This window comes from Streptomyces sp. NPDC001530 (assembly GCF_042894545.1).
Lineage (GTDB): Bacteria > Actinomycetota > Actinomycetes > Streptomycetales > Streptomycetaceae > Streptomyces.
This window is the reverse complement of the sequence record NZ_JBIAVS010000003.1, coordinates 355,904-411,587: the sequence shown is the minus strand read 5'-3', so window position 1 is coordinate 411,587 and position 55,684 is coordinate 355,904. Positions and strand designations below refer to the sequence as shown.

The window sequence follows — 55,684 nt, the reverse complement described above, 5'->3', positions numbered from 1 at the left end:
TCGGCGCAGGAGGGTTCGGTCAGCGCGGCCGACCTGCTCGCCAAGGTGACGTCCTGTTCGCAGATCTCGAACGGCAAGTACAAGACCGACGACGAGACCTCGGCCAGCGTCCCCGTGTGCGGCAAGAACGGCGCGGTGTTCTGGAAGGCGGACATGGACGTCGACTGCGACGGACAGGTCACCAGCAAGTGCAACGGCGACACCGACCCCTGGTTCCAGGACGACACCGCCTTCCACCAGTCCAACGGCAAGCCGCTGCGCGCCGACTCCCTGCCGTACGTGGTCGTGCCCAGCACGAGCAGCATCTGGAAGTACACGAGCTCGGGCATCAAGGGTGGTGGCGTGGTCGCCGTCATCTACAACGGCAAGGTCGAGTACGCGGTCGTCGGTGACACCGGGCCCACGAAGATCATCGGCGAAGCGTCCTACGCCACGGCGAAGGCGCTCGGCATCAACCCCGACCCGGAGACGGGTGGGGTCGACTCCGGGGTGACGTACATCCTGTTCAAGAACTCTCAGGTGTCGCCCATCGAGAGTCACAGTGCGGCGGTGTCGCTGGGTGACTCGCTGGCGAAGCAGTTCCTTCAGAACAACTGAGGGGCGGCTGTCCGTCGTTCGAAAACTGCGGGCCGTCTGTGGCTCGTCGCGCCCACGCGGCGGAGCCGCACCATGTCAGCGCCCCGCGCCCCTCGCGGGGCGCGGGACAACGGCGGAATCAGTTGGGCTGGCCGATCGGCCGTACCACCACGGTGTTCACATCGACACCGTCCGGCTGCCGGATTGCCCAGACGATCGAGTCGGCGAGCTGATCCGCGGTCAGCAGATGGCCCGGCGGGAGGCTGCCGTAGCTGTCCCAGAACGGGGTCTCCACGCGGCCGGGAGAGATCAGGGTCACCCCGACGCCGTACTCGGTGACCTCGCGTCGTGCGTTCTCGGCGAGGCCGGTCACGGCCCACTTGGTCGCCCCGTAGATGTTGCCGGGGGTGGGGATGTGGCCGGCGACGCTGCCGATCAGCACGATCCGGCCGCGCGTCTCCTTCAACGCGTCGATGGATGCCCTGATCAGCAGCGCGGGCCCCAGCACATTGGTCAGCACCATCTCGGACCAGCCCGCCGGGTCGCCCTGCGCGACCGTGTCGTGCGTGGCGAAGCCGGCGTTGGCGACGACCGTGTCGAGGCGCCCGAACTCCTTGAGTGTCGCGTCCACCGCCGCCTGCACCTGGTCGTACTCGGCCGCGTTCCCGACGAACGTCAACAGCCCCTCGGGACGGCCGAGTTCCTCGGCGAAGCCGCGCAGCCGCTCCTCACCGCGCCCGGTGACCGCGACCCGGTGCCCCGCGTCGAGAAGCCGCCGCGCGACCGCGGCGCCGATACCGCTTCCGCCACCCGTGATGAGCGCGACAGGTGAGTCGGTCATGGCTACCCCCATATGTTTTCGGTGAACGACGGGAGTTCATCACTTGGAGCGCTCTCGAAGTCAAGGTCGAGGCACCACCGCACGTCCCGGCCGTAGGCACTCAACACATAGGCCTGTAGGGCACATCGGGCAGATATCTGCGCCACTCGGCCCGACTCGCCACCGCCCGCCCGTGCGCACACCTCGGCCGCCGCTCGATCCGGTGCCAACTCAGGTGATCGGAAGGGCATATGGGCGGTAGCGACGTGCAACTCCCGGCCGCCCTGGGTGAATCCGACGGCAAGGACCGGTCCGTCACCGGCCGGCAGGGTCGCTCCGGGCAACCGTGGTGACGCCGTCTCCCACACCCGGACCGAACCGTCGGCCCGGCTCGCGGCCAGCAGCGAACGGTCGCCGGAGAAGGCCGGCGCGGGTTCCCTGACGGTGGAGTCGGCAGGTGCCAGGCTGGCGCCGCCCTGCTGATCGGCGCCGCGCTGGACCGGCTCGTACGGGCCGCCGGACGGATGCGCGCCCTCGCGCCGGCGGGGGCGGGCGCCGCCGTTCTGGCGCTGCTCCCGGTGACGCTGCACCTGCGTACGCCCGAGAGCCGTACCGACGACGTCACCGCCGTGGCCCGGGCCGTCGCGGAAGCCGGTGCCCGGGGTGACGGTGTGCTCTACCTGCCGGTGCGCCGTGTGTGGTCCCTGCCCGACCCCGGTTCGGTGCGCGGGCTGCGCGATCGGCCCTGGACCGCGGCCCGGTCGCCTCGCACACCTTGTACGGCACGGAGGTTCCGTCGCCTGTCATCCGCGCGCGGATGCTCGCCACGCCCCGGGTGGTCGCCGTATGCGATCCCGTGGGGCAGCCGCTCGACCGGACGCGGCAGGAGATCGTCAAACGGCAGGTCCTGGCGGAGTACTTCGAGGAGTGCGGCACGCGGCGGGTCCAGGGCGCGCGGGTCCAGGTGTTCGCGCGCCCGGGCACGTGCTGAGCACGGGTGAGGGCCGGGCGGGCTACTCCGGCTTCACGCCGAGGTACACCGTCTGCGCCGTCAGCAGGAAGACGTCCGGACGATGGTGCACGCTCGCCTTGTCGTCCGGGTCGAGGAGCCGGTCGAGGGTGGCGAGGTCGTCCGCGTCGAGGCCCTCGGCCAGGCCGTCCCGGCGGTGGGTGAGGGAGGTGACGACGAAGGCGCGGGCCTCGTCCGACAGCGGGGCCGGGAGGTCAAGGAGGAAGGTGCGGGTCGCGGTGTGGCGCAGGCCCACGGCGGTCAGCAGGGCGGGCCAGTCCTCCGTCTCGGCCACCGCTCCGGGCAGCTCGGCCCGCATCCGGGTGAACCACTCGTCGTGGACCGCGTCGATGCGGGACTGCAGACCGGGGCGCCCGATGCCGATGTCGCGCGGCAGGAAGCGCGTGGGCAGACCGCCCTCCAGGAGGGCGAGGGTGCCGCCGGGCGCGAGGCCGCGCGCGAAACCGGAGAGCGCGGCGCGCTGGTCGCCGACGTGGTGCAGCGACCTGCTGGCCCACAGCAGGTCCGCGGGATACTCCAAGTCGCCGAGCCCGTCGGCGAGTTCGGCCTCCACGGTGCTGAAGCGGTCGGCGACGCCGAGCCGGTCCGCACGGGCGCGGGCCCGTTCCAGGAGAGGTTCCGCGCCGTCCACGGCGACGACCCGTGCCTGCGGGAAGGTGTCCGCGAGGAGACAGGAGATCACGCCGGGGCCGCTGCCCGCGTCCACGATCATCTCGGGATCCGGCCGCCGCTCCCGGATCCAGGCCGCCGCCTCGGAGTACAGCGGGTTGAACAGTTCGGCCTCCTGCTCCAGCAGGGGCAGCCACTCGGTGAAGTCGATCTGTGTGTGGTCGTGGTGGTGGTGTGCCATGGTTCCGAGCCTCTCGTCCGGGATGCCGACAGCCTGGTCCGCCACTCCCGGAAACGGCCAGTCGTGTTGCGCAAACAGCAAAAAAGGGGGCGAGCACAAAGCCCGCAGAAAAACCGGATGCGCCCGCGCGGACCGGTCCCCGAGCATGGCCCCATGGACGACGAGATGGTGGAGCGCTTCCTCGAGGACGGTTTCGTGAAGATCGAGGGCGCCTTCCCCCCGCGCGTCGCCGAGGACTGCGCACGGCTGCTGTGGGAGGAGACGGGCTACGACCCGCACGATCCGGCGACCTGGGCCGAGCCGGTGCACTGGGTCTCCGGCATGGCCCAGGGCCCGTTCGCCGCGGCGGCCAACTCCCCCGCCCTGCACGAGGCGTTCGACCTGCTGCTCGGCGAGGGCCGCTGGAAACCACGCTACTCGCTGGGCAGTTTCCCGCTGCGCTTCCCGCACGAGGAGGAGCCGGAGGACGCCGGCTGGCACATCGAGGGGAGCTATCTGCCCGAGGGCGAGACCTGGTACTTCACAAACCTCCGGTCGAGGGGCCGCGCGCTGCTGATGCTCTTCCTGTTCAGCGAGGTGGGCCCCCAGGACGCCCCCACCCGTATCCGCGTCGGCTCCCACCTGGACGTGCCGCCGCTGCTGGCGCCGTACGGCGAAGAAGGGGTCTCGGGCCTGGACCTCGCCCCGAAGCTCGTCGAGGCCTCGGCGCGCCGCCCGCTCGCGTACGCCACCGGCCGCCCCGGCGACGTATACCTCTGTCACCCCTTCCTGGTGCACGCGGCGCAGCCGCATCACGGGACCCGGCCGCGTTTCATGGCGCAGCCGCCGCTGTACCCGGCGGTGCCGTACGAGCTGGAGCGGGCCGACGGGGACTACTCGGCGGTGGAGTTCGCGATCCGCCGGGGGCTGGCCCACGAGGGCTGAACCCCCGGCGGATCACAACGTCACCGGATCACACGTCACAAGGTCACCCGGCCACACAGCCAGCCGCCCGGGTCTACAGCGGCGGGTACGCGTTCGTCATGAGCTGCTGGAACTGCGCCGAGAACCAGTGCCCGGACAGCGGAGCGTTCGGCAGGGCACCCGACATGTTGTTGCCGTTGCGGGCATTGCCCGTGTACGTCGGGTCGCACATCCGGTCGAAGCCCTTGCCCTCGTCGTTCGGGATCGCCGAGCTGGAGCCGTCGGACTCGCCCGGAGGCTTCATCCACACATAGGCGTCGATGCCGGCCGCCGGGGCCGCCTGCGGGCGCTCGCCGAGACCGGCGCCGGACTGGTTGCACCAGTTGCCGACGTGGATGCGGCGGTCGTAGCGGCCGCCGTCGACATAGGTGTCGACACTGGTCATCGCGCCCGGACCGGTGGGCCGCGCCGTCCCGCCCCAGCCGTTCCTGGACGTGTCGATCAGCATGCCGATGCCGGAGTTGAAGCCGATGGAGGCGAGCTGGTTGCGGAAGGCCTGCGCGTACGACAACTCGTCGACGTAGCGGTTCCAGTCGACCCACTTGGACTGGCGTACGGACGTGCCGTTCACCGTGTCGTTGATGGTGAAGTTGTTCTCCTTCAAGGCGCTGTAGTTCGCCGTGTTGGTGATGAACCCGTGCACGTCGTCGACCGTCGCGCCCTCGCTCGTCGCCGCCTGCTGGAACAGGGTGGCCGAAGGGGCGAAGTTGTCGTCCCAGCCGAGCCAGCCGTGGTGGCCGGCGTCGATGTAGTTGTAGACGTTGGGGATCGCGCCGAGCTTGGCCAGCGCGTAGCCGACGCCCTTCACGTAGTTGCCGTTGGCGAGCATGGTGTCGCACGCGGGCGTGGCGGTGGCCCGGCTGCCGGTGTTGGTGACCAGGTTCGGCAGCGAGTCGATCTCGATGGTGGTGACGATCCGCAGCGAGCTGTACTTGCTGTCGGCGAGGATCGCCGCGATCGGGTCGATGAACTGCGTCTTGTACTTGTCGATCTCCGTCGGACCGAGCTCACCGTTGGAGGCGAGGGCCGCGCAGTCGCGTCCAGGCAGGTCGTAAATGACGAGTTGGACGACCTCTTCGCCGCTGCCCTTCTGCGCGAGCGCCGCGTCGAGGTGGGCGCGCAAGCCCATGCCGCCGTTCACGCCGTTGATCGCGGCGATCCGGTCCAGCCAGACACCGGTGGGCTGGTTGGAGATCCGGCTGCCGCCGGTCTCGGCCGCGGCCTTCGCGGACCACTCCGGGTTCACGTACACCTTGGCACCGGCGTACGGGTTGTCGACCTTGCCGGACGGCCCCCCTGGGTCCGGAGGATCCGTTGGGCCACCGTCGTCGACATTGCAGGTGACCCCGTCGAGCGTGAAGCTGGTCGGCAGCGCGCTGGTGCCGCTGTACGAGGCGTTGAACCCGAAGCTGACCGAACCGCCGGTCGCCAGCGAGGCGTTGTAGGTCTCGTTGGCGGCAGTGACGGCCGTCCCGCTCTGGCTGATCTTGGCGTTCCAGCCGCTGGTCACCTTCTGGTTTCCGGCGTACGACCACTTCACGGCCCAACTGCTCTTCGCAGCCCCGTTGTTGGTGACCGTGACAGCGGCGGTGAAGCCGGTGTCCCACTGGTTCTGCACCTTGTAGTCGACGGTGCAGGGGACGGCGGCGATTCCGGCGTCCGGGGCGATGGCCGCGGCAGCGGTGCCGGTCGTGGTCGCGCCGCCGAGGAGGACCAGGCTGGCGAGTAATGCTGTTCTGGTACGACTCATGAGTGCGGGTTTCCTATCGGTTGAGACTTGTCCGTTGAGGAACTTGGCCGTTGAAGGCCCATCCGTTGAGGGCTTGTCCGTGAGGACTTATCCGTTGAGGGCGCGCAGATGGTCGCGCAGCCCGATGCCGTATGCCGTGGGCGTTCCGTCGTAGTTGGAGATCAGGGAGGGGCCCGAGGAGCAGTCCCAGGTGTTCCAGGTCCAGCCGAGGTAGGAGAGTCCCCGGTCGTCGAACCACTTCATGACGGTGTCGACGAAGGAGTGGGAGCAGGTGTTCTCGCCGATCTCCCCCGCCACGAGCGGGACTTGGGCGGCCACCGGGGCGAGCGTCGAGTTCCAGCAGCTCTCACTGGCGCAGGTGTTGAAGTTGTAGACGTGGTACGCGGCGACGAGATTGCCCGTCGGGTCACTGGGCTTGTACGTCAGCCACTGGCTCAGGTCGTTGGAGTACGCGAGCCCGCCGGCGAGGATCAGGTTCTTGGCGCCGGTGCCGCGTACGGCGTCGACCAGGTCCTGCATTCCGGCGACCTCGTAGGAGATGCCGGGGCAGGTGCCGCCGTCCCGCCAGCAGGTCCACGCCTGGGTGGTCGTGGAGGTCGCGCGGTCGGGGTAGGGCTCGTTGAACAGGTCGAACGCGACGGCCGGATCGTCCTTGAAGGTGCCCGCGACCGAGGCCCAGAAGGACGGGGTGTACTGGGCGTCCGGCATCGGCTTCTGACAGGTGGCGTGTACGTCGGAGCAGCCCGCGGAGTTGCCGGTGTACTGACCGTAGGACCAGTGCAGTTCGAGCATCGGCGTCATGCCGTGCGCCTTGACCTTCGCCACCAAGTCCTTGACGGCGGCGATGTAGTTGGCGCCCGCGTACTCCGGTTTGATGTTGGAAAGCCCCAGCCAGCACTCCTCGTTGAGCGGAATGCGGACCGTGTTGGCCTTCCAGTCGGCGATCGCCTTCACCGCGGCGTCGTCGACCGGGCCGTCGAAGATGCCGTAGCCCTGGACGCACATGAACTCGCCACCGGAGCGGTTGACGCCGAGCAGTCGGCGGGTGGCTCCGGTGGAGTCCACCACCTTGTTGCCAAAGACATGGAGCTTCGGCGCCTCACCGGTCGTCGGCGGCTCCGTCGGCGTAGGTGTGGGCGTGGGGTCGGCGTCCGCATTGCACGTAGTGCCGTTGAGCTTGAAGCCCGTCGGCGCCGCGTTGCTCCCCGACCACGAGGCGAGGAATCCGGCGCTGACACTGGCCCCCGAGCCCAACGAGCCGTTCCAGCTCTCGTTGGACGCGGTCACGGTCGTACCGGACTGGGACCACTTGGCGTTCCAGCCCTGGTTGATCTTCTGGCCGTATCCGAAGTCGAAGGTGAGGCTCCAACTGCTCACCGCTGCCATGCTGTTGGTGATCTTCACGGCGCCCTGGAAGCCGGTGTCCCACTGACTGGTGACGGAGTACTCCACCGTGCACGCGGGTGTGGCTCCCGAAGCCGTGACGACCGGCGCGATCGCGGTGCCCACGAGGGCGACCGCGGCGCCGACCACTAAAAGACTCAAACGCGGGGGGTGTCGCATGAGCGACTCCTTGCAGCTCGGGCGCGTCGTGACGGACGCGTCGACTGATGGAATCGCTCCCACTGGTGCGGACGAAGCTAGCGCCAAGTGTCGGTAAAGGACAGAGGAGTTGCACTGTTGATCAATCGAATCATTTCGACTCTTCAAGCACCTTGACCCCTCACACCCCCCTCTCCAATATGGGAGCGCTCCCACTGGTTCAAGGCTTGTTGCTCCTCCCCCCATTCTCCGAGCCGCAAGGAGGAACCAGCACATGCACCCCAGAAGGAGACGCCGCAGAGCGCGGCGGTTGTGGACCGCCGTCGTGGCGGCCCTCGCGCTCCCCCTCGCGACACTGGCGACCGGCACAACTCCCGCACAGGCGGGGACGGTTCAGTGCAGCGTCGACTACAAGACCAATGACTGGGGCTCCGGTTTCACCGCGGATCTGACGATCACCAACCGCGGTACGGACGCCCTCAACAGCTGGACGCTGACCTACGACTACACGGGCAACCAGACCCTCACCAACGGCTGGAACGGCACCTGGTCCCAGTCCGGGAAGTCGGTCACCGCGAAGAACGCCTCCTGGAACGGGACAATCGCCTCCGGGGCCGCCGTCTCCACCGGCGCGCAGTTCACGTACAGCGGCACGAACACCGCCCCCGCCTCCTTCGCCGTCAACGGCACCACCTGCACCGGTGCGCACCAGCCGCCGGTCACCGTGCTGACCAGCCCCACCGCGGGCGCCGTCTACACCCAGGGCGACGCGATCCCGCTGGCCGCGACCGCCGCGGCCGCCGACAGCGCGACCATCAGCAAGGTCGAGTTCTACGACGACACCACGCTGCTGGGCACCGACACCAGCTCGCCGTACTCGCTCTCGGTCTCCAGCTTGTCCGTGGGCAGTCATTCACTGGTCGCCAAGGCGTACGACAGCCTGGGCGCGTCGGCGGATTCCACTCCGGTCGGCGTCACAGTCGCCTCGGGTCCCGCCGTGGTGGCCTCGCCGACCCAACTCGGCGTCCAGCAAGGGAAGTCGGGCACCTTCGATGTGAAGCTGTCGACGCAGCCGAGCGCGAACGTGACGGTGTCGACCGCTCGCACGGACGGCAACACGGGTCTGTCCGTCACCGGCGGCTCCAGCCTCACCTTCACGCCGTCCAACTGGAACACGGCGCAGAAGGTGACCATCACCGCCGACTCCTCCGGCACGGGATCGGCGACCTTCACGGCCTCCGCGACCGGCCACGCCAAGGCCACGGTCACCGTGACGGAACTGGCCGCGTCGAAGGCGTACGACGCCCGATTCCTGGACCTCTACGGCAAGATCACCAACCCGTTGAACGGCTACTTCTCCCCCGAGGGCATCCCCTACCACTCGGTGGAGACGCTGATCGTCGAGGCGCCGGACCAGGGTCATGAGACGACGTCGGAGGCGTACAGCTATCTGATCTGGCTGCAGGCCATGTACGGGAAGGTCACCGGCGACTGGTCCAAGTTCAACGCCGCGTGGACGACCATGGAGACGTACATGATCCCCACGCATGCCGACCAGCCGACGAACTCCTTCTACAACGCCTCGAAGCCGGCGACCTACGCGCCCGAGCTGGACACCCCGGGCGAGTACCCGGCGAAGCTCGACACCGGTGTCTCGGTCGGCTCGGACCCGATCGCGGCTGAGCTGAAGAGCGCGTACGGCACGGACGACGTCTACGGCATGCACTGGCTGCAGGACGTCGACAACGTCTACGGCTACGGCAACGAGCCCGGCAAGTGCGAGGCCGGACCGACCGCGACCGGCCCCTCGTACATCAACACCTTCCAGCGCGGCGCACAGGAGTCGGTGTGGGAGACGGTGCCGCAGCCGACCTGCGACGCCTTCAAGTACGGGGGCACGAACGGGTACTTGGACCTCTTCACCGGGGACTCCTCGTACGCCAAGCAGTGGAAGTACACCGACGCCCCCGACGCCGACGCGCGGGCCGTGCAGGCCGCGTACTGGGCCGACGTCTGGGCCAAGGCGCAGGGCAAGGGCGGCGATGTGTCGGCGACCGTCGGCAAGGCGGCGAAGATGGGCGACTATCTGCGCTACGCCATGTACGACAAGTACTTCAAGAAAATCGGCAACTGCGTCGGCCCGTCGACCTGCGCGGCCGGCACCGGCAAGGACGCCTCGCACTATCTGCTCTCCTGGTACTACGCCTGGGGCGGCGCCACCGACACCTCGGCGGGCTGGGCCTGGCGCATCGGCTCCAGCCACGTCCACGGCGGCTATCAGAACCCGCTTGCGGCCTACGCGCTCAGCTCGTACGCCGATCTGAAGCCCAAGTCGTCCACTGGGGCGGCGGATTGGGGCACCTCACTGACCCGGCAGCTGGAGTTCTACCGCTGGCTGCAGTCGAACGAGGGTGCCATCGCGGGCGGTGCGACCAACAGCTGGGCGGGCCGTTACGCGACGCCTCCGGCCGGGACGCCGACCTTCTACGGCATGTACTACGACCAGCAGCCGGTGTACCACGACCCGCCGTCCAACCAGTGGTTCGGCTTCCAGGCGTGGTCCATGGAGCGGGTCGCCGAGTACTACCAGCAGACGGGGAACGCCGGAGCGAAGGCGATCCTCGACAAGTGGGTCTCCTGGGCGCTGTCCAAGACGACCATCAACCCGGACGGCAGCTACCAGATTCCGTCCGCCCTCCAGTGGTCGGGCGCCCCCGACACCTGGAACGCATCGAGTCCCGGCGCCAACAGCGGACTTCACGTCACCGTCGCCGACTACACGAACGACGTGGGTGTGGCGGCCGCGTACGCCAAGACCCTGTCGTACTACGCCGCCAAGTCCGGCAACACCCAGGCGAAGACGACGGCGAAGGCACTGCTCGACGGCATGTGGAGCAACTACCAGGACGGCCTCGGTATCGCCGTCCCGGAGACCCGCGCCGACTACAACCGCTTCGACGACGGCGTGTACGTGCCGAGCGGCTGGAGCGGCAAGATGCCGAACGGCGACACGATCAACTCCTCCTCGACCTTCACCTCGCTCAGGTCCTTCTACAAGAACGACCCGGCCTGGTCGAAGATCGAGAGCTATCTGGCGGGCGGCGCCGCGCCCTCTTTCACGTACCACCGGTTCTGGGCCCAGGCGGACATAGCCCTGGCCATGGGCTCGTACGCGGAGCTCCTCGAATAGTCCCCGCTAAGGCTCCGTGTACAAGGCCCTGCTCCTGACAGCAGGGCCCTGGCCGGGCGGTCCCTCGCCGCACCGAGGGCCGCCCGGCCGTCGCGCCTTTCTCCTCACGAGAGGACCCCCACCGTGCGAAGAACCCGCATCCTCACGGCCGTGCTCGCGCTGGCCGCGGGATTACTGGGCGGCGCCGCGCCCGCACTGGCCGCGAGCACCCCCAAGGTGACCATCGCCGCCGACACGTACACCTGGAAGAACGCCCGGGTCGACGGTGGCGGCTTCGTCCCCGGCATCGTCTTCAACCGCTCCGAGAAGAACCTCGCCTACGCCCGCACCGACATCGGCGGCGCCTACCGCTGGGTGGAGTCGAGCAAGACCTGGACCCCGCTGCTCGACTCGGTCGGGTGGAACGAGTGGGGCCACACCGGGGTCGTCAGCCTCGCCTCGGACTCCGTCGACCCGAACAAGGTGTACGCGGCGGTCGGCACGTACACCAACAGCTGGGATCCGACGAACGGTGCCGTGCTCCGCTCCTCCGACCGGGGCGCGAGCTGGCAGAAGGCGGACCTGCCGTTCAAGCTGGGCGGCAACATGCCCGGGCGCGGCATGGGCGAGCGCCTCGCCGTGGACCCCAACAAGAACAGCGTGCTGTATCTCGGCGCGCCCAGCGGCAAGGGCCTGTGGCGGTCCACGGACTCCGGTGCGAGCTGGTCGCAGGTCACCAACTTCCCCAACGTCGGTAATTACGTGCAGGATTCGACCGACTCGAGCGGCTACGCCTCCGACAACCAGGGCATCGTCTGGGTCACCTTCGACGAGTCGACCGGCTCGTCCGGCAGCGCGACGCAGACCCTCTACGTCGGTGTCGCCGACAAGGACAACGCGGTCTACCGCTCGACGGACGGCGGCGCGACCTGGTCCCGGCTCGCCGGGCAGCCGACCGGCTACCTCGCCGACAAGGGCGTCCTCGACGCCACGAACGGCTATCTCCATCTCGCCTACAGCGACAAGGGCGGCCCGTACGACGGCGGCAAGGGCCAGCTGTGGCGGTACGCGACGAAGACCGGGACCTGGACGAACGTCAGCCCGGTCGCGGAGGCCGACACCTACTTCGGCTTCAGCGGGCTGACCGTGGACCGGCAGCATCCGGGCACGGTGATGGCGACGGCGTACAGCTCCTGGTGGCCGGACACCCAGATCTTCCGCTCCACGGACAGCGGCGGCACCTGGACGAAGGCCTGGGACTACACCTCGTATCCGAACCGCTCGAACCGCTACACCATGGACGTCTCGTCCGTCCCCTGGCTGACCTTCGGCGCGAACCCCTCACCGCCCGAACAGACGCCGAAACTCGGGTGGATGACCGAGGGGCTGGAGATCGACCCGTTCAACTCCGCCCGGATGATGTACGGGACGGGCGCGACGATCTACGGCACCGAGAACCTCACCCACTGGGACAGCGGAAGCCAGTTCACCGTCAAGCCGATGATCCAGGGGCTCGAGGAGACGGCCGTCAACGACCTCGCCTCTCCCCCGTCGGGAGCGTCCCTGCTCAGCGCGCTCGGTGACATCGGCGGTTTCCGGCATACGGACCTCACCAAGGTGCCGTCGATGATGTACACCTCGCCGAACCTCACCACCACGACGAGCCTCGACTACGCCGAGACGAACCCGAACACCGTGGTCCGGGTCGGCAACCTCGACTCGGGCCCGCACATCGGCTTCTCGACGGACAACGGCGCCAACTGGTTCGCGGGCACCGACCCTTCGGGAGTCACGGGAGGCGGCACGGTCGCGGCCGCGTCCGACGGCAGCCGTTTCGTGTGGAGCCCGGCGGGCACCGGCGTGCAGTACACGACCGGGTTCGGTACGTCGTGGTCGGCGTCCAGTGGCATCCCGTCCGGGGCGATCGTCGAGTCGGACCGGGCCGACCCGAAGACCTTCTACGGCTTCAAGTCCGGGAAGTTCTACGTCAGTTCGGACGGAGGCGCGACCTTCACCGCCTCCGCCGCGACCGGCCTTCCGAGCGGCGACAGCGTGCGCTTCAAGGCGCTGCCGGGCACGAAGGGCGACGTGTGGCTGTCGGGCGGCGCCAGCGACGGCGCGTACGGGCTGTGGCACTCGACGGACGGCGGCGCGAGCTTCACCAAGCTGTCGAACGTCGAGCAGGCCGACACCATCGGCTTCGGCAAGGCGGCCACGGGAGCCTCGTACCAGACGCTCTACACCAGCGCGAAGATCGGCGGCGTAGGCGGCATCTTCCGGTCGACCGACAAGGGCGCGACCTGGACCCGTATCAACGACGACACCCATCAGTGGGGTTGGACGGGCGCGGCCATCACCGGCGATCCGCGGGTCTACGGGCGCGTGTACGTGGCGACGAACGGGCGCGGGATCATCTACGGCGACACCTCCGACACGAGCGGGGGCGGCGGAGGCGGCGGTGGCGGCACGGATCCGACGCCGACGGGCGCCTGCGCGGTCACGTACAAGATCACGAACCAGTGGTCCGGTGGCTTCCAGACGGACGTCACGCTCGCCAACACCGGTGCCGACGCCTGGAACGGCTGGTCGCTGGGCTGGACCTTCCCGGACGGCCAGAAGATCACGCAACTGTGGAACGCCGACCACACGCAGTCGGGTTCGGCGGTCGCGGCGAAGAACCTGAGCTGGAACGCCCATGTGGCGGCGGGTTCGTCGGTGAGCTTCGGGTTCACCGGAAGCTGGTCGGGCTCGAACGGGAAACCGACGTCGTTCAAGCTGGGTGATCAGACCTGTACGGTGGGCTGATTTCGAAGAGGAGAAGGGCGCGTACCGGATGCGGCACGCGCCCTTCGGCGCTCTCGCACTCGCCGTCAAAGCTGATCTTTTCTGGAGCTCATCGTGACCGCACTTCTTCCTACTCCGCCTCCGCATGGTTGCGCTCGCGCCAGGCTCGTTCCCATGACCGGGTCATGGCTGGGTAGACGATGAGGTATCGGAAAGGCGCGATGGTGGCCATGTAGAGCCGCCCGAACCAGCCGTTGGGTTTGACGAGGACGGCCATCCGCAACTCATAGTCGCCGCCGGCTCCTTGAACCCAACCGAGATGCATCACGGTGTGCACGGTCTTGTTCGCCAGCTCGCGAGCGCACTCCATGTCGAGCTCGTAGACCGCTTTGAGAGGCATGCTGTCGTTGTCCGGGCCGCGGGGAGCGTCGCGGAGGTCGCTGGGCAGGCGGTCGCGGAGCGAGGCAACCCGCTTCCCGACGCCCGTCGATGGTTTGTCCCAGCCGAGGATCGCGCCGAGCTTCCACCGAACGGCGAACAAGAACTTCACCGGCAAGGGCTGCTTCGCGAGTCCGCCGGCAGTTCGCATCGCTTCGAGCATCGCCGGGAAGTCGTTGGGCCCGGCTCCGGGGGTGCGGAACGACCACACGTCCTCGACGGAGAAGTCACTCGTGAGGTCGTGGATACGCCACGGCTGCTCGGTGTAGGTGGTCTCTGCGAGTCGTGGCACGGTTCGCCCTCTCGTCTATACGGCACCGTACAGTTCATGTGTACGGTAACGTACAAATTCAACGTGATCTATGGAGGTGGCCAGATTCCTGCCGTGGCTCGCACCCCACGAGGCCGCTGGATAGAGGCGGGCCTCGAAGCCCTCGCCCGGGGAGGACCCGACGCAGTCCGCGTCGAGACGCTCGCCACCGAACTCGGCGTGACAAAGGGCGGGTTCTACGGATACTTCGATGGCCGTCCCGCGTTGCTCACGGAGATGCTCGACGAGTGGGAGCGCCGCTGCACCAAGGAGGTCCTCGCCCAGGTCGAGGCCGAAGGCGGCGACGCCGCCGAGACGTTCCGGCGCGTCGGTCAACTGTCCTTCTCGGAAGACCTTCACCGGATTGATCTCGCGGTCCGGGCCTGGGCCCGCCAGGACGAGTCCGTCGCGACGCGCCTGCGGCGTATCGACAACGAGCGCATGGATTTCCTGCGGAAGGTGTTCGGCACCTTCATCACCGATCCCGCCGAGATCGAGGCACGCAGCGTCCTGGCGTTCGGGCTCGCGATCGGCCGCCACTTCATCGTCGCGGACCACCCTGGGTACACCAAACGCGAAGCCATCCAACTTGCCGGAGAGCACCTCTTGCGCCCGGCGCTGCACGAGACCACGGGGAGCCTGGACCGGTGCACTGATGAGCAGACCGATGGGGTGAACCGCCAGAGCCTCGACACGGGCGGATCGCCTTGAGCCGGCGGTGGATCCAGCTCAAGAGTCCGGCGGCCATCCTGACCATTCGGACGGCCGCCGTTCCTCCTCACGCTCTCCGCTTGTCTTCGCAGGGTCAGGGCGTATAGACGGTCGGCCGAGGTGCCGTAGCCATTCCGTTGCCGATGAAGAAGCTCGGGTGCGGGGGCTGGTTGTAGGCGGTGTTCTGCCAGGCCAGGGCCGTGCGGTACATCGTGTCGTGCAGCAGGGTCGTGATCTTCGTGGTGGTCTCGTACGGCGTGGAGTAGATCCGCAGGGCCGTGTTGTCGCTGGTCGGCCAGACGACCTCCTCGCGCCAGTCGCCGAAGAGGTCGCCGGAGAGGGACGGGGTGGCCTTGGTGCTGTTGTTGGAGTGGACGGAGGCGCCCGTCAGCAGGCGGGTGTCGGCCGAGGTGCCGTACTTGTCGATGTGGGTGTCGTCGAGGAGTTCTCGGGTGGTGTCGCCGTCCCACCAGGAGAGGAAGTTGACGGAGGACGGCTCGCGGCCCTTGGTGGCGCCGGCCTCGTCGCGGATGTACGAGTCGGACGCCGACCACACCTCGGCGCCGTCGTTGCCCGCCCAGATGTCGCCGGCGACGCCGCGCCCGTTGTCGCAGCAGGCGGCGAGCTGCCAGTTGACCGTGCCGTTGGCCGGGTTGATGTAGAGCTCGGCCGGCTGGCTGGTGCCCTCCGAGACCTTGAAGTACTCCAGGCCCGAGTGCGACGGGTCGAGATCGCCCAGGTGCTGGGCGTCGCCGTGCCCGGTCTTCGTGGTCCACAGTCCGTTGCCGTTGTCGTCCACGGCCATCGCCCCGTAGACGATCTCGTCCTTGCCGTCGTTGTCGACGTCCCCGACCGACAAACTGTGCGAGCCCTGACCGTCGTACCCCTTGCCGCTGTTGGTCGACGAGTTGGTGTCGAACGTCCAGCGGCGTGTGAAGGCTCCGCCGCGCCAGTCCCAGGCGGCGATCACGGTACGGGTGTAGTAGCCGCGCGCCATGATGAGCGAGGGCCTGGCGCCGTCCAAGTACGCGGTTCCGGCGAGGAATCGGTCGACGCGGTTGCCGTACGAGTCGCCCCAGGACGAGACCGTGCCGCGCGCCGGGACGTAGTCGACGGTGCCCATGGCGGCGCCCGTCTGCCCGTTGAACATGGTCAGGTACTCGGGGCCGGACAGGACGTACCCGCTGGAATTGCGGTAGTCGGCCGACGCACTGCCGATGACGGTGCCTCGGCCGTCCGTCGTGCCGTCGGCCGTCTTCATGGCGACCTCGGCCTTGCCGTCGCCGTCGTAGTCGTACACCTGGAACTGGGTGTAGTGGGCGCCCGAGCGGATGTTCCGGCCGAGGTCGATGCGCCACAGCCGGGTGCCGTCGAGCTTGATGCCGTCGATGATCGTGTTGCCGGTGTAGCCGGACTGGGAGTTGTCCTTGGCGTTCGTCGGCTGCCACTTGAGGACGAAGTCGAGCTGGCCGTCGCCGTCGAGGTCGCCGACGGAGGCGTCGTTGGCCGCGTAGGTGTACGCGACTCCGTCGGGGGTGGTGCCGCCGGCGGGCGGGGTGATCGGCACGTCCTTGTATCCGGTACGGAACTGGATCGCGTGGACCGAGTCGGCCTGCTCGACGCCGCCCACGATCGCGCGGATCGTGTAGTCGGCCTGGGCGGGCGCGCCGGAGTGGAAGTAGTTCGTGGAGCCGGTGATCGGGGTCGAGTTGACCTTCGTACCGGCTCGGTAGACGTTGAAGGACACGTCGTTCGGGTCGGTGCCGAGCCAGCGCCAGCTGACCAGGTTGCCGCTGTCGGTGTGGACGCTGACGACGCCCCGGTCAAGGGCTTCGACCATGGGGGTCCCCCCTGTTCGAGCGAAGCCGAGAACTTGGGGGAGGGCGGTGGCGGCCTGGGCTGATCCGGTGCCGAGGGCGGTGAGTCCCGCGGCGAGGAGGGCGGCGGTCGCCGCCATCGCGGATCCGATCGCGCGTCTGCGGTGCTGCCTGTGCGGGTGCTGCACGGTGGGTACCTCCTGAGAGGACAGACTGCTTCTGCTCCCTCAGTTGCCGCTGTGGGCAAGGGAGTTGCCGTGTTTGGGCAAGCGCTCTCTACGCGTATCTGCGGGCCAGTTCGGTGACGGTCGCGGCGATGAGTTCGCGCAGCTCGGCCGGTTCCAGCACCTCGATCGCCGTGCCGAGGCGCAGGAAGTCGGCGTGGGCCTGGTCGATGGACTCGATGGGGACGGTGGCGCGGGTCCAACCATCGTCGTCCGTACGGCCGTTGACCCGCACCGCGTGTGCCGCACGGCCGCTCAGCCGGGTGCCCGGCGCGAGGCGCACAACCGCCTCCGCGCGGTGCAGTCGCTCGTGGAAGTCCCGCTGGTACGCGGACCAGTACGCGGCAAGATCGAAGTCCCCTGGGCGGGCGAACTCCTCGTCGGAGGCGGCGAGTTCGAGGATCTGGTCGACGCGGAAGGTCCGCGGACCCGGCCCCGCGACGACGTACCAGCGGCCCGCCTTCAGCACGAGGCCGTACGGCTCCAAGCGGCGCTCCACGTCGGTGGGCACGCGCCAGCGGCGGTACCGCACGTGCAGGACGCGGCTCTTCCAGACGGCGTCGGCGACGGCGGAGAGGTACGGGGTCTCGTCGGCGTCCGCGTACCAGCCGGGCGCGTCCAGGTGGAAGCGGCCGCTGATCCGGTCGGCGTGCTCGCGCAGTTCGCGCGGAAGGGCGGCGCGCACCTTCAGCTGGGCGGCGGCGAGGACCGAGCCGAGGCCGAGCTCGGCGGCGGGTCCGGGGACCCCCGCGAGGAAGAGGGCCTCGGCCTCGTCGGTGGTGAGGCCGGTGAGACGGGTGCGGTAGCCGTCGAGGAGGCGGTAGCCGCCGGCGTGCCCCGCGTCGCCGTACAGCGGGACGCCGGCCGCGCTCAGCGCCTCGACGTCCCGGTACACGGTCCGCACCGACACCTCCAGCTCCTCGGCGAGCTGGGCGGCGGTCAGTCGGCCGCGGGTCTGGAGCAGCAGGAGGATCGAGACGAGTCGACTGGACTTCACTGACACAGGATGTCAGTGAAGCGGTCCTAGCGTTCCCGTCATGGCCTCCACGACACCCACGACACCCACGACACCCATGACATCGGTGAATTTCAGGGAGAAACTGCTGACCGTGCCGCCGCCGATCGAGGTGGCGGGGCGGCGGATCAAGCGCTACCACGTCACCGCGGACCCGGCGGGCATCGCGCCCGAGGTGGAGAAGGCGGCGTACGCCATCCTGCCGAAGCTGCTTCCGGAGCCCGACGGCACTCCGCCCGCGACCTTCGTCGTCCTGCACCGGGGCGGCGACGACGGCGCCTACCTCAACGCGTACAGCTGGGTGTGGGACAACGTCCTGCACTTCCGGTGCGCGTCGGCGGGCCAGCCGGTGCTGGGCTGCCCGGACCGGGACCCCACGCACTTCATCACGCCCGAACTCCCCTGGATCGGCTGCGTCTGGGAACTGCCGCCGATCCTGCACGAACGCGACGCCTGGGTACGGCACATGCTCGCGCCCCACACCCCCGACCTCGACGCCTACCTCGCGGACTCGCTTCCCGAGGGCACCACCGGAGACCGCTCATGAGCAGCCCGCACGACTTCGACTTCTTCCACGGCGAGTGGGACGTCGCCCATCGGCGCCGCACCGACTTCCTCGAGGCCGACAGCGACTGGGAGGAGTTCCCGGCCACCAGCCGCTGCTGGAGCCTGTTCGACGGGGCCGCGAACATCGACGAGATAGCGGTGCCCGGTCAGGGCTGGCAGGGGCTCACCCTGCGGCTCTTCGACCCTACGGCGCAGGAGTGGTCGCTGAACTGGTCCTCCAGCCGCGGCGGAAAGCTCTTCCCGCCGGTGATCGGGCGGTTCGGGGCCGACGGACGGGGTGAGTTCTACGGCGACGACACACACGACGGGAAGGACGTGCGGGTGCGGTTCGTGTGGTCGGGGATCTCGGCGACGACCGCGCGCTGGGAGCAGGCCTTCTCCGTGGACGGGGAGAAGACGTGGGTGACCAACTGGGTCATGGAGTTCAGCCGACGGCCGGCTTCCGGAAGGCCCGCAGCGTGAACTCCGGGTCCGCGCGCGGCACGTCCTGATCGGGCAGCTCCTCGAGCCGCACGACGAAACGCTCGGCCAGCGGGTCGTCCGGCGCGAGCTGGGTGAACCAGCCGCGTCGCAGGTCCGCGACCGTGCTGCGCGGGCTGCGCCCCTGGCCGTGCCCCCGGAACCGTGCCTGCCCTGCCGGGGCCAGGCCGTGCTCGATCGCGTACTCCTCCACGTGCTCGGCCCGGTCCTGGGCGGGGCGGCGCGGACGCGGAGCCAGCACGGCGTCGATGTCGCTGCCCACGTCGTGGGCGGCGGCCTTGTCGACGGTGGTGACGTACACCCCGCCCGGGCGCAGCACCCGAGCGCACTCGGCGACGATGGCCCGGACGTCCTCGGGCCCGGCCACGAGATGCAGCAGCCACACGCTGGTGACGGCGTCGAACGCCCCGGCCGGGAAGGGCAGTCGGCGGCTGTCGGCGAGGACCACGGCGTCGGGTATCCGCTCCGCCGCCATCCGCGTCATGCGGGGCGCCGCGTCGGCGCCGATCACCCGCATCGCGGGCCGCCCCGCGGCGAGGCGGCGCGTGACGATCCCGGTGCCGCAGGCAACGTCCAGCAGGTCCCGTGCGCCTTCGGGGACGAGGGCGAGCACGGCGTCCGCGGCCGCCGCCGCCCTGGGTTCACCGCCCCGCGTGGCGTCGTACTCGTCCGCTTCCTTGTCGTAGTCCAGCATGTGGATCAGCTTGCACCGTGCCCCGGGGCGAGGTCCTCCACCCTGCGGGCGAGAGCGAAGTCGAGTTCGGTGATGGCGCCGCCGACGCTGTGCGTGTTCACGGTGAGGGAGATCGTGTTGTAGCCGAGCGTGAGGTCGGAGTGGTGGTCGAGTTCCTCCTGCACCTGGGCGATGTGCACGACCATCGCGGTCGCCGCGAAGTGCGAGCCGAGTCGGTAGGAGCGGGCGAGCCGGTCGCCGTCCACCGACCAGCCCGGCAGCTCCGCCAGCCGCTCCTCGATCTCCTTCTGCGACAACGGTTCCACCGGCATGACCTGGCTCCATTCGTACGACGGGGGTGCGTGCGGGGCTCTTCCTCAGCGTGCCACAGTCACCCGACCTCGGCGCCGTCGGGTTTTTCGCCCCCTCCGCCCTTACCCATTCCCGTCCTCTGGGGGCTGCCGCCCCCAGACCCCCGCTTCGGCCTGAACGGCCTCGTCCTCAAACGCCGGACGGGCTAAAGATTCCCGCACGCACTCCGCCGCGAAATCGTCCGCCAGGACGGTGATCGTGGCGCGCCCCTCGACCCGCTCCAGCCACTCCACCGGAAGCCCGTGATCGCCGTGCCGGGCGCCGAGGAGGTTTCCGCAGATCGAGCCGGTGGAGTCACTGTCACCGGAGTGGTTCACGGAGAGGAGCAGGGCGTCGGTGACGTGGTGGGTGGCGAGGGCGCAGTAGACGCCGATGGCCAGCGCCTCCTCGGCGATCCACCCGGCGCCGAGGGACTCGACCTTCTCGGCGGTCGGCGCGCCTTCGGAGGCGAGGTCGAGGGCTCGGTTCAGGGCGGCCGAGGTCTCCTCGTGCCCGGGGTGACGGGCCAGCAGCCGCAGCGTACGCAGGACGGCGCCCTCCAGGGAGTCCCCGGAGACGAGGTGCGTGACGATCGCGGCCAGGGCTCCGGAGGAGTAGTACCCCGTGGGGTGGCCGTGGGTCATCTGGGCGCACCGGGCAGCCATGCCGAAGACGACGTCGGCCGACGTCCGGGTGAGCCCGAAGGGCGCCGAGCGCATGACGGCGCCGCACCCCTTTGAGTCGGGGTTCACGGGTCCGGGCGGCCCGAGCTCGGCAAACGGGTCGGGGACGTAGTCCTGCTCGAGCCCGGAAAGGCAGGCGTTGCCGGGCGCCCGACGGGCGTACAGCCAGCTCTGCGCGGCGAGCCCTCCGTGGACGTCGGGGTCGGGTCCCGGCTTGAGCTGGGTGTCCAGCCACCGCCCGTAGGCCCAGCGCACCATCCGGGACCAGCCCCCGCCGATGCCCTTATGGCGCTCACGCGCGTGGGCCTGCTGGATGCCCTCCACGGTGAACAGCGTCATCTGCGTGTCGTCGCTGACACGGCCCACGACCCCGTCGCCGTCGGGAACCGGACCGGTCACCCCGCGTGGCCCGTGCGCGGCGCGGATCCTCTCCAGGGACGCGAACTCGACGGGGTAGCCGAGGGCGTCCCCGAGCGCTCCGCCCAGCAGACAGCCACGTACGCGTGCCCGGTAGAGCGCCTCCGCTTCCCAGGACAGCTTCCACAGGTCGTTCACGCACCGCTCCTCGACTACGGTCCTCGTATGAGCATTGTCGCGCCCGGTCCCGCCACCCTCCCAACTGCCCCTGCCGAAGCGGGCATCGGCCCGCTGCTGCGGGGCTGGCGGGAGCAACGGCGCGTGAGTCAGCTGGAGCTGGCGCTGCGGGCGGGTTCCTCGGCCCGGCACATCAGCTTCATCGAGACGGGCCGCTCGCGCCCCAGCGAGGAGATGGTGCTGCGGCTCGCCGAGCACCTCGACGTCCCCGTCCGGGAACGCAACGCGCTGCTGCTGGCCGCCGGTTACGCGCCGCACTACCCGGAGACCCCGCTCGACGACCCGGCGATGGATGCCCTGCGCGACGGCATGGAGCGCCTGATCCAGGGCTACGAGCCATACCCGGCGCTGGTGGTCGACGCGACGTACCACGTCCTCGCCGCGAACCGGGGTATCGCCATGCTCCTGGACGGCATCCCCGAGACGCTGCTCGAGCCACCGTTGAACGCGATGCGGCTGACCCTCCACCCGGAGGGTCTGGCCCCGCGCATCCGCAACCTCCGGGCATGGCGCGACCATCTGCTGGCCCAGATGGACCGCCAGATCGCCCTGCGCCGCTCGCAGCCGCTGCGTGCCCTGTACGAGGAGGTGGCGGCGTATCCGGTCCCGGACCCGGCCGAGGACGACGAATCCCTCGGCCCCGTCCCCTACTTCGCGCTCCCGATGCAGATCGAGCACGACGGCCGGGTCCTGTCCTTCATCTCGTCCATCTCGACCTTCAACACCCCGATGGACGTGACGGTCGCCGAGCTCGCCATCGAGACGTTCCTCCCGGCGGACCCGGCGACGGTCAAGTACCTTCACTCACTGCATTCTTGATGATCGTCAACTACTGACCCGGGCCTTCAGCGCCGCGTACTGGAGCGCCGCGAACCCCGCCACGGTCAGCGCCTGCAGCGGCACCCACACCGCGCCGGCGGCGCTCGGCGACAGCCACACGGCGAGGGCGACGAAACTGAGCACCGCCCAGGCGAGGTTGGTCTCGATCACGGTCCGCACGGCCCACGACCGCGGCTCCCGCCGCGAGGCGAGCCACCCCACTCCGGCCGCGTATACCGCGAGGATCAGACCGAGTTCGAGCAACAGCCCGGACCCGACCCCGAGCAGCCGCCCGAGCGGCCCGGATGCGCCGAGGTAGGCGACCGCGTTCGCGCCGGTGACCAGGGCGTCCAGCGCCAGGAACCGGCGCAGCATGGTGTGCGGTTCGGTCGTACGGGCCAGAACTGCGAGCTGGGTTGCGGACATGGCGCATCACCCTCCGTCGAGGTCGGATTCCAGCAGATGAGAGACCTGGGTCCCGAGTCGGAGTGCGCCGGCCCGGGATCCAGTACGACCACCATGCCGGGCGGCGGGGTGACGGTCGATTACGCCGGAGGTAATGGCGAACGAGGACGGCGACGCGGTCCTCGCCGCCCTGGAAGGCGACGCCTCCCTCAAGTCGCTGCGCAAACTCCTGACATGAGTCCGATCCTGTGAGGGTTTCGCGGGAACATGACACACTGCTCGGGTACTTCGGCGCGTGGGGAGGCGTGGCGTGAGTGAGCGGCGGGCTGCGCCCACCGTGGGGCAGGTGGTGCTGGGGCGGCGGCTGCAGGAGTTGCGGGAGGCCGCGGGGCTGAAGCGGGAGGAGGCGGCCCGCGTGCTGCGGGTGGCACCGGCGACCGTGCGGCGGATGGAGACGGCCGAGGTCGCCCTCAAGATCCCGTACGTGCAGATGCTGTTGACGACGTACGGCGTGGCCCACGACGAGGTGGGCGCCTTCGTCACGCTGGTCGAGGAGGCGAACCAGCCGGGGTGGTGGCAGCGGTTCCACGATGTGCTGCCGGACTGGTTCAGCATGCACGTCAGTCTGGAGAGCGCCGCCCGGATGATCCGCTCGTACGAGCCGCACTTCGTGCCCGGGCTACTGCAGACCGAGGACTACGCGCGCGCCGTGCTGGAGGCCGGGACGGTCGGGAAGACGGGTCCCGAGGCGATCGAGCGGCATGTGGCGCTGCGCATGAGCCGGCAGAAGCTGCTCACGCGCGAGAACCCGCCCCATCTCTGGGTCATCATGGACGAGACGGCGCTGCGCCGGCCCGTGAGCATCCATTCCTCGGTCATGCGCGACCAGATCGACCGGCTCCTCGCAGCGATCGAGCACGATCACATCACGCTCCAGGTCGCCGAGTACGCGAAGGGCCCGCACCCAGGGACGTACACCTCCTTCGCGCTGTTCCGCTTCGCGGAGCCGGAGCTGCCGGACATGGTCTACAGCGAGTACGTGACCGGTGCCCTGTACCTCGACTCGCGCACCGAGGTGGCCACGCACCTGGAGGTCCTCGACCACATGTCGGCCCACGCGGCCTCCGTCCAGCGGACCAAAGAGATCCTCCAGGAGTTCCGCGAGAGCTTCTGAGACGCCGCCCGGACTCATTGAGCACGTCCCGAACCCACCCAGCACCTTGAGGAGCATCCGCATGAGCGGAAGTGAATCCGCGCCCAGCCCCATCGACACCAGCCGGCCCCATCCCGCCCGCGTCTACGACTGGTGGCTGGGCGGCAAGGACAACTACCCGGTGGACGAGGAGCTGGCCCGCAAGATCCTCGCCGCGGACGGCACCGCGGTGCGCGGGGCGCGCGCCAACCGCCGGTTCATGCACCGGGCGACCCGTGCCGCCAGCGAGGCCGGGATACGCCAGTTCCTGGACATCGGCACGGGCATCCCCACCGAGCCGAATCTGCACCAGGTGGCCCAGGCGGTCGCGCCGGAGTCCAAGGTCGTGTACGCGGACAACGACCCGATCGTCCTGCGGCACGCGGAGGCCCTGCTGCACGGCTCCGCCGAGGGCACCACCGACTACGTGCACGCCGACGTCCGCGACCCCGAGACCATCCTGCGCCTGGCCGGCGAGTTCCTGGACTTCGCCCAGCCGGTCGCGCTGTCGCTGGTCGCGCTCACCCACTACCTGGGGGACGCCGCCGACGGCGACGACGTGTACGGCCTGCTCAAGCGGTACGTCGAGGTGCTCGCCCCGGGCAGCTGGCTGGTGCTGTCCCAGGTCACCTCCGACATCAGCACCGAAGGCGTGCAGAAGGCCGCCGAACACTTCCGCCGGAGCGGCACTCCGTTCTACCCCCGCTCGCTGACCGAGTTCTCGCGCTTCTTCGACGGCTTGGAGCTGCTGGGTCCCGGTGTGATCCCCGTGTACGGGTGGCGGCCGGAGGCCGAGGACGTCGCGGCCCAGGCGGAGGGCATCGTGCCCGTGTACGGCGGTGTCGCCCGCAAGCCCTGACCCGTACGGGTGCCTTCCGGCCCGGCACGCCGGCGCCCGACCTGCACAGTGTCCGGCTGACCGGCGGCCGCGAGGCGGGCTCCTTCTACCGGGACCGCTGGAGCCAGACGAGGTCGTGAACTCCACACACGGCGTCAACTGCACCGGCTCCTGCCGCTGGAAGGTGTACGTCAAGGACGGCATCACCTCTGTTCCGCCCATACGTGGTGTACCGCAGCCGCGACCCGAGGCAGCTCGGGCCGCGGCCGGCACGGCGGGGCCGGGAGAAGACGGACGTCCAGCGCTCAGGCTGCCCCGCCCTTGGACTCCTTGTCCTCGTCCACGATCTCGGCGTCCACCACGCCCTCCTCGTCGCTCGGGGCGTGTTCGGTGGGCGGCTGGTCCTGCGGGGGCGTCTGCTGGGCCTGCGCGTACATCGCCTGCCCCATCTTCTGGCTGACGGTGGCCAGCTTCTCGATGGCGGTCCGCAGGGCGGCCGTGTCGGTGGAGGAGTCCTCCAGGAGCCGTTTCAGGTCGGCGGCCGCGGACTCGACCTCCGTCTTGGTGTCGGAGGGGATGCGCTCGGCGTTGTCGCGGATGAACTTCTCGGTCTGGTAGACGAGTTGTTCGCCCTGGTTGCGGGTCTCGGCGGCCTCGCGGCGGTTGCGGTCCTCCTCGGCGTACTGCTCGGCCTCGCGCATCATGCGGTCGATGTCGTCCTTGGGGAGCGCGGAGCCGCCGGTGACGGTCATCTTCTGTTCGCGTCCGGTGGCGAGGTCCTTCGCCGAGACGTGCATGATCCCGTTGGCGTCGATGTCGAAGGCGACCTCGATCTGCGGCACACCGCGCGGCGCGGGCGGCAGCCCGGTGAGGTCGAAGACACCGAGCTTCTTGTTGTACGCGGCGATCTCGCGCTCGCCCTGGTAGACCTGGATGCCCACCGACGGCTGATTGTCCGTGGCCGTCGTGAAGATCTCCGAACGCCGGGTCGGAATCGTGGTGTTGCGCTCGATCAGCTTGGTCATGATGCCGCCCTTGGTCTCGATGCCGAGGGACAGCGGGGTGACGTCGAGCAGGAGGACGTCCTTGACGTCACCGCGGATGACGCCCGCCTGGAGCGCGGCGCCGACGGCCACGACCTCGTCCGGGTTGACGCCCTTGTGCGGGTCCTTGCCGGTGAGTTCCTTCACGAGTTCGGTGACGGCGGGCATCCGGGTGGAGCCGCCGACGAGGATGACGTGGTCGACCGCGGACAGCTTCACGCCCGCGTCCTTGACCGCTTGGTGGAAGGGGGTCTTGCAGCGATCGAGGAGGTCGGCGGTCAGCTCCTGGAACTGGGCGCGTGTCAGCTTCTCGTCGAGGTGCAGCGGGCCTTCGGCGGTGGCGGTGATGTAGGGCAGGTTGATGGTCGTCTCGGAGGAGCTGGACAGCTCGATCTTGGCCTTCTCGGCGCCCTCGCGCAGCCGTTGCAGCGCCATCTTGTCGTGGCCGAGGTCGATGCCGTACGAGGCCTTGAAGCGCTGGGCGAGGTGCTCGACGACCCGCTGGTCCCAGTCGTCGCCGCCCAGATGGGTGTCGCCGTTGGTGGCCTTGACCTCGATGACGCCGTCGCCGATGTCCAGGAGCGAGACGTCGAAGGTGCCGCCGCCCAGGTCGAAGACGAGGACGGTCTGCTCCTCGCCGCGGTCGAGCCCGTACGCGAGGGCGGCGGCCGTCGGCTCGTTGATGATCCGCAGGACCTTCATGCCCGCGATCTCGCCCGCCTCCTTGGTGGCCTGGCGCTGGGCGTCGTCGAAGTAGGCGGGCACGGTGATCACCGCGTCCGTGACGTCCTCGCCCAGATACGCCTCCGCGTCCCGCTTCAGCTTCTGCAGCACGCGCGCGGACAGCTCCTGCGCGCGGTAGCGGGTGCCGTCGATGGAGTCCTTCTCCGGGAAACGCCAGCTCGCGTCGCCCATGTGGCGCTTCATGGAGCGCGCGGTGCGCTCCACGTTCGTCACCGCCTGCCGCTTGGCGACCTCGCCGACGAGCACCTCGCCGTTCTTGGCGAAGGCCACCACGGAGGGTGTGGTGCGCGCGCCCTCGGCGTTGGCCACGACGGTGGGGTCACCGCCCTCCAGGACCGCCACCACCGAGTTCGTCGTACCGAGATCGATCCCGACCGCACGTGCCATGTCCGTCCCCTTCCACCAGGGCTCTGCCCACTCTCCAGCACAAAACTTGAGTGCGCTCTTGTCAATGGGGCGGGTGGTCCATGTGGGCCGGACATGACGGTGCCGCGGCCCTGCGCGGGGCCGCGGCACCGAACTGCTGTCGGGCGTCAGGCCAGCTTCGCCGACAGCGTGATCGTCGTGCCGGTGAGCGCCTGGCTGACCGGGCAGTTCTTCTTGGCGTCCTCGGCCGCCGCGACGAAGCCGTCGTTGTCGAGGCCCGGAACCGAGCCCTCGACCGTGAGGTGGATACCGGTGATGCCCTCGCCGGGCTGGAAAGTGACGTCGGCGTTGGTGACGAGCTTGGTGGGCGGGGTGCCGGCGCCCGCGAGGGCGTGCGACAGCGCCATGGAGAAGCAGCTGGAGTGGGCGGCGGCGATCAGCTCCTCGGGGCTGGTCTTGCCGTTCGCGTCCTGGGCCCGCGACGCCCACGTCACCGGCTGCTGGCCGATGCCGGAGGAGTCGAAGGTGACGACGCCGTTGCCCTCGAGCAGGTTGCCTTCCCACACGGTGTGTGCGGTGCGCGTGGTTGCCACGATGAATCCCTTCGATGAGGTCCCGTTTTCGGGGTCCGTACGCACCATCCGATCACACCTGCGCCCGGCACACCCGGAAGACGGCTCACCGAAAGACGGCTCACCGAACCCGGAACACCGGCCCCCGCGCGGTGAACGGCAGCCGTGCGCCCTGCGGGATCAGATACGCGTGCTCGCGCCGCACCCGCAGGACGTCGCACCAGCCGTCCGTGATGACCAGCACGGGCGCGCCCGGCGGGAAGTCGTCGGCGCGCTGCAGCAGGTCGATGCCAGGCTGCAGCACCGTGCCGCCGCGGCCGTGCACCCGGACGCGTCCGGCGATCTCCGTGACCGGCAGATAGCCCGCGTCGTGCGGGGCGGCGTCGCAGAAGACCACCCGGGCGGCCGGTACGTCACGGGCCTCGGCGTACGAGGCGATCGCGCCCAGTGCCTTGCCGAGCAGGGTGCGGTCCATGGAGCCGGAGGTGTCGAGGACGACGCCGAACCGTACAGCGGGCGATCTCCTCGGGCGGAAAGTAGCGGCCCGCGCGCGGGATGTCGGGGGTGGCCGCCTGGCGGCGCGCCGGACGCGCGTACGTCCGTACGGGCTCTGGACGAGGTACGAACTCGTCGAACCAGCGGGCGAGTTGGGCGTCCCAGGGCAGCGGCGGGTGGCTGAGCGCGCGGATCTCCTCCACCAACCCGCCCGGCAGGAACCCGCGTTCCTGCTGCTGGTGCAGGTCGAGGCCCTGACCGAGGCCGCGGCGGTAGAACTCGTCGAGGTCGACGTAGTCGCGCGGCGAGCCGAGCGGGCCGCCGAGGATGTCGCCCGCGCCCTTGCCGCGCAGGGTGGCCAGCCGGCGCATCCGGCGCAGGTCGCCCGCGATCCGGTCGTACACCTCCTCGGCCGACAGGTCCTTCAACTCCGGGTCGTACAGCAGCCCTTCGGGCATCGTGCCGACCTGCATCTCGCGCAGCCAGCCGTTGATGACGTAGTCGGCGGCGATGTTGAAGAGGTACGGGTCGCGGGTGCCGCAGCGGTCGCCGTGGCGCAGGGCGGCGTGCAGCATCTCGTGGGCGAGGACGAACCGCCACTCCTCGTCGCCGAATTGGCGCAGCGGGTTGATGTAGATCTCGGCGGCCTCCGCGTCGACCGCGGCGATGGAGATGCCGTGGGCGCGGGCGAGTTCGGCGTCGGCGACGAGGGTGATGCCGGCCGCGACGCCGCCCAGCAGCGGGTAGGAGGAGATGAACCAGCTCAGCGCCTTCTCCCAGGGCTGCAGCCGGGTGGGTCCGCCGCGCATGGACTCGCGGCGGCCGCCCGCCATGTCCATCGCGGTGGCCATGGTGCGGGTCAGGGCGTGCGCGAAGGCGATCTGCCAGTCGGGCGGGGTGCCGCCGATCCATGTGTTCCAGGGCACGAGCACCTGGTCCGGCTCACCCCCGGCCGTCCCGCAGTGGTCGTACACGGGCGGGATGCCGTCGCGGCGCCAGCGCGCGGCGAGTTGCTCCTCGTCGCCGTCGGGGTACGACGCCGGCAGATCCTCGGGGGTCAGGCCGATCGGGAAACCGAGCAGGAAGCGGTTGACCACGACGCAGCGGGCGGCGACGTCGAAGCGGTCGGGCTGCTCGCGCTCGCCGGTCGCGGCCGGCACGTGGCCGAACCCCAGATGGATGATGGCGTGCGCGATGGCCCAGGCCCAGGCGGCGGGTTCGGCACGGCGGGTGGGGTGGACGTGCAGGGTGCCGTCGGAGTCGACTCTGACGAGACCGTCCCGGGGCGCCCTGACGCAGCTCTCCTGACGGCACGTACTGAACCCGATCGCGGCCAGCGCGCGATTGGCCCGCACCAGCCGCATCCCCTCCGCGAACGCCTCGGCGGCCGGATCCGGCTTGGCCGCGGCGTCCGGCTTACGGGGCCGGCTCATCGCCGGGCCTCGGCGGACGGCTGGGGGCAGACGGCCTGGGCGCGCGTCCGCACGGGGCGGCGGGACGCCGCGCGAGGCGCTCTCCTCACCGACACATTCGCGCCGGCCACCGGCGTCCACGCCGCCGCCGACACCGGGCGCAGCGCACAGCGCGCCGACCTGGACATGCCGCCCCCGGCTCGCCGCACGCCGCTCATCGCCGCGCCTCCACCAGACGCGGCATGTCCCGTGCCGCCTCCACCAGGAACCACGCGGGCAGTACGGGATTGCCGTCGGCGTCGGACGCGATGACGCTCTGGGCGACCTCCACGGAGATCTCGGCGAGCTGGACGAGCAGCGACTTGGCGCGGTACGCGGTCTGACGGCCGTTCGCCGAGAGGTGCTCCTTACTGGCGGGCAGCTCCTTGACGAGACGGCCGCGGAAGGACTCGGCGAGGTAGTAGAGGAGGTCGCGGTCCTCGGGGCGGTGCGGCCAGCGGGCGTCGCCCTTGATGATGGCCTCGATGCCGAACTGGCTGCGCACGATCTTGACGTAGCCGCAGAAGGCGACCGCGTGCGCGGGCGTCAGCGTGCCGTGGGCGATCACCTTCAGGGTCGGCTCGTCGAGGGTCGGCCCGAAGGAGCGCAGCGCGTCGGAGAGCATGTGCCAGGAGCGGGGCGTGGAGAAGGGTTCCTCCGTCTTCGGCGGCTTGGACCACAGGTGGTCGGGGCGGTCGGTGAGGTGGTCCAGGACCCACGGGTGGATGTCGTTGGCTGCGGCCCAGGCGAGCCAGTCCTTCGGGGACGCCTCGAGGTGGACGTGCGTGAGGCGGTTGACCAGCGCCGAGGCGATCGGGCGCGCCAGCGCGTTGTCCGTCGCGCGGTTGCCCGCGCCGATCACGATGGAGCCCTTCGGCAGCTCGTAGTTGCCGATGCGACGGTCCAGGATCAGCGAGTAGAAGGCCTTCTGCACATCCGGCGTCGCCGCGTTCAGCTCGTCCAGGAACAGGCAGTACGGCTCGTCGCGGGCGATCGCCTCCGGCGGGCAGAAGACGGAGCGGCCGTCGCGGATCTGCGGGACGCCGATCAGGTCCTCCGGCGCCAGCTGCGTACCCAGCAGGCTCACGCACTCAAGTCCCAGCGACTCGGCGAACTCCCTGACGAGGGAGGACTTTCCGATGCCGGGGGCACCCCAGATGAAGACCGGCCGCACGGTCGCGAGACCGAGCAGCAGCTCCGGGATCCGGGCGGGAGTGACGGTGACGGCTGCCTGCACGCAGCGGCTCCTTGAGGGTGTTCGAGTGGGGCCCGCAGGTGCGCGGTGTCCGATACGAACAGTGTGGGAGGGCAAGTCCGTTCACCGCAGCCCATTTTCCGGCGCGCGGGACTGCCCGCGTACCACTGGAGCCGCTGTCCTTGAGCGGCCTGTGGGGCGCCGTGGCATGCCCGGGGCGCGGCGGCGATGGCCGGAATACGCGCTGGGCAAACCCCTGCGACGGTGACATTTTGTGGCCCCCTCGCCCCTCTGGGACGGAGCGCGGCGAGGTGGACCATCAGGGGGTTTGACCATGCGCATGATCTACGCGGACCGTGGTCCGTCACCGCTCGACTCCGGCAAGCCCGGCGCGGCCGACCGCGATTCGACGTTCGGCTGGTGGGGTGCGTTCAGCATCCAGAAGTTCGTGAACCAGAACCCGCTCTCGCACACGCACGAGGACGCCACGGGGTGGCTCGCCTATCTCCAGCAGTTCTACGACCGGAACTTCTGGTTCGCGGACGGCGGCGTCCAGGTGTGGGCGTACGAGGAGACGTACGACAACTGGCAGGACCGCTACGGCGTGGACGCCGTGGTCGCCGTCTACCACTCCGGGCACGGCGGCATGGACGGCAACGGGGTGTTCTTCGCGCCGCTCGGCGCGGTGTGGGACGGCCGCAGTGACGCGATCTCCAACCGGATGGCGTTCGGCAACGAGCGGGCGAACTATGTCTTCTGGTCCACCTGCAACTCGCTGCGCGTCCTCGACGGGCACACCCCGGTGCGCACCTGGGCGGGTCCCAATCTCGGCTCCCGGATGATCTTCGGCTTCGAGACGACGAGCATCGACAGCCCGGACTACGGCAAGAAGTTCTGGGAGAAGTGGCGGGCCGGGCAGACGTACTGCGACGCCTGGCTGAACGCGTCCTGGGACATCTACCACGGTCAGGCACCCTCGGTCTGCGCGACCGGGCCGACCCAGGCAGAGGCCACCAACCGGCTCAACTCCGAGCGGACCTTCTTCCGCGAGCACGTCTCCGACGCCTGGTACGCGTGGCGCTGGTACTACGCCCGCAGCAGCCTGCGCGAGGCGGCGACCGCCGTGCCGGAGCAGACCGTCCAGCTCGCGCCGCGCGACCCGAGCGCGGAACTCGCGAAGCTCGGCGAGGTGGCGAGCTTCCCGGCCGCCGCGCTCCAGGAGATCCAGGTCGAGCGGCAGGGTGTGCTGAGCGCCAACTCCGGTGACCGGTACGTCGCGACGGCGCCGCTCGCCGCGCGCTGGGTCAAGCTCGCCGAGGCCAACCACCGCAACACCGATCAGCTGGACACCGACCGGGCCGTGGAGTTGGCCCGCGCCTTCGCCGAACAGCACGCGGACGGCGCCGAGTTGATGGTCGACAGCGTGCACGACCTGTGGCAGAACTCCGGCACCAAGGACGGCTCGCAGCTCGGTGAACCGGTGTCGCTCCAGACGCATGTGACCTTCCGTCAGGCCTTCGACGGGGTGCCCGTCATCACGCCGGGGCGCGGCGAGATCCGCGTGGCGCTCGACAACGACGGCACGATCGTGCAGGCCCACCTGTCGACGAGGGAGGCGGCAGGCTCGACCCGTACGCCGAGTTCGGTGGTCGCGCCGCCGTCCGTGCAGGGGCAGCAGGCCGCGGCGGCACCGCTCCCGCGGGACCCGGCCGAGTCACTGGCCGCGGCCCAGCTCAGGCTGGTCCAGCACCTCGCCGTGGTGGGCTCCGACGAACAGCGCTCCGCCGCCGAGATCCACGAGCAACTGGAGATCCGGGACGTGCCCGGCACCCTGCAGATCGGCTACGAGATCGAGGGCAACGAGGCGTTCCCGGCGGCCCGCAAGCTCATCGAGATCGGGCAGCGGGACAGCATGTTCAAGACGCAGCGCTGGGTAGTCGCACCGCTGGCCCGGTAGATACGGGCATCGCCGGCCCGGTAGGACGGGGCCGGTCCGTCAGAGCCTGTGTCTGATCCGACCGGGGATCAGACACAGGCTCTCAGCTTGTCTGTAGACCTCCGGCCTGGGCTCGTTCGCTGAGTGTCTCGGGGCGTTTGACGGTTTTGCCGACGTCGTAGCGGGTGGCGGGTCGCCGGTTCTTCGAGCCGAGTGGTCTTCCCGGGCCGGGCCGTGAGGGTTTCGGTGCACGGGCCGGGCAGGACAGGTGTGTGCGGAGGTTCCGAAACCCTCGGCGGACTCGGGCCGGGTGAGCCGACCGAGCTCGGCAGGCTTCTCCCAGGGATGTCGGAGGTCGGCGGCGAGTGGGCGGGCCAGGCGGAGTTGGGTGTGGGCGGTGATGATCAGCCATGTCCAGCGCTCGGCGGCCTCGGGCGTACGGATCTTCGGCCGGGTCCAGCCGAGCGTCTGTTTGATCGCTCTGAAGGTGGGCTCCAGGTCGAATCTGCGGAGGAATGCCTGCCAGCGCAGGTCGACGTCCTCGCTGGTCCGAGTGATCAAGTTCGGGACGCCGTTCGACCCTGGCGGAGTAACCGTCGCGCCATCACATGTGTCCCGGCCGTGGCCGCCGTGGCAAGCGCCAGCCCCTGCACCACGTCGCGTGGCCGTGCGGGGCGCAGCACCCCGGCTCGCCGCAGCCGACCGCGGGCCCACAGCGTGAAGGGGATGACCACCAGCGGCGAGGTGACCACACCCGGCGTGTATCCGCGGACGGCAGCCGCCTGTGCCACATGCACCAGCGCGTGCAGCCCGAATCCGTTGAGGGCCCCCTGGTAGAAACCAGAGTGTCCGCGGGTGCGGTGTCCGTCAGCAGCGGCGGCGGCAACCACGATGGCCATCCCCGCGACGGCTGTGGTGAACTCGCGCCCGTCGATGGATTCCAGCCGCTGCCATATCCGCTCCGGCACCTGCGGAAAGCGCCCGCGCAACTCAGGCACCCGGTCACGGGCCCAGCCCGGCACCGTGGCCACTTCCTCCAGATCATGCACCGCCCATGCAGCCAGCAGCCCGAAGGTGACGCCAGCGCTGACCCCTCCGTCACCCTCACCAGTCGTGTGTCCGCTCATGGACAGGAAGTCTGTCAGCACGCGTCATGTACCCCAGGAGAGCCCCGGGCCGTGAACGATCACTCAACAACGAGCCGGAGGCTAAAGGACTAGCTCAGGCGGCACGCTCGTCCGGGCGTGCCGCCAGCGGTACTTGGGGGCCGTCGCACTCGCGCAGCCAGCGCCGCAGGACGCGGTGCACGTGCTCCGCGCCGACGAGTTCGCCGTCGTCCTCGACCGGCGCGGAGAGCGCCACCGGTGAGAGCAGGAAGGGCTGTCCCTGGGCGCCGCCGAGCCCGCCGTGCGAGCCGATCTGCTCCTCGAAGGCGAGGACTTCGCCCTCCCCCGGGTCGAACCAGGAGTTGACCATGATGTCGGCGGCGTGCGGGAACGCGTGCGTGCGCCGTACGGCGTCGGCGGCCCCGGGGCCGAAGTCGGCCAGCGGGCCCGAGCCGTCGAGTTCGTCCACCGGCAGCTCCGCGCCGTGCGCGCCGAGCACCAGGCCGCCGTGCCGCTGACTGCGGACGAGTACGAAGCCGACGCCGGGGTGGTTGGCGAGCGTGGACAGCAGCGCCGGATGGCGCCGGTCGATCTCCTCGCGGCTCATCCGGTGCGGCACGTCGGGGAAGGAGACCAGGCCGAGGTTGCCGGAGGCCAGCACGATGGGCTCGGAGCGGCGGCGTGAGGGGCGGTGCTGCTCGCCGCCCTCCTCGACCGGCCTGCGCAGCGCGGCCCGTACGGCGGCCCGCGCCTCGGCACCGCTGTGCGTGCGCTGCGCCTTGCGCGGCACGGGCAGCCCGCAGCCCGCGCGGACCAGATTGCCGAGGGTGAGGCCATAACGGGTCAGGAAGGTCTCTCCGGGGCTCTGGCCGTGGTCCGACAACAGCACGATCCGGTACGGTCGCGGGGCGTGCTCGGCGACCTTCGCGATCAGCGCGAGCGACCGGTCCAGCCGCTCCAGGACCTTCTCGGCGTCCCGGCTGCGCGGCCCCGAGTGGTGCGCCACCTCGTCGTACGCCACCAGGTCCGCGTAGATGGCGTTGCGCCCGGCGAGCATGTCGCCGATCAGCGCGGCGACGACGACGTCCCGCTCGACGACGGTCGCGAAGGCGCGGACGAAGGGGTACAGGCCGCCGCGCTTGACGCGTGGCCGCCGCTTCTTCAGCCGGGCCCACGTGGACTGGCCGATCTCCCGGAAGACCTCGGCGACGAAGGACATGGCGGTGCGGACGGCGTTGGCGGGATCGCTGAAGTACGCGAAATAGCCCGCCCGGGAACGGTTCTCCTTGCCTCGTCGCGCCGCCATGGACAGCACGAGGGCCAACTCGTCGGCGCCGCCGCTGAAGAGGTTGCCGCGGCTCGCGCCGTCGACGGTGAGCAGTCCCCCGTCACCGGTGTGCTCGATGGCCCGGCGCTGGAGTTCGGCGGCGCTGGTGGGCCGGTTGCAGACCATGACCTCGCCGCTGTCCTTCTCGTACCACCGGAAGGCCGGGACGTCGTGGTTGCTGCCGTGCAGGATGCCGAGCTGGCTGGCGCCGGTCTGGCTGGACCAGTCGGTGCGCCAGGGGGTGAGCCGGTGGGTGGGACGGTGGCCGCCGAGCCACTGGGCCACGGTCGGCATGAGCCCCTTGCCGATGGCCCCTTCGAGGACGTCGTGACCCACGCCGTCGAGCTGGAGGAAGACGGCGCCGGGGGTCGAGGGCCCGGCCTGTCCCTCGGCGCGTCTGCGGCGGCGGTCGGCGAGCCGGTACAGCCGGCGCCGGTACGCGTCGTCGTCCCGCACGGCGAGCGCACCGCCCGTGGCCGAGGCGACGGCGGACATCACCGCGGCGACGACCACGGCGGTCTCGGGGGCGACCTCACCCTGCCCGGAGGGACTGATCCGCAGGGCGATCAGCAGCAGGGACCCATTGAGGAAGAAGACGAGCAGCCCGAGCACGAGGGCGGGCACCAGCAGCAACGCCCTGACCAGCAGGGGCCACACCAGCGACGACAGCAGACCGAAGACGCCCGCGCCGGCCGCCGCGGTGACGGCGATCTGCGTGGCACTGTCCCCGGTGTCCGACTGCAACTGGAAGTCGGGCAGCACACCGGCGAGGACGAGCATCGTGACCGTGGACACGGCCCACACCGCGATGCTCCGCCACACTCCGCTGAGGACCCGCCGCCAACGTCCTCCACCCACGCCCAGTCCACCTCACGTCCCGGCCCGCCCCCGTCCCCGAGGCCTGCTCCCACCCTGTCACAACGGGCCGGCGGAGCCGGGTGTCCCCCGACCGCGGTCAGCGGCCGTCGTACCCCGCCGTCGGCATCGACAGACGGCGGTGGACGCGGGCCTTCATCTGGGCGTCGTACGACGGTTCCGCGCAGCCGACCGTCTCGACCCGTACGCCGCGGCGCACGCACTCGGCGGTGAACTCGTCGACCGAGGCGAGGGCGCGCTCCAGCACCCGCCGGCTGGGCGCGACGAACAGATCGACGAGGCCCGCCTCGACGTCCGCCCACAGGGTGCGGTGGTCGGGGCGCAGACCACGTACGAGGAGTTCCCGTGTGACCACGTAGCCGCGCTCGGCGGCCCAGCGGGCGCACATCGCGTGCTGGCTGCGGGAGTCGACCAGGAAGGGATCCGCGTCGAGCTCCTCCAGGGGTGTCAGGCTCGCGATCGCCGTGACACGCAGCGACGGGGAGCCACCCTGTTCCGGCCAGCGCTTGAGGGCGTGCGTGCCGGAGGCACCGCGCGCGTCTCCCATGGCGTCCCCCTCACCTCCGGGTTTCGCCGCCGACCCTACTCCTGCCCGTAGGCTCGGGGGGAGTCGCGCGAAGGAGGCAAAGAGGTGCCGGTGGAGATCACCTGGTGGGGGCACGCCACCTGCACGCTGGAGGACTCCGGAACACGCGTGCTCACCGACCCGCTCTTCGCGCGCCGGCTCGCGCACCTGCGGCGCAGGCGCGGGGCGCCGCCCCCGCCCTGGGCGGCGGTCGCCGACGTGGCACTCGTCTCGCATCTGCACGCCGACCATCTGCATCTGCCCTCGCTCGCGAAGCTCGCGCCCGGTACCCAACTGCTGGTGCCGAAGGGCGCCCCGCGCGCGGTGCCCGGGCTGCGCAGGCTGGACCATCTCCGGCTCACCGAGGTGGCGCCCGGCGACCAGACCCAGGTCGGTGACCTGGTCGTACGCACCGTGTCGGCGCGGCACGACGGGCGGCGGCTGCCGGTCGGGCCGCACCGCTCCCCCGCCGTCGGGTATGTGGTCGAGGGTGAGGCGCGCACGTACTTCGCCGGGGACACCGGGCTGTTCGCGTCGATGGCCGAGGAGGTCGGAGCGGTCGACGTGGCGCTGCTGCCGGTGGGTGGGTGGGGGCCGTATCTCGGGGAGGCGCACCTCGACGCAGGGCGCGCCGCGGAGGCGCTCGCCCGGCTGATGCCGCGCAGCGCCGTGCCGGTGCACTACGGCACGTACTGGCCGATCGGGATGGATGCCGTGCGCCCCCACGAATTCCACGCGCCGGGCGAGGAGTTCGTACGCCTCGCCGCCGAACGCGCGCCCCAGGTCGCGGTCCACCGCCTCGACCACGGCGAGAGCGTACGCCCGGAGGTCGCGAGGTAATGATCCCGTCCACCACGACAACGCCTCCCGCGGCCCACCAACAGGTCGGCGCCCGCGCCGTCACCAGCCCGCCCGCCACGACAGCGATAGACGCCCCGAACCGACCGACCGGACACCACCCGGCCACCGCGACCACCGCGACCACCGAAGCCTCGACCCACCGACTGGCCTACGGCCGCACGGTCACCATCCCGCGTGCCACGACGGCGATAGACGCGGCCATCCGACCGACCGGACACCACCCGGCCACCGTCCCGCCCACCGCGTCCACCGAACCCTCCACCCACCGACCGCCGTACGGCCGCACGGTCACCGGTCGGCGCATCTCAGCCATGGCGGATGCGGTGCGCCGGCCGGCGTACGGCGAGGGCGCTCGGGCGGAGGTCAGCCGGTGAGCTTCCTGTCCGCCGCGGCCACGACCGTGCCGCCGGAGTCGACTCAGCAGGCGATCGGGTATCCCTCGCTCTTCCTGCTGGTGCTGATCGGCGCGCTGGTGCCGGTGGTGCCGACGGGTGCGCTGGTGAGTTCGGCGGCCGTGGTGGCCTTTCACCAGACGGCGCCGTTCGCGCTGCTGCTGGTCTTCGTGGTGGCGGCGCTCGCGGCGTTCCTCGGCGACGTCGCGCTGTACTGGCTCGGTCGGCGCGGTATGCGGTCCAAGAACGGCTCGCGCTGGCTGGAGACCATCCGCGACCGCGCCCCCGAGGACCGTCTCACACAGGCCCAGGAGAAGTTGGGCGACCACGGCATCGCCGTCCTCGTGCTCTCCCGGCTCGTCCCGGCCGGCCGTATCCCCGTCATGCTCGCCTGCCTGATGGCGAGGATGCCGCTGCGGACCTTCGCCCGCGGCGACGTCCCCGCCTGCCTCGCCTGGGCGGTGACGTACCAGCTGATCGGTATCCTCGGCGGCTCCCTCTTCAGCGAGCCATGGGAGGGAGTGGTCGCGGCGGTGGTGCTGACCCTGGCGATCAGTGTGGCGCCCAGCATGTGGCGGAGGGTGCGGAGGCCGGCCGCGTAGCCCGTGGCTTCGCCCCCTCCGCCCCTACCCTCCCCCAAGCTCTCGGCTTCTCCCCCAGTGCCTTAAGGGCCTGGGAGGGACCCCCAGAGCAGGGGGGACCCCCATCGTCCCTGGGGGCTGCGCCCCCAGACCCCCGGGGTGGTCTTTTGGCTGCGGGTGGGTGGGGGCTTGTCGCGCGGTTCCCCGCGCCCCTGAAGGGGCGCGGGGAGAACCCCTCACGCCAGCACCCGCGACGCCCCCACCGGCAGGTCCCACAGAGCCTCCCGGGCCCGCCCCGCCTTCTCCCAGGCCGCCCGGACCCGTGTCAGCGGTTCCAGGACGGGCTCGGCGGAGAGGACGAAGGTGCCCCAGTGCATGGGGGCCATGCGGTGCGCGCCGAGGTCGAGGGCGGCCTGAACCGCCTCCTCCGGGTCGCAGTGGACGTCGCTGAGCCACCAACGGGGGTCGTACGCACCGATGGGAAGGAGGGCGAGGTCGATGCCCGGATAGCGCATGCCGATGTGGGCGAACCAGTGGCCGTACCCCGTGTCTCCCGCGAAGTACACGCGCTGCCCGTCGGACGCCGTCAGGACCCAGCCGCCCCACAGCGTGCGGCAGGTGTCGGTGAGGCTGCGCTTGGACCAGTGATGGGCGGGGACGAAGTCGAAGCGGACACCGCGCAGTTCGGCCGCCTCCCACCAGTCCAGCTCGGTGACCCGGGTGAACCGGCGGCGCCGGAACCAGCGGCCGAGCCCGGCCGGTACGAACACCGGTGTGTCGCGCGGCAGTCGGCGCAGGGTCGGCTCGTCCAGATGGTCGTAGTGGTTGTGACTGATGACGACCGCGTCGACGCGCGGCAGTGCGCTCCAGGCCACGCCGACCGGCGTGATCCGGGCCGGGGTGCCGAGGATCTTGCGGGACCAGACCGGGTCGGTGAGGACGGTGAGCCCGCCGATCCGGATCACCCAACTCGCGTGCCCCGCCCAGGAGACGGCGACCGTGCGCGCGCCGACCCGGGGCAACGGCCCCGGTTCGAACGGCAGCAGCGGAATGTCGGCGAGCCCTTCGGTCCCCGGCCGCAACGCGCCCTCGCGCGCGAACCTGGCGAAGGCCCGCAGCCCGGGCAGCGGCGCGGTCAGCCGGTCCACGAAGGAGCGGGGCCAGACACGCCTCTCGCCGAGCGGCCGGGGCTCGGCGAGAGGATGGAGAGGAACGACAGGTGAGGGATGCCCCGCCACCGGGGCCGAGGAGGACGCCGGGTCGTCGGCGTCCTGCGTGGTCGTACTCGTGGTCGACTCGGACTGCTGCGTCATCGAGGAGGCTCCCATCGCTGAGCGTCGTCGCGGAGATCGTCGAAGACCGACCCCAACAGGGTCAACGCACGTTGTACATGTGGCAGTTCCAACGGCGCGGGTGACGCGAGGCATTCCGCCCGCTCCTCGTCCGTGGCGCCGAGCAACGGCCCGGTGCCCAGGCGCACCCGGAACGCCTCGAGGTCGTCGCCGAACCGGTGCCCGCCCGGCGCGGGCATACCGAGCCGGGCGGTGAGGAAGTCCTCCAAGTCCTGTGCGTCGCCCACGCCGTGCGCGTCGAGCGGGGAGCGCAGCGGGCCGAGGTCCACATACAGGTGTCTCCCGGCCTGCGGGGGCCGCGCGACGGCGCCCGCACCGATCACCGCGCGGTGCACGGCGGCGGCCACGCGCGCGTGCAGGCGTACGGCGGTCGTGAGGCGTTCCGTGATCCCGGCGGGCTCGCCGAGCGCGTACGCGGCCGCCGCGGCGACCGGCCGGGCGACCTGCGCGTCGAGCACGGTGAGCACGTCGAGGACTTGGGCGCGCAGCGCGACCCCGGCGGCGTTGTCCGGGAAGCGGGCGACGGCGGCCGGCCAGCCCTGCGGCAGGAACGGGCCCGCGAGGTCCGTGAGGACGGTGACCTCGCCGGGGAGCATCTCGGCGGGGCTGAGCAGCACCGTGTCGTGCGGCCGGTGCACCGTGTCGCGCCAGGTCTCGTCGCTGACGATGTGCAGTCCCTCGCCCGCCGCGGCCTCCACCGTCTCGTGCACGACCTCGGGCGGCGCGACGGTCGCGGTGGGGTCGTCGGCCACGGAGAGCACGAGCAGACGCGGGTCGCCGCCCTCGGCTCGAACTCTGCGGACGGTCTCCAGGAGGGCGTACGGATCCGGGACGCCGCCGCACTCCGCGGGCGTCGCCACATGGAACACGGATCTGCCCAACAGGCGTACCTGCGGCGCCCACCACGCGGCGCACGGGCGCGGCACGAAGACGTCGCCGCCGAGCGCGCCGGTCAGCGCGAGGAGCAGCGCGGGGGCGCCGGGAGCGGCGGCCACCCGGTCGTGTGCGGCAGCAAGTCCCCGCCGGCTCCAGTAGGCGCAGGCGGCGTCGAGGAGCGCGGGCCCGCCGCCGGGAGGGTCTGCGTCGGAGCGGTCCGCCGCGGCGGCCAGCACATCGCGGAGTTCCGGCAGCACCGGGAGCCCCTGATCGGGAAGGGGCGGGCCGTAACGGACCGGTCCGTGCCCTTCCGGATCCGTCCGCCGCATACGTGCCTCCGCGCAGTCCGTGGTGCCGTGCCGTGTCGTCGGTGCGTTGCCCCGCCGTCGCTGCCGTGCCCCGCTCCGGTGCTCCTGCCTCCGTACGGTCTCCGGTGTTCCTGTCCCTTCGTACAGCCTCTCGTACGGTGCCGCTCGCGCCCTCGGCCTCTCCGTACCCACGGTTCGGCCACCCCATGAGCGGCCGGTCGGGTTCTGCCCGTCAGAGGCTCAGCGGTCGGCGGACGTGTCCTTGTGGCGCAGTCGGTGGACGGCCGCGCCCAGCGCGCCCGCGATCAGAACACCCCCGGCGACCAGGGCCGGGACGGACCCGGTGAAGGCGCCGCCCTCCCCGGCGTCCACCCCGCGCTGAACGGTCGGTGGGCGCTCCCCGGTGCCGCTTTCGGACGGGCGCTGTACGGTGCCGCTGTCCGGCTGGCGCTCTGCGGCGTCGCTGTCCGGCGAGCGCTGTACGGTGCCGCTGCCCGGCGAGCGCTCTACGGCGTCGCTATCAGGAAGGTTCTGCGCAGCGTCGCTGTCCGGCGAGCGCTGCACGGTGCCGCTGTCCAGCGGGGACTCTACGGCGTCGCTTTCCGGGAGGCTCTGCGCGGTGCCGCTTTCCGGGAGGCTCTCTACAGCGTCGCTATCCGGCAGGCGCTCCACGGTGCCGCTATCCGGCAGGCTCTGCGCGGTGTCGCTCGCCGCGGTGTCACCACGGGCCACGGTGTAGGAGGCCCTCCACTTCTTCTCCTGGCCACCCGAGCCCCCGGGGCACGCGCCGTCGACGCCCCACTCCGACTCAGGGCCCGCCCCCGACTCAGGGCCCGCCGCGTCAGGGTCGTCGTCGACATTCGGGATGCGGGCCGTACCCCGGTAGGCGGCGGCGCCCGCCACGCCCTGCTCGTCGCCCTCCACCCGGCTCAGCCGGACCTTGCCCTCCTCGAAGCCCTCCGACGTGGCGTCGATGAAATCGGGCGGGGAGCCACTGATCGCGTCGCAGGTGACGGAGATGGTGACGGTGCCGCCGGGTTCGACGGAGCCCGGGCTGACCTCCGCGGCCGGATCCGCTGACGCGGCCGACGCGGCGGCGCCCACGGCGGCACCGGCCAGGGCGATGACGGACAGGGCGCGGGCGGTGAGGCGCATCGGGCGGGCTCCTTCGGCGGGCGGCGTTCCCGAGGGCACGGCCGTCGTGCCCCCGGGGCCCATCACAGCCCGCCCGGCGGCGCGGCGCGCGCGGCCGGGCACCATTCGCGGGACACAGGCGCCCGAGCGGGTGACGCCGCGGGCACGGCGCCCGCCGTGCCCGACCGGTCGACGTCCGCCGCCCCCGACCGGTCAACGTCGCGGCGCCCAACTGGTCGACGTCCGCCGCCGTCCACCGGTCAATTGGACAGCGAGACCAGCTCACGCTCCAGCCCGCGTCCGCGTTTGTCCACGACGGCCGCGGCGACATCGGACAGTTTGCGGTGGGTGCCCTGCGAGATGCGGCGCAGTACCCCGAAGGCGGTGTCCGCGTCGCAGCCCAGCACATGCATGACCATGCCACATGCCTGGTCGACGACGGGCCGGGAGCGCAGCGCGGTGCCCAGCTGGTCGAGCTCGGTGAGCGCGGCGCGGTAGGAGCGGTCGCGGAGCAGACAGGTCGCGGCGAGGTCGCCGAGCGCGCGGGCGGGGCCGTGCGGGGCGTCCTCCAGGGCGCCGGGCCGGAAGCTGTAGAGGCTGAGGGTGACGGTCAGCCCGGAGCGCCTGAAGGGGAGGGTGACGCTGGAGCGCACGCCCGCGTCGAGGGCCATGGCCCGGTACTCCGGCCAGCGCTCCTCACACAGCAGGTCCGCCGAGTCGACGGGCTCGCCGCGCTCCAGGGCGGCCGGGATCGGCCCGTCGCCGGAGCGGAGCTGCACCGAGACTAGTCCGGCGAGGTCGGGGTGGGTCACCGCGGCGGGCCGCTCCGCGCCGCCCTCGGACACCATGCTGCTGGCGCCGCAGCAGTCGGCGGTGCAGCGGGCGGCCTGCTCGGCGAGTTCGGAGAGCCTCCTTCCGGGGAGGGCGGACTCCGGCGATTCCGTTCCCAGATGGCCGAGTTGATCGGTTTCCGGCATGGTTCCTCCTCTCCTCGGCACCTTCCCTCTCGCCTGCGGGGAAAACGAGTTCCGCGGGTTCCGCCACCGCCGCACCCGGAACGCTCCGCTCGGGTTACGTTCATCGCATGGTGCGGACGGACGAATTCGGTGAAGAACTCGCAGATTTCGTACGCCGCGTCGCGGAGTTGAAGGCGGCACGGTCCGTACCGGCCGACGAGCTGCCGACGGTCCTCGACGCGGCGATCTTCGAACTCGACCATGTGGTCGACCAGTTGTGGCCGTGGTTCCAGCGCCTGTCCTCGGGCGGCCCGTCCGGCGTCGCCTCGGTGGACCGCCAGGAACAGCAGCTTCTCAAGGCGCTCTTCCAGCGGGTACCGGTACCCGTCGCGCTGGTGGACCGCGAGACGGTGGTGCGCAGGCTGAACTTCGCGGCGACCGCGTTCACCGGCGTCCGGGCGGGCTATGCGACCGGCCGGCCGCTGACCGGGTTCCTCGCGCACGCCGACCGTGCCGCGTTCCGCTCGCAGGCGGCGGCTGTGGCGCGCGGCGAGGGCGACCGCGGGCTCATCGTGCACCTGCAGCAGCAGCCGTCGGTGCCGGTGCGCGCGACGCTGACCGCGCTGCGGCCCAGCGGGGAGCCCCGGACCGCCGTCCTCGTCGTCCTGCAGCCGGCGGATTCCCGGGTGCCCTCGGGCGGAAGCGCGCCGGGCCCTGCGGCGCCGAGCCTCGCCGAGACCACCCGGCACGCCACGCTGATGGACCTGGTCGACGCGATGACCACGGCGCTGCTGAGCTCGCCCGGCGGGGACGGGTCCGCGGTGCTCGAGCAGGCGGCCGGGGTGCTGCACGGGCGGTTCGCGGACTGGGTGGTGGCCGACGCCGGGGCCGCGCGGCTGTCCCGTACGACCGTCCTCGGACCGGCCGAGCGCGCCGAGGAGGTGGCGGCCGTGGCCGGGCAGGATCCCGCCGCGTGCCCCCTCGTCGTCGAGGCGGCACGCGGCGGTTCCACGGCCCTTCAGGTGCGCCCCGAGGACCCGGACGCCTTCGGCCGTGACACCTCGGGCGCCCCCGTCCTCGTACGCGCGAATGTGACGTCGCTGCTGTGTGTGCCGCTGACCACCGAATCCGGGCCCGTACGGGGGGTGTTGACGCTGTTCCGCAGCGGTGCCCGCCTGGCGTTCTCGATGGCCGAGGCGCAGGCGATGGACATGATGTCCCGTCACATCGCGCTGGCGATGGCGCGGTTGAACTGACCTGTGGGTGGGGCGTTACGCCGCGTCGCGCATCACCTGATCCCGCAGCCGGTTGCAGCAGCGGCTGATCAGCCGGGAGACGTGCATCTGCGAGATGCCTAGCTCGTCGGCGATGCTGCTCTGGGTCATGTCGCCGAAGAACCGCATGTAGAGGATGGCGCGTTCACGCTCGGGCAGGGCCTGCAGGCGGGGCTTGACGGCCTCGCGGTCGATCACGGTGTCGAGGGCCGGGTCGGGCGAGCCGAGGGCGTCACTGAGCGAGTAGCCGTCCTCGCTGCCCGGGAGTTCGGCGTCCAGGGAGAGCGCGGTGAAGCTCTCCAGGGCCTCCAGGCCGGTCAGGACGTCCTCCTCGCTCATCCGGGCGTGCTCGGCGATCTCGGCGACGGTGGGCCTGCGGCCCGAGATGGTCTGCGCGAGGTCCTGGCCGGCGAACCGTACCCGGTTGCGCAGGTCCTGGACCCGGCGCGGTACGTGCAGGGTCCACATGTGATCGCGGAAGTGGCGCTTGATCTCACCGGTGACGGTCGGCACGGCGTAGCTCTCGAAGGCGTTGCCGAGCTCGGGGTCGTAGCGGTCGACGGCCTTGACCAGGCCGAGCGCCGCGACCTGGCGCAGGTCCTCGTAACTCTCGCCGCGGCTGCGGAACCGCCCCGCGAGCCGTTCGGCCATCGGCAGCCAGGCCTCGACGATCTCCGCGCGGAGCGTGTCGCGCTGTCGGCCCGGGGGGAGCGTGGCGAGCTTGCGGAATGCCTCTGCGGTGTCGGGGGCGTCGTCGTGCGGATGGTGCTTCGCGCTCGCTTGAGTTCGCATGGTGCGTCGCAACTCCCTTGGAAGTGCCTTGAGTTGGACAGTCACCGTGGGAGTGCGCGGGTGTGCCGGACAGACACACCCGTGGCGGCGATGCGCCGCCCCCACGGACGTGCCTCCTGTCCGAAGCACTGGGAATGCGTCTGCCCCGAGGCATGCGGGGCAAACACCCACAGCTATGAAGACGAGGCGGTTGGTGACTACTGAGCGACGTGTCGACTTCCGGTCCACGGGTACGCGATCACCACCCCCGAACACATGGAGGGAATCATGCAGCGAGGCAGTGACCGGTTGAGCGTCCACCGGGACGAAGAGATGAAGCACGAGCTACGAGATCTGCTCAGGTCGGGGCGCCCCACCCGCACCGACGAGTGGCACGACCCGGAGCCGTCCGCCGACGACGATCCGGAGGTCGCGGGCGGGCCCGTGACGCCGGGCCGCGCGACCGCCTCCGTCGAGACGCTGCGGCTGGAACTGGCGCGGCACCTGGGCCGTACGTCGTTCCCCGCGAGTCCCCGCGAGCTGATGGGCGTCCTGCGGGACAAGCACGCGCCGGACGTCCTCGTGGAGCCCCTGGAGCGGCTGCCGCACAAGGCGCGCTACAGCACGGCACACGAGCTGGCCGAAGCGCTCGTACGCGCCGGGGAACGGTGAGAAAGGGCATAGGAGCGCGGCTCGGGGGTACTGCGGGCGTCGTCACGCCGACGTACCCGCCCCCCACAGCCGGGGAACGCAGGAAGGCCCAACAGCCATGGCAGATTTCGTCAGGGAAGTCATGACGCCGGGAATCGTCGCGATCCGCCCGGACGCCTCGCTCGTGGAAGCCGCGCAGCTGATGCGTGCCCAGGGCACCGGCGATGTCCTGGTGGCCGGCGACCACCAGCTGATCGGAGTCCTCACCGACCGTGACATCGCACTGCGCGCCGTCGCCGACGGTGCCGATCCGCTGACCGTGAGCGCCCAGGCCGTGTGCACCCCCCATCCGGTGGTGATCGGCCCGGACGACGCGGTGTCCGCCGCGATCGAGCTGATGCGCGACCACGCCGTACGCCGGCTGCCGGTCGTCGAGGACGGTCGGCCGGTGGGGATGGTGAGCCTCGGCGACCTCGCGGTGGCGCAGGACCCGGGCTCGGCACTCGCCGACATCAGCCGCGCCACACCGGAGCGGTCGCCGGGCACACCGCGCCCGCCTGGCTGAGGGCCGCGAAAGGAGAGGGAACAGCCATGCGTATCGCGTTCCTCATGGCGCCGCTGGGCGTCGAGCAGATCGAACTCACCGACCCCTGGCAGGCGGTGCGGGACACCGGCGGCGAGCCCGTCCTCGTGTCCACGAAGCCGGGGCGGATCCAGGCCTTCCGCCATCTGGACAAGGCGGACACGTTTCCCGTGGACGAGGTCGTCTCCGACGTGTCGGCCGACTCGTTCGACGGGCTCGTCCTGCCAGGAGGCCTGGCCAACCCGGACGCCCTGCGGCTGGACGAGCGGGCCGTGTCCTTCGTACGCGACTTCTTCGACCGGGGCCGTCCGGTCGCCGCGATCTGTCACGCCCCCTGGACCCTCGTCGAAGCCGACGTGGTCCGGGGCCGCGTGCTCACGTCTTGGCCGAGCCTGCGCACCGACATCCGCAACGCGGGCGGCACCTGGGTCGACGAGCGGGTGCACGTGTGCGAGGAGGGGCCCAATGCGTTGATCACCAGCCGTAAGCCGGGCGATCTCAAGGCGTTCTGCGCGGCCTTCCTGGAGGCGTTCGCACGGCAGGCGGCGTGACGGGGCTGTGAGTGCGCTCCGGGAGTCCCGGTCGCGCGATGCGGGGGCGACCGGGCCCGGCCCGGGGCGGCGTCCTGGTGCGGCGCGCCCCGACGCGTGCCGTCCTGGGCCTGTTTGACGGGGGCAACGGGTGCGCGGGCCGGTCGAGTTCGTCCCGGTGGCCGTGTCCGGCGGCCGGCAGCCGACAGCTGGCAGCCGTCAGGCGCTCCAACTGCCCGACCGGCGGTGCACTCGGCGCCCTTACCCGCCTCCGGGGCCCGCACTACGGCTCACGCCTCCGGGGCCCGCACTTAGGGCTCACGCCCCAGCAGGCACAGCAGCTTGGTCTGCACATCGGCGCCGGGCGGCGGCTCCACCGGCGCGGCGAAGAGCCCGGTCTTCGCCAGGTCGGCGGCGTACGGGGTGACCTCGCGCACCGTGAACTTCAGGAGGTCCTCCGGCAGCCGCTCGTCGGCGCCGATCGCCCGGGACAGGTCCCAGGCGTGCACGGCCAGGTCGCTCACCATCTGAGCGCAGTAGAACGAGGCCGAGGTGTCGCCGTACGAGAGGTGGACGGTGCGCTCGAGCGCGCCCGGCTCGGTGAAGGCGTCACGGGAGGCGCGGGCCGAGGTGTCCCAGGAAGCGGCGGGATCGGAGCCCAGCACATCGCCGTTGAAGGCATCGCCGATCGCCTCGACGGTGGCGCCGTCGCGGACCATGGCGGGCACCCACAGCTGTTCGGAGACCAGATGGTTGACGAGATCCCGCACCGTCCAGTCGGTGCAGGGCGTCGAGGCGTCCCACTGGTCGTCCCGGACCGTGTGGACACGGTCGCCGAACAGGTCGAGGGCCTCCGCGTGCCGGGCGAGCAGCGGGTTCGTGTCCGTCGCGTCCGTCATGCCGACGGCGCCCCCGTGCATCCCCGCTCCCGGGCCCCGTCCCGCGTACGGCCTGCGGTGACGGGGCGGCGCGGGTGGCGGCGCAGGTACTCGCCCTCCAGCTGGGCCATGCGCTCGTTGTGGGTCCGCAGCGCGTCGTTCGAACCGTGCAGCAGTGTGTCGTGGCGCGTGCGGTGGATGGTCTCCAGCTCTTTCATCAGCTGCTGGTCGTCCAGCCGGCTCGGGTCGACTCCGGTCATGGTGTACCCCGCTCGTCGTGTCCTCGGTGCGGTCCGCGTACCCGCCCGGGCAAGCAGTACCCCGAGCGGCGTCCGGGAGGGAGCCATGGATCTCACGTGTCTCCCTCCACTCTACGAACATCCCGGGCTCCGGGCCTCCGTATGCGCGTGCCCTGTGCCGGAAGTGGCCATCGGGCCTAGCGAGCCCGTTCCACCCTGCGCTCGTCCCACACCGGCTCCTGGGTCTCGCGTACCCGGCCGTCGGAGCCGAACACCAGATAGCGGTCGAAGGAGCGGGCGAACCAGCGGTCGTGGGTGACCGCGAGCACCGTGCCCTCGTACGCCTCCAGGCCCTCCTGGAGGGCCTCCGCGGACTCCAGGTCGAGGTTGTCGGTCGGCTCGTCGAGGAGCAGGGCCGTGGAGCCCTCCAGCTCCAGCAGGAGGATCTGGAAGCGGGCCTGCTGGCCGCCGGAGAGCCTGTCGAAGCGCTGCTCGGCCTGTGCGGTCAGCTCGTAGCGGCGCAGCCGGGACATGGCGGCGCCGCGGTCCTGGGCGTGCTCGGTCCACAGGATGTCGAGCAGGGTGCGGCCCTCCAGCTCGGGGTGGGCGTGCGTCTGCGCGAAGTGCCCGGGGACGACCCGGGCGCCGAGCTTCCAGTCGCCCGTGTGCGCCACCGCGCCACCCGCGAGCAGGCGCAAAAAGTGTGACTTGCCGGAGCCGTTGGAGCCGAGCACGGCGACGCGTTCGCCGTAGAAGATCTCCAGGTCGAAGGGTTTCATCAGGCCGGTGAGCTCAAGTCCCTTGCAGGTGACGGCCCTCACGCCGGTACGTCCACCGTGCAGTCGCATCCTGATGTCCTGCTCGCGCGGCGGCTCCGGGGGCGGTCCGGCCTCCTCGAACTTCCGCAGCCGGGTCTGCGCGGCCTGATAGCGGGATGCCAACTCATGGCTGATGGAGGCGGCCTGACGGAGGTTCAGCACGAGCTTCTTCAACTGGGCGTGCTTCTCGTCCCAGCGCCTGCGCAGCTCCTCGAACCGCGCGAACCGCTCCCGCCGTGCCTCGTGATAGGTCTCGAATCCGCCACCGTGCACCCAGGCGTCGGCGCCGGTCGGGCTGGGCTCGACGCTCACGATCTTCTCGGCCGCCCGGGCGAGCAACTCCCGGTCGTGCGACACGAACAGGACGGTCTTGCGGGTCTCCTTGAGCCGCTCCTCCAGCCAGCGCTTGCCCGGTACGTCGAGATAGTTGTCCGGCTCGTCGAGCAGCAGCACCTCGTCGGTGCCGCGCAGCAGGGCTTCCAGTACGAGCCGCTTCTGCTCACCTCCGGACAGGGTCCGTACTAGCCGCCACTGCGCCTTCTCGTACGGCACGCCGAGCGCAGCCATCGCGCAGATGTCCCAGAGCGTCTCGGACTCGTATCCGCGTACCTCGGCCCAGTCGGACAGTGCCTGTGCGTAGCGCAGCTGCGCGGCCTCGTCGTCCACGGTCATGATCGCGTGCTCGGCGGCGTCCACGGCCTTGGCCGCTTCGCGGATGCGTGGCGGTGCCACGGACACGAGCAGCTCTCGTACGGTCGTCTCGTCCCGTACGGACCCTACGAACTGGCGCATCACGCCCAGGCCGCCCCCTACGGTGACGGTCCCCCCGTGCGGCTTCAGCTCCCCCGAGATCAGCCGCAGCAACGTCGTCTTGCCGGCCCCGTTGGGCCCCACCAGGGCCACCACGGCGCCTTCCCCCACCCGAAACGACACATCGCCGAGCAGCGCCCTCCCATCGGGAAGGTAGTACTCCAGGTGCGCGGCTTCGAGATGTCCCATGGGCAGGCATTCTCCGGGTCCCGCGGGCCCCCGAGCAAACACATATTCGCCCCCGCCGCCCCTACCCATTCCCATCCCCTGGGGGCTGCCGCCCCCAGCCCCCCGCTATCGGCCTTGACGGCCTCGTCCTCAAACGCCGGACGGGCTGAAAATCTCCGGCCCCGGCCGACAGAAGTTCAGCCTCGCCGACGTTTGAGGAGGCGGGACCCCCTTGGCGGGGCTGGGGGCGGCACCCAGGGGTGCCGGGGGGGCGAAGCTCCGGCGGAGACGGGGGGTGAAGCCCCGGGCTGGGGCACAGGGAAGCGCAGCCCGCCGGGGGCCATAGCGAAGCCCCTTGGCGGGGCTGGGGGCCAAGCCCCAGGGGGACGGGCACGGAACCCCGGTAGGGACGGGCGCGGAGCCCCGGTAGGGACGGGCACGGAACCCCGGTAGGGACGGGCGCGGAGCCCCGGTGGGGACGGGGGCGGAGCCCCGGGTAGGGGTGCTGGGGGGTGCAGCCCTCCGCCGGGGGTGCAGGCGGCAGCGCCCCCTGGCGGGGGCTGGGGCGGAGCCCCAGGTATGGGATGGGTAGGGGCGGAGGGGGCGAGGAAGCGGTTGTAGCGGGTACCCGCGCCGGCATGACCCCAGATGTCGACCTCACCGTCCGCCCTCCGGGGCCTCACATACTCAGGGACAGGCTGCTCGCAGCGGACTGTCGCCTCTTCGAGGCGGTAGCGGCCCGGCACTGGCCGGGCTGCGACCGGCTGCTGCCGAGGCTGAGCCGCAGCGCGAACCACGGCACACTGTGGTTCGCCACGGCGACGGCACTCGCAGCGACCCGCACCCCAAGGGCCCGCCGAGCCGCCGCCCGAGGCCTCGCCTCCCTCACCCTCGCCTCCGCCACCATCAACACCCTCGGCAAACGCTCGATCCGCCGCCCCCGCCCCGTCCTGACCCCCGTCCCCCTGATCCGGCAGCTCAAGCGCCAGCCGATCACCACCTCGTTCCCGTCGGGTCACGCCGCATCCGCCGCTGCCTTTGCGACAGGCGTGGCTTTGGAGTCCCGCGGCTGGGGCGCGGCGATCGCACCGCTCGCCACCGCGGTCGCCCTCTCCCGCGTCTACACCGGCGTCCACTTCCCGAGCGACGTCCTCGCGGGCGCCGCCCTCGGCATGTGCGCCGCGTACGCCGTACGGGGCCTGGTCCCGACCCGCGACCAGCTCCCGACGCCCGGCCGCCCCCGCGCGGACGCACCCGCGCTCCCCGAGGGCGAGGGCCTGGTCATGGTGGCGAACACGGGCGCGGGCACCCCGGACCGGGTACGCGCCCTGCGCGACGCCCTGCCGCACGCGGAGATCGTGGAGTGCCAACCCTCCGACATCCAGGCCGAGTTGGAGAAGGCGGCGACCCGCGCCCGGGTCCTCGGCGTATGCGGCGGCGACGGCACCGTGAACGCCGCCGCCGAGGCTGCCCTGCGCCACGGCCTCCCCCTGGCCGTCCTCCCGGGCGGCACCCTCAACCACTTCGCCCAGGACCTCGGCGTGCAGGACGCCCGCGACCTGATCCGCGCCCTCCAGCAGGGTGACGCGGTACGCGTGGACGTGGGCCGGTTCTCGTCGGGCCTCACGGAGGGCATCTTCCTCAACACCTGCAGCCTGGGCGTCTATCCCGAACTGGTACGGGAACGGGAGCACTGGTCACCGCGGATCGGCGGCTGGCCGGCCGGAGTACTCGGCGCTCTGCGCGTCCTGCGCGCCGACCACCATCCCCTGCGCGCCGAACTGGGCGGCCGCACCCACCCGTTGTGGCTGCTGTTCGCCGGCAACGGCACCTACCACCGCCTGGGCCTCGCCCCCGCCCGCCGCTTCGACCTCTGGGACGGACAGCTGGACGTACGGGTCGTGCACGGCGGCCGCCACCCCGCCGTCCGCCTGCTGGCCGCTGCCCTGGCGGGTCCGCTGACCCGCTCCCCCGCCCACGCCGCCCTACGGGTACGCCGCCTGCGCCTGGACGGCGTCGCACCCGGCACCCCCCTCGCGTACGACGGTGAAGTCACGGAGGTGGAGGGCGAGGTGACGCTCTGGAAGATGCCCGAAGCGCTCACCGTCTACCGCATGGTTTCCGCCTTCTGACTCCACCCCCGGGTCGTCCATATGGCAAGACGCAGGTCTCATTATTCGACATGCGCGCGTACCGTGATGCGCAACCGACGAGAAGGGGAACCGTCATGTCGAAGTCGCAGGAGACCGCCGTCTACACCCACGGCCACCACGAGTCCGTGCTGCGTTCGCACACCTGGCGCACCGCCGCCAACTCGGCGGCGTACCTGCTCGACTCGCTGAAGCCCCACATGAAGATCCTGGACATCGGCTGCGGCCCGGGCACCATCACCGCCGACCTGGCGGCGCTGGTCCCCGACGGGCATGTCACGGGCGTCGACCACGCACCGGCGATCCTGGACCGGGCCCGGGCCGTGGCAACCGAACGCGGCCTGGGCAACGTCGAGTTCGCGGTCGCCGACATCCACGCGCTGGAGTACCCGGACGACACCTTCTGCGTGGTCCACGCCCACCAGGTACTGCAGCACGTCGGCGACCCGGTGCAGGCGCTGCGCGAGATGTACCGGGTGACCAAGCCGGGCGGGTTCATCGCGGTCCGCGATTCGGACTACTCGGCGATGACCTGGTACCCGCAGTCGCAGGGCATGGACGACTGGCTGGACCTGTACCTGCGGGTGGCCCGCGCCAACGGGGGCGAGCCCGACGCGGGCCGGCGTCTCAAATCTTGGGCGCTGGCCGCCGGCATCCGGGACATCACGGCCACGTCGAGCACCTGGACCTTCGCCACCGAGGACGAGCGCGAGTGGTGGAGCGGCCTGTGGGCGGACCGCACGCTGGCCTCGGCGTACGCGGAACGAGCCACGGAGGGTGGCCACGCGACCCCGGAGCAGCTGCGCGCCGTGTCGGACGCCTGGCGGGAGTGGGGACGGCGGGAGGACGGCTGGTTCTCCGTTCTGCACGGAGAGATTCTCTGCCGCAAGGAAGTCTAATCCGCCTGCTTCGGGAAACCCGGAAAGCAGGAGGTTCACACTATGGTTCCCATTCTGCTGGTACTGCTCCTGGCGCTGATTCTTTTCGGCGCGGGATTTGCAGTGAAGCTTCTCTGGTGGATAGCGTTGGTGGTTATCGTCCTGTGGCTTCTGGGATTCCTGATGCGCGGCACGAGCGCCACAGGCAGCAGGGGCCGCTGGTACAGGTGGTAGCCGTTACCCGGCCCGTTCCCCCGGAAGCACGGCCCGAGAAGTAAAAGACCCATTCCGAGAAGTAAAAGGCCCATGCGGCCCGAGGTCCAGATTATGGTCCTCGGGTCGCACGCTCGAGCTTGACGGATCCGGCTTGAAAGCCCGAGCCGCAAAAGGGGCACGAATTCCCGACGCTTTCCACTTTTCGGTCCGCGATCCCCTTGGTCCGTGACCCCTTTTCGTTCTGTCCAGGGCACGATGGTTTTCTGTCAGGGCACGATGGCTGTCTCCACCAGCAGCCGCGCCGCCGCCGCGATCGACTCGGCGTCGATGCCCGCGGCGTGCAGTTGCTCGGCGGGCTTCGCCGAGCCCGGCATCGTCCGCACGGCGAGGCGCACCAGGCGCGGCACCGGGCGACCGTCGACGAAGGCGTCGAGCACCGCGTCGCCGATGCCGCCCTCCTCGCGGTGGTCCTCGACGGTCAGGAGGCACCCCGTGTCCTCGGCGGCCTCGCGCAGAGTGCCATAGTCGACGGGCTTGACCGAGTAGAGGTCGATGACCCGCGCCCGGATGCCCTGCCGATCGAGAGACTCGGCGGCGGCCAGCGCCTCGTGGACGGTGACGCCCGCCGCGACGAGGGTCAGCCGGTCCTTGCCGGAGGCCCGCAGCACCTTGCTGCCCCCGACCGGGAACTCCTCGGTGGGGCTGTAGATGACGGGGGTGTCCCCGCGCGAGGTGCGCAGATAGCGGATGCCCTCCAGATCGGCCATGGCGGCGACGAGCTTCGCGGTCTGGTTGGCGTCGCACGGGTACAGCACGGTCGAGCCGTACACCGCACGGAACATCGCCAGGTCCTCCAAGCCCATCTGCGAGGGCCCGTCCTGGCCGATGGAGACACCCGCGTGCGAGCCGACGAGGTTGATGCCGGAGCCGCTGATCGCGGCCATGCGGACGAAATCGTAGGCACGGGTGAGGAAGGCGGCGAAGGTCGAGGCGTACGGCACCCAGCCACGCGCGGCCATGCCGACCGCGGCCGCGACCAGCTGCTGCTCGGCGATGTAGCACTCGAAGAAGCGGTCGGGGTGTTCCTTGGCGAAGAACTCGGCGCGCGTCGAGTCGCTCACCTCGCCGTCCAGGGCGACGATGTCCCCGCGGGCGGTGCCGAGCGCGGCGAGCGCCTGTCCGTAGGCGTCGCGGGTGGCGGTCTTGTCGCCGGTCTCGTAACGGGGCAGGTCGAGGTGGCCCGACCGTACGGCGTGCAACACCCGTGCGGCGGGCGGTGGTTGGACCTCCACGCGCCGGTCGTGCACGCCGCCGAGTTCCGCGATCGCCTCCTCGGCGTCCGGCAGCGGCTTGCCGTGCAGGCCTTCGCGGTCCTGGACCGACGCGACGCCCTTGCCCTTGAGGGTGCGGGCCAAGATCGCGGTCGGCTGTCCGCGGGTGGACTCGGCCTCGGCGTACGCGCGGTCGATGGCGTCGACGTCGTGCCCGTCGATCTCGACGGTGTGCCAGCCGAAGGCCTGGAACCGGCGGGCGTAGGCGTCCAGGTCGTGCCCGTGCCGGGTCGGCCCGCGCTGGCCGAGCCGATTGACGTCGACGATCGCGATGAGATTGTCGAGGTGCTCGTATCCGGCGTGCTCGGCGGCCTCCCAGACGGAGCCCTCGGCGAGCTCACTGTCGCCGCACAGGACCCAGACGCGGTATCCCGTACGGTCCAGCCGTTTCCCGGCCAGCGCGATGCCGACCCCGACGGGCAGCCCCTGTCCGAGCGACCCCGTGGCCGTCTCGACCCACGGCAGCCGCCGCGGCGTCGGATGCCCTTCGAGCCGGCTGCCCAGTTTGCGGAAGGTGAGCAGCTCGGCCTCGCTGATGGCCCCGGCCGCCTTGTACGCGGCATACAGCAGCGGTGAGGCGTGTCCCTTGGAGAGAACGAAGCGGTCGTTGCCAAGGTGCTGGGGGCGTTCGAAGTCGTAGCGAAGATGGTGGGCCAGCAGCACCGCCATCAGATCCGCGGCGGACATCGAGGACGTGGGGTGCCCGGAGCCCGCGGCGGCGGAGGCACGGACGCTGTCGACGCGCAACTGCTGGGCGAGATCGATGAGTTGACGGGTTTTCACGACGACTCTCCTTCCGAAGGACTCTCGGGCTCACAGGGCACGTCGGGCACCCTCGACCGCGGAGGCGACCGGTCCGAGCGGCCCGGGCACCCCGAGCGGTCCACCCCGCCGATAGTTACAGAAAGTAGGCTGCCGGACTCGAAGGGTGATGCCGGTCCTGTGTCTGGGCAGCCGCGACGGCCCGTGGGCCGTCCGGAACCCGGCGAAGCCGCCACCGAAGATCAGAATGCGGGGTCGACTCACGTTTCGCCTCCGGAGATGTCACTCGTACGGGGCTTTCCGCGTCCCCCTGGCCCAGGCACCCAAACGCGGGCGCGTCGGGCGTTTAGGGGCGCGCCCCGGGGTTACCCGCCCACTGACCCGCCCCGCGGGCCTCTCGGTTTCCGAAGCCTCTCGGTTTCCGAAGCCTCTCGGTCTCCGAAGCCTCTCGGTCTCCGAGGCCTCGCGGCTCCCGGTCGCCCGATCGCTCGGTCTCTCGACCTCTCGACCTCTCGATCTCTCGGCCCAGACGGTGACTCCTCTCCCGATCGTCTGGGCCGAGCCCATGCCGTCGAGACCCGTCCGTCCGAAACGATCTCCTCCCCCGCCGGACCCAACTAGGCTCCTGCGTATGGAGATTCTGGGAGCCACGCTGCGTATCTGCGTCGACGACCTGGAGGCCTCGGTCCCCTTCTACGAGAGACTGTCGGGCGGGCGCGCCCTCCGCTTCGAGCGTGGTGGTGTCTCGGTCGCCGCGGTCGGGTGCTTCCTGCTGATGAGCGGGCCCGAGGCCGAACTGGACGTCCTTCGCAAGGTCGCCGCCACCATTGCCGTCAAGGACGTCGACGAGGCCCATCGCGTCCTCAGCGACTCGGGTGCCCACATCCT

49 protein-coding genes and 4 pseudogenes (2 of these 53 cut by a window edge) are annotated in these 55,684 nt (G+C 70.8%); 24 read left to right on the top strand and 29 right to left on the bottom strand.

Translation table 11 applies throughout. The annotated features are described in order from the left end of the window. Positions 1–597, top strand: the 3' portion of a protein-coding gene (locus ACFY0T_RS07435; protein WP_388865480.1) for a glycoside hydrolase family 75 protein. It extends 99 nt beyond the left edge of the window; 597 of the gene's 696 nt are visible here — the last part of the coding sequence; its start codon lies off the left edge, out of view; its stop codon occupies positions 595–597. A 118-nt stretch (positions 598–715) separates the two neighbouring features. Here the strand turns inward: ACFY0T_RS07435 and ACFY0T_RS07430 are convergent, their stop codons facing one another. Further along, entirely contained in the window at positions 716–1,417 is a 702-nt protein-coding gene (locus ACFY0T_RS07430) for an SDR family oxidoreductase (RefSeq protein WP_388865478.1), read from the bottom strand. 2 nt (positions 1,418–1,419) lie between these two features. Continuing rightward, positions 1,420–1,986 (bottom strand): hypothetical protein, encoded by a 567-nt coding sequence (locus ACFY0T_RS07425; protein ID WP_388865476.1) that lies wholly within the window; start codon positions 1,984–1,986, stop codon positions 1,420–1,422. Positions 1,987–2,213: 227 nt separating this feature from the next. On the opposite strand from ACFY0T_RS07425, the gene ACFY0T_RS07420 reads away from it, so the two are divergent. Beyond that, positions 2,214–2,387: a hypothetical protein gene (locus ACFY0T_RS07420; protein WP_388865474.1), complete on the top strand. Its 174-nt coding sequence runs from the start codon at positions 2,214–2,216 to the stop codon at positions 2,385–2,387. Positions 2,388–2,409: 22 nt separating this feature from the next. On the opposite strand, the gene ACFY0T_RS07415 is transcribed toward ACFY0T_RS07420, so the two are convergent. Beyond that, on the bottom strand, positions 2,410–3,276 hold the full coding sequence (locus ACFY0T_RS07415) for a class I SAM-dependent methyltransferase (protein ID WP_388865472.1): 867 nt from the start codon (positions 3,274–3,276) through the stop codon (positions 2,410–2,412). Positions 3,277–3,429: 153 nt separating this feature from the next. On the opposite strand from ACFY0T_RS07415, the gene ACFY0T_RS07410 reads away from it, so the two are divergent. Then, positions 3,430–4,200: a phytanoyl-CoA dioxygenase family protein gene (locus tag ACFY0T_RS07410; protein WP_388865470.1), complete on the top strand. Its 771-nt coding sequence runs from the start codon at positions 3,430–3,432 to the stop codon at positions 4,198–4,200. 73 nt (positions 4,201–4,273) lie between these two features. Here ACFY0T_RS07410 and ACFY0T_RS07405 read toward each other — a convergent pair whose 3' ends face one another. Both ACFY0T_RS07405 and ACFY0T_RS07400 read right to left on the bottom strand, forming a co-directional pair. Further along, the gene (locus tag ACFY0T_RS07405) at positions 4,274–5,989 is read right to left on the bottom strand and encodes a glycoside hydrolase family 6 protein (RefSeq protein ID WP_388865468.1); all 1,716 of its coding nucleotides are present in this window, start codon (positions 5,987–5,989) and stop codon (positions 4,274–4,276) included. Between the two features lie 87 nt (positions 5,990–6,076). Continuing rightward, positions 6,077–7,552 carry a cellulase family glycosylhydrolase gene (locus tag ACFY0T_RS07400; RefSeq protein WP_388865466.1) on the bottom strand — a complete coding sequence of 492 codons (1,476 nt, stop codon included), beginning with the start codon at positions 7,550–7,552 and terminating at the stop codon, positions 6,077–6,079. 253 nt (positions 7,553–7,805) lie between these two features. On the opposite strand from ACFY0T_RS07400, the gene ACFY0T_RS07395 reads away from it, so the two are divergent. Continuing rightward, positions 7,806–10,721, top strand: coding sequence for a glycoside hydrolase family 48 protein (locus tag ACFY0T_RS07395; protein ID WP_388865464.1), 2,916 nt, complete (start codon positions 7,806–7,808; stop codon positions 10,719–10,721). A gap of 123 nt (positions 10,722–10,844) precedes the next feature. Then, a complete protein-coding gene (locus ACFY0T_RS07390; protein WP_388865463.1) occupies positions 10,845–13,505 on the top strand; it encodes a cellulose binding domain-containing protein in 2,661 nt (886 codons plus the stop codon). A 109-nt stretch (positions 13,506–13,614) separates the two neighbouring features. Here the strand turns inward: ACFY0T_RS07390 and ACFY0T_RS07385 are convergent, their stop codons facing one another. Continuing rightward, entirely contained in the window at positions 13,615–14,214 is a 600-nt protein-coding gene (locus tag ACFY0T_RS07385; protein ID WP_388865461.1) for a DUF2867 domain-containing protein, read from the bottom strand. Between the two features lie 84 nt (positions 14,215–14,298). On the opposite strand from ACFY0T_RS07385, the gene ACFY0T_RS07380 reads away from it, so the two are divergent. Next, a complete protein-coding gene (locus tag ACFY0T_RS07380; RefSeq protein WP_388865703.1) occupies positions 14,299–14,943 on the top strand; it encodes a TetR/AcrR family transcriptional regulator in 645 nt (214 codons plus the stop codon). A 94-nt stretch (positions 14,944–15,037) separates the two neighbouring features. Here the strand turns inward: ACFY0T_RS07380 and ACFY0T_RS07375 are convergent, their stop codons facing one another. Together ACFY0T_RS07375 and ACFY0T_RS07370 are read right to left on the bottom strand one after the other, a co-directional pair. Further along, positions 15,038–16,948 carry a rhamnogalacturonan lyase gene (locus ACFY0T_RS07375; RefSeq protein ID WP_388865459.1) on the bottom strand — a complete coding sequence of 637 codons (1,911 nt, stop codon included), beginning with the start codon at positions 16,946–16,948 and terminating at the stop codon, positions 15,038–15,040. Between the two features lie 88 nt (positions 16,949–17,036). Beyond that, entirely contained in the window at positions 17,037–17,981 is a 945-nt protein-coding gene (locus ACFY0T_RS07370; protein ID WP_388865457.1) for a helix-turn-helix transcriptional regulator, read from the bottom strand. 85 nt (positions 17,982–18,066) lie between these two features. Here ACFY0T_RS07370 and ACFY0T_RS07365 point away from each other — a divergent pair, with 85 nt between their 5' ends. Both ACFY0T_RS07365 and ACFY0T_RS07360 read left to right on the top strand, forming a co-directional pair. Continuing rightward, positions 18,067–18,546 carry a hypothetical protein gene (locus ACFY0T_RS07365; RefSeq protein ID WP_388865700.1) on the top strand — a complete coding sequence of 160 codons (480 nt, stop codon included), beginning with the start codon at positions 18,067–18,069 and terminating at the stop codon, positions 18,544–18,546. Beyond that, positions 18,543–19,028 (top strand): hypothetical protein, encoded by a 486-nt coding sequence (locus ACFY0T_RS07360; RefSeq protein WP_388865455.1) that lies wholly within the window; start codon positions 18,543–18,545, stop codon positions 19,026–19,028. The genes ACFY0T_RS07365 and ACFY0T_RS07360 overlap by 4 nt, the downstream gene beginning before the upstream one ends. Here the strand turns inward: ACFY0T_RS07360 and ACFY0T_RS07355 are convergent. The 3 genes from ACFY0T_RS07355 to ACFY0T_RS07345 all read right to left on the bottom strand — a co-directional run bounded on the left by ACFY0T_RS07355 (position 18,991) and on the right by ACFY0T_RS07345 (position 21,308). After that, positions 18,991–19,740 (bottom strand): class I SAM-dependent methyltransferase, encoded by a 750-nt coding sequence (locus ACFY0T_RS07355; protein ID WP_388865454.1) that lies wholly within the window; start codon positions 19,738–19,740, stop codon positions 18,991–18,993. The two genes, ACFY0T_RS07360 and ACFY0T_RS07355, sit on opposite strands and share 38 nt — an antisense overlap. A gap of 5 nt (positions 19,741–19,745) precedes the next feature. Beyond that, positions 19,746–20,051: a 4a-hydroxytetrahydrobiopterin dehydratase gene (locus ACFY0T_RS07350; protein ID WP_388865452.1), complete on the bottom strand. Its 306-nt coding sequence runs from the start codon at positions 20,049–20,051 to the stop codon at positions 19,746–19,748. Between the two features lie 102 nt (positions 20,052–20,153). Beyond that, complete coding sequence (locus tag ACFY0T_RS07345; protein ID WP_388865450.1) at positions 20,154–21,308, bottom strand: ADP-ribosylglycohydrolase family protein; 1,155 nt, start codon at positions 21,306–21,308, stop codon at positions 20,154–20,156. Between the two features lie 27 nt (positions 21,309–21,335). On the opposite strand from ACFY0T_RS07345, the gene ACFY0T_RS07340 reads away from it, so the two are divergent. Then, the gene (locus tag ACFY0T_RS07340) at positions 21,336–22,166 is read left to right on the top strand and encodes a helix-turn-helix domain-containing protein (RefSeq protein WP_388865448.1); all 831 of its coding nucleotides are present in this window, start codon (positions 21,336–21,338) and stop codon (positions 22,164–22,166) included. A 6-nt stretch (positions 22,167–22,172) separates the two neighbouring features. Here the strand turns inward: ACFY0T_RS07340 and ACFY0T_RS07335 are convergent, their stop codons facing one another. Beyond that, entirely contained in the window at positions 22,173–22,592 is a 420-nt protein-coding gene (locus ACFY0T_RS07335; RefSeq protein WP_388865446.1) for a hypothetical protein, read from the bottom strand. Between the two features lie 289 nt (positions 22,593–22,881). On the opposite strand from ACFY0T_RS07335, the gene ACFY0T_RS07330 reads away from it, so the two are divergent. The 3 genes and pseudogenes from ACFY0T_RS07330 to ACFY0T_RS07320 all read left to right on the top strand — a co-directional run. Continuing rightward, positions 22,882–23,745, top strand: coding sequence for a helix-turn-helix domain-containing protein (locus ACFY0T_RS07330; protein ID WP_388865444.1), 864 nt, complete (start codon positions 22,882–22,884; stop codon positions 23,743–23,745). 61 nt (positions 23,746–23,806) lie between these two features. Next, entirely contained in the window at positions 23,807–24,622 is an 816-nt protein-coding gene (locus tag ACFY0T_RS07325; RefSeq protein WP_388865442.1) for an SAM-dependent methyltransferase, read from the top strand. Next, positions 24,619–24,911 (top strand): annotated as a pseudogene (locus tag ACFY0T_RS07320) (hypothetical protein); the annotation flags it as partial. The gene ACFY0T_RS07325 and the pseudogene ACFY0T_RS07320, both read left to right, overlap by 4 nt. Here the strand turns inward: ACFY0T_RS07320 and dnaK are convergent. From dnaK to ACFY0T_RS07300, 4 genes and pseudogenes are all read right to left on the bottom strand, one after another. Then, positions 24,907–26,775 carry a molecular chaperone DnaK gene (gene dnaK, locus ACFY0T_RS07315; protein WP_388865440.1) on the bottom strand — a complete coding sequence of 623 codons (1,869 nt, stop codon included), beginning with the start codon at positions 26,773–26,775 and terminating at the stop codon, positions 24,907–24,909. The pseudogene ACFY0T_RS07320 and the gene dnaK overlap by 5 nt on opposite strands. 146 nt (positions 26,776–26,921) lie before the next feature. Then, complete coding sequence (locus tag ACFY0T_RS07310; protein WP_388865438.1) at positions 26,922–27,347, bottom strand: OsmC family protein; 426 nt, start codon at positions 27,345–27,347, stop codon at positions 26,922–26,924. A gap of 100 nt (positions 27,348–27,447) precedes the next feature. Continuing rightward, positions 27,448–29,254: pseudogene (locus tag ACFY0T_RS07305) on the bottom strand (hypothetical protein). Between the two features lie 193 nt (positions 29,255–29,447). Next, the gene (locus tag ACFY0T_RS07300; protein ID WP_388865436.1) at positions 29,448–30,509 is read right to left on the bottom strand and encodes an ATP-binding protein; all 1,062 of its coding nucleotides are present in this window, start codon (positions 30,507–30,509) and stop codon (positions 29,448–29,450) included. Positions 30,510–30,801: 292 nt separating this feature from the next. On the opposite strand from ACFY0T_RS07300, the gene ACFY0T_RS07295 reads away from it, so the two are divergent. Then, the gene (locus ACFY0T_RS07295; protein WP_388865434.1) at positions 30,802–32,424 is read left to right on the top strand and encodes a DUF6345 domain-containing protein; all 1,623 of its coding nucleotides are present in this window, start codon (positions 30,802–30,804) and stop codon (positions 32,422–32,424) included. Positions 32,425–32,506: 82 nt separating this feature from the next. On the opposite strand, the pseudogene ACFY0T_RS07290 reads toward ACFY0T_RS07295, so the two are convergent. The 4 genes and pseudogenes from ACFY0T_RS07290 to ACFY0T_RS07275 form a co-directional block, all read right to left on the bottom strand. Then, positions 32,507–32,949 (bottom strand): annotated as a pseudogene (locus ACFY0T_RS07290) (transposase); the annotation flags it as partial. Positions 32,950–32,960: 11 nt separating this feature from the next. Further along, positions 32,961–33,530 carry an HXXEE domain-containing protein gene (locus ACFY0T_RS07285; protein ID WP_388865432.1) on the bottom strand — a complete coding sequence of 190 codons (570 nt, stop codon included), beginning with the start codon at positions 33,528–33,530 and terminating at the stop codon, positions 32,961–32,963. Between the two features lie 94 nt (positions 33,531–33,624). After that, on the bottom strand, positions 33,625–35,694 hold the full coding sequence (locus tag ACFY0T_RS07280) for a phage holin family protein (RefSeq protein WP_388865431.1): 2,070 nt from the start codon (positions 35,692–35,694) through the stop codon (positions 33,625–33,627). A 97-nt stretch (positions 35,695–35,791) separates the two neighbouring features. Further along, positions 35,792–36,259: a hypothetical protein gene (locus tag ACFY0T_RS07275; RefSeq protein WP_388865429.1), complete on the bottom strand. Its 468-nt coding sequence runs from the start codon at positions 36,257–36,259 to the stop codon at positions 35,792–35,794. 84 nt (positions 36,260–36,343) lie between these two features. On the opposite strand from ACFY0T_RS07275, the gene ACFY0T_RS07270 reads away from it, so the two are divergent. The 3 genes from ACFY0T_RS07270 to ACFY0T_RS07260 are packed head-to-tail and all read left to right on the top strand — an operon-like array spanning position 36,344 to position 38,132. Continuing rightward, positions 36,344–37,117: an MBL fold metallo-hydrolase gene (locus ACFY0T_RS07270; RefSeq protein WP_388865427.1), complete on the top strand. Its 774-nt coding sequence runs from the start codon at positions 36,344–36,346 to the stop codon at positions 37,115–37,117. Beyond that, positions 37,117–37,512 (top strand): hypothetical protein, encoded by a 396-nt coding sequence (locus tag ACFY0T_RS07265; protein WP_388865425.1) that lies wholly within the window; start codon positions 37,117–37,119, stop codon positions 37,510–37,512. Before ACFY0T_RS07270 ends, ACFY0T_RS07265 begins: the two co-directional genes overlap by 1 nt. Continuing rightward, positions 37,509–38,132: a DedA family protein gene (locus ACFY0T_RS07260; protein ID WP_388865423.1), complete on the top strand. Its 624-nt coding sequence runs from the start codon at positions 37,509–37,511 to the stop codon at positions 38,130–38,132. The genes ACFY0T_RS07265 and ACFY0T_RS07260 overlap by 4 nt, the downstream gene beginning before the upstream one ends. 215 nt (positions 38,133–38,347) lie before the next feature. Here the strand turns inward: ACFY0T_RS07260 and ACFY0T_RS07255 are convergent, their stop codons facing one another. The 4 genes from ACFY0T_RS07255 to ACFY0T_RS07240 all read right to left on the bottom strand — a co-directional run bounded on the left by ACFY0T_RS07255 (position 38,348) and on the right by ACFY0T_RS07240 (position 42,758). Further along, positions 38,348–39,424: an MBL fold metallo-hydrolase gene (locus tag ACFY0T_RS07255; RefSeq protein WP_388865422.1), complete on the bottom strand. Its 1,077-nt coding sequence runs from the start codon at positions 39,422–39,424 to the stop codon at positions 38,348–38,350. After that, a complete protein-coding gene (locus ACFY0T_RS07250) occupies positions 39,421–40,668 on the bottom strand; it encodes an aminotransferase class I/II-fold pyridoxal phosphate-dependent enzyme (protein ID WP_388865420.1) in 1,248 nt (415 codons plus the stop codon). Before ACFY0T_RS07250 ends, ACFY0T_RS07255 begins: the two co-directional genes overlap by 4 nt. Positions 40,669–40,887: 219 nt before the next feature. Further along, positions 40,888–41,802: a hypothetical protein gene (locus tag ACFY0T_RS07245; RefSeq protein ID WP_388865418.1), complete on the bottom strand. Its 915-nt coding sequence runs from the start codon at positions 41,800–41,802 to the stop codon at positions 40,888–40,890. A 239-nt stretch (positions 41,803–42,041) separates the two neighbouring features. After that, entirely contained in the window at positions 42,042–42,758 is a 717-nt protein-coding gene (locus tag ACFY0T_RS07240) for an ANTAR domain-containing response regulator (RefSeq protein ID WP_388865416.1), read from the bottom strand. Between the two features lie 107 nt (positions 42,759–42,865). Between ACFY0T_RS07240 and ACFY0T_RS07235 the strand changes: the two genes are divergently transcribed. Beyond that, the gene (locus ACFY0T_RS07235) at positions 42,866–43,993 is read left to right on the top strand and encodes a PAS domain-containing protein (protein ID WP_388865414.1); all 1,128 of its coding nucleotides are present in this window, start codon (positions 42,866–42,868) and stop codon (positions 43,991–43,993) included. A gap of 15 nt (positions 43,994–44,008) precedes the next feature. On the opposite strand, the gene ACFY0T_RS07230 is transcribed toward ACFY0T_RS07235, so the two are convergent. Next, positions 44,009–44,803, bottom strand: a complete 795-nt coding sequence (locus tag ACFY0T_RS07230; RefSeq protein WP_388865412.1) for an RNA polymerase sigma factor SigF — start codon at positions 44,801–44,803, stop codon at positions 44,009–44,011. Between the two features lie 267 nt (positions 44,804–45,070). Between ACFY0T_RS07230 and ACFY0T_RS07225 the strand changes: the two genes are divergently transcribed. The 3 genes from ACFY0T_RS07225 (at position 45,071) to ACFY0T_RS07215 (ending at position 46,567) form a co-directional block, all read left to right on the top strand. Beyond that, positions 45,071–45,454: a DUF2795 domain-containing protein gene (locus ACFY0T_RS07225; protein ID WP_388865410.1), complete on the top strand. Its 384-nt coding sequence runs from the start codon at positions 45,071–45,073 to the stop codon at positions 45,452–45,454. Between the two features lie 97 nt (positions 45,455–45,551). Beyond that, positions 45,552–45,998: a CBS domain-containing protein gene (locus ACFY0T_RS07220; RefSeq protein WP_388865408.1), complete on the top strand. Its 447-nt coding sequence runs from the start codon at positions 45,552–45,554 to the stop codon at positions 45,996–45,998. Between the two features lie 26 nt (positions 45,999–46,024). Next, positions 46,025–46,567, top strand: a complete 543-nt coding sequence (locus ACFY0T_RS07215) for a type 1 glutamine amidotransferase domain-containing protein (protein ID WP_388865406.1) — start codon at positions 46,025–46,027, stop codon at positions 46,565–46,567. A gap of 290 nt (positions 46,568–46,857) precedes the next feature. Here ACFY0T_RS07215 and ACFY0T_RS07210 read toward each other — a convergent pair whose 3' ends face one another. The 3 genes and pseudogenes from ACFY0T_RS07210 to ACFY0T_RS07200 form a co-directional block, all read right to left on the bottom strand. Continuing rightward, a complete protein-coding gene (locus tag ACFY0T_RS07210) occupies positions 46,858–47,445 on the bottom strand; it encodes a TIGR03086 family metal-binding protein (RefSeq protein WP_388865404.1) in 588 nt (195 codons plus the stop codon). Continuing rightward, positions 47,442–47,737 (bottom strand): annotated as a pseudogene (locus tag ACFY0T_RS07205) (DUF6158 family protein). Before ACFY0T_RS07205 ends, ACFY0T_RS07210 begins: the two are co-directional and overlap by 4 nt. Before the next feature lie 123 nt (positions 47,738–47,860). Further along, on the bottom strand, positions 47,861–49,480 hold the full coding sequence (locus tag ACFY0T_RS07200) for an ATP-binding cassette domain-containing protein (protein WP_388865402.1): 1,620 nt from the start codon (positions 49,478–49,480) through the stop codon (positions 47,861–47,863). 617 nt (positions 49,481–50,097) lie between these two features. Here ACFY0T_RS07200 and ACFY0T_RS07195 point away from each other — a divergent pair. The 3 genes from ACFY0T_RS07195 (at position 50,098) to ACFY0T_RS07185 (ending at position 52,721) form a co-directional block, all read left to right on the top strand. Next, a complete protein-coding gene (locus ACFY0T_RS07195) occupies positions 50,098–51,591 on the top strand; it encodes a bifunctional phosphatase PAP2/diacylglycerol kinase family protein (protein ID WP_388865400.1) in 1,494 nt (497 codons plus the stop codon). A gap of 95 nt (positions 51,592–51,686) precedes the next feature. After that, complete coding sequence (locus tag ACFY0T_RS07190) at positions 51,687–52,508, top strand: class I SAM-dependent methyltransferase (protein ID WP_388865398.1); 822 nt, start codon at positions 51,687–51,689, stop codon at positions 52,506–52,508. A gap of 42 nt (positions 52,509–52,550) precedes the next feature. Further along, on the top strand, positions 52,551–52,721 hold the full coding sequence (locus ACFY0T_RS07185) for a hydrophobic protein (protein WP_388865396.1): 171 nt from the start codon (positions 52,551–52,553) through the stop codon (positions 52,719–52,721). A gap of 248 nt (positions 52,722–52,969) precedes the next feature. Here the strand turns inward: ACFY0T_RS07185 and ACFY0T_RS07180 are convergent, their stop codons facing one another. After that, positions 52,970–54,817, bottom strand: a complete 1,848-nt coding sequence (locus tag ACFY0T_RS07180; RefSeq protein ID WP_388865394.1) for a transketolase — start codon at positions 54,815–54,817, stop codon at positions 52,970–52,972. 610 nt (positions 54,818–55,427) lie between these two features. Between ACFY0T_RS07180 and ACFY0T_RS07175 the strand changes: the two genes are divergently transcribed. After that, positions 55,428–55,684, top strand: partial view of a VOC family protein gene (locus tag ACFY0T_RS07175; protein WP_388865392.1) — the 5' portion only. Its footprint extends 97 nt past the window's final position; 257 of the gene's 354 nt are visible here — the first part of the coding sequence; its start codon is at positions 55,428–55,430; its stop codon lies beyond the right edge, outside the window.

What these genes read in the sequence shown, in the direction of transcription:
- ACFY0T_RS07285 (WP_388865432.1), bottom strand. Translation starts at nt 33,530, where the DNA reads ATGAGCGGACACACGACTGGTGAGGGTGACGGAGGGGTCAGCGCTGGC.
- ACFY0T_RS07430 (WP_388865478.1), bottom strand. Translation starts at nt 1,417, where the DNA reads ATGACCGACTCACCTGTCGCGCTCATCACGGGTGGCGGAAGCGGTATC.
- ACFY0T_RS07240 (WP_388865416.1), bottom strand. Translation starts at nt 42,758, where the DNA reads ATGCCGGAAACCGATCAACTCGGCCATCTGGGAACGGAATCGCCGGAG.
- ACFY0T_RS07335 (WP_388865446.1), bottom strand. Translation starts at nt 22,592, where the DNA reads ATGTCCGCAACCCAGCTCGCAGTTCTGGCCCGTACGACCGAACCGCAC.
- ACFY0T_RS07395 (WP_388865464.1), top strand. Translation starts at nt 7,806, where the DNA reads ATGCACCCCAGAAGGAGACGCCGCAGAGCGCGGCGGTTGTGGACCGCC.
- ACFY0T_RS07350 (WP_388865452.1), bottom strand. Translation starts at nt 20,051, where the DNA reads ATGCCGGTGGAACCGTTGTCGCAGAAGGAGATCGAGGAGCGGCTGGCG.
- ACFY0T_RS07225 (WP_388865410.1), top strand. Translation starts at nt 45,071, where the DNA reads ATGCAGCGAGGCAGTGACCGGTTGAGCGTCCACCGGGACGAAGAGATG.
- ACFY0T_RS07210 (WP_388865404.1), bottom strand. Translation starts at nt 47,445, where the DNA reads ATGACGGACGCGACGGACACGAACCCGCTGCTCGCCCGGCACGCGGAG.
- ACFY0T_RS07275 (WP_388865429.1), bottom strand. Translation starts at nt 36,259, where the DNA reads ATGGGAGACGCGCGCGGTGCCTCCGGCACGCACGCCCTCAAGCGCTGG.
- ACFY0T_RS07215 (WP_388865406.1), top strand. Translation starts at nt 46,025, where the DNA reads ATGCGTATCGCGTTCCTCATGGCGCCGCTGGGCGTCGAGCAGATCGAA.
- ACFY0T_RS07340 (WP_388865448.1), top strand. Translation starts at nt 21,336, where the DNA reads ATGAGCATTGTCGCGCCCGGTCCCGCCACCCTCCCAACTGCCCCTGCC.
- ACFY0T_RS07400 (WP_388865466.1), bottom strand. Translation starts at nt 7,552, where the DNA reads ATGCGACACCCCCCGCGTTTGAGTCTTTTAGTGGTCGGCGCCGCGGTC.
- ACFY0T_RS07235 (WP_388865414.1), top strand. Translation starts at nt 42,866, where the DNA reads ATGGTGCGGACGGACGAATTCGGTGAAGAACTCGCAGATTTCGTACGC.
- ACFY0T_RS07245 (WP_388865418.1), bottom strand. Translation starts at nt 41,802, where the DNA reads ATGCGCCTCACCGCCCGCGCCCTGTCCGTCATCGCCCTGGCCGGTGCC.
- ACFY0T_RS07265 (WP_388865425.1), top strand. Translation starts at nt 37,117, where the DNA reads ATGATCCCGTCCACCACGACAACGCCTCCCGCGGCCCACCAACAGGTC.
- ACFY0T_RS07325 (WP_388865442.1), top strand. Translation starts at nt 23,807, where the DNA reads ATGAGCGGAAGTGAATCCGCGCCCAGCCCCATCGACACCAGCCGGCCC.
- ACFY0T_RS07230 (WP_388865412.1), bottom strand. Translation starts at nt 44,803, where the DNA reads ATGCGAACTCAAGCGAGCGCGAAGCACCATCCGCACGACGACGCCCCC.
- ACFY0T_RS07255 (WP_388865422.1), bottom strand. Translation starts at nt 39,424, where the DNA reads ATGACGCAGCAGTCCGAGTCGACCACGAGTACGACCACGCAGGACGCC.
- ACFY0T_RS07185 (WP_388865396.1), top strand. Translation starts at nt 52,551, where the DNA reads ATGGTTCCCATTCTGCTGGTACTGCTCCTGGCGCTGATTCTTTTCGGC.
- ACFY0T_RS07190 (WP_388865398.1), top strand. Translation starts at nt 51,687, where the DNA reads ATGTCGAAGTCGCAGGAGACCGCCGTCTACACCCACGGCCACCACGAG.
- ACFY0T_RS07405 (WP_388865468.1), bottom strand. Translation starts at nt 5,989, where the DNA reads ATGAGTCGTACCAGAACAGCATTACTCGCCAGCCTGGTCCTCCTCGGC.
- ACFY0T_RS07360 (WP_388865455.1), top strand. Translation starts at nt 18,543, where the DNA reads ATGAGCAGCCCGCACGACTTCGACTTCTTCCACGGCGAGTGGGACGTC.
- ACFY0T_RS07220 (WP_388865408.1), top strand. Translation starts at nt 45,552, where the DNA reads ATGGCAGATTTCGTCAGGGAAGTCATGACGCCGGGAATCGTCGCGATC.
- ACFY0T_RS07420 (WP_388865474.1), top strand. Translation starts at nt 2,214, where the DNA reads ATGCTCGCCACGCCCCGGGTGGTCGCCGTATGCGATCCCGTGGGGCAG.
- ACFY0T_RS07355 (WP_388865454.1), bottom strand. Translation starts at nt 19,740, where the DNA reads ATGCTGGACTACGACAAGGAAGCGGACGAGTACGACGCCACGCGGGGC.
- ACFY0T_RS07415 (WP_388865472.1), bottom strand. Translation starts at nt 3,276, where the DNA reads ATGGCACACCACCACCACGACCACACACAGATCGACTTCACCGAGTGG.
- dnaK (WP_388865440.1), bottom strand. Translation starts at nt 26,775, where the DNA reads ATGGCACGTGCGGTCGGGATCGATCTCGGTACGACGAACTCGGTGGTG.
- ACFY0T_RS07250 (WP_388865420.1), bottom strand. Translation starts at nt 40,668, where the DNA reads ATGCGGCGGACGGATCCGGAAGGGCACGGACCGGTCCGTTACGGCCCG.
- ACFY0T_RS07195 (WP_388865400.1), top strand. Translation starts at nt 50,098, where the DNA reads ATGACCCCAGATGTCGACCTCACCGTCCGCCCTCCGGGGCCTCACATA.
- ACFY0T_RS07295 (WP_388865434.1), top strand. Translation starts at nt 30,802, where the DNA reads ATGCGCATGATCTACGCGGACCGTGGTCCGTCACCGCTCGACTCCGGC.
- ACFY0T_RS07410 (WP_388865470.1), top strand. Translation starts at nt 3,430, where the DNA reads ATGGACGACGAGATGGTGGAGCGCTTCCTCGAGGACGGTTTCGTGAAG.
- ACFY0T_RS07200 (WP_388865402.1), bottom strand. Translation starts at nt 49,480, where the DNA reads ATGGGACATCTCGAAGCCGCGCACCTGGAGTACTACCTTCCCGATGGG.